General features: G+C 68.5%; 52 protein-coding genes, 1 tRNA gene and 1 pseudogene. 34 read left to right on the top strand and 20 right to left on the bottom strand.

From position 1 onward, the window contains the following. Positions 1 to 115 precede the first annotated feature (115 nt). Positions 116 to 520 carry a peptide-methionine (R)-S-oxide reductase MsrB gene (gene msrB, locus ACPEH0_RS08835; RefSeq protein WP_064001523.1) on the bottom strand — a complete coding sequence of 135 codons (405 nt, stop codon included), beginning with the start codon at positions 518 to 520 and terminating at the stop codon, positions 116 to 118. 87 nt (positions 521 to 607) lie between these two features. On the opposite strand from msrB, the gene ACPEH0_RS08830 reads away from it, so the two are divergent. The 3 genes from ACPEH0_RS08830 to ACPEH0_RS08820 all read left to right on the top strand — a co-directional run bounded on the left by ACPEH0_RS08830 (position 608) and on the right by ACPEH0_RS08820 (position 1856). Beyond that, positions 608 to 868, top strand: coding sequence for a DUF3263 domain-containing protein (locus tag ACPEH0_RS08830; RefSeq protein WP_064001524.1), 261 nt, complete (start codon positions 608 to 610; stop codon positions 866 to 868). 9 nt (positions 869 to 877) lie between these two features. Further along, positions 878 to 1510 carry a LytR C-terminal domain-containing protein gene (locus ACPEH0_RS08825; RefSeq protein WP_217531209.1) on the top strand — a complete coding sequence of 211 codons (633 nt, stop codon included), beginning with the start codon at positions 878 to 880 and terminating at the stop codon, positions 1508 to 1510. 142 nt (positions 1511 to 1652) lie between these two features. Beyond that, complete coding sequence (locus tag ACPEH0_RS08820) at positions 1653 to 1856, top strand: cold-shock protein (RefSeq protein WP_064001526.1); 204 nt, start codon at positions 1653 to 1655, stop codon at positions 1854 to 1856. 10 nt (positions 1857 to 1866) lie between these two features. Here ACPEH0_RS08820 and ACPEH0_RS08815 read toward each other — a convergent pair whose 3' ends face one another. Beyond that, entirely contained in the window at positions 1867 to 2037 is a 171-nt protein-coding gene (locus ACPEH0_RS08815) for a hypothetical protein (protein WP_217531210.1), read from the bottom strand. 224 nt (positions 2038 to 2261) lie between these two features. On the opposite strand from ACPEH0_RS08815, the gene groL reads away from it, so the two are divergent. Continuing rightward, complete coding sequence (groL, locus tag ACPEH0_RS08810; protein ID WP_217531211.1) at positions 2262 to 3881, top strand: chaperonin GroEL; 1620 nt, start codon at positions 2262 to 2264, stop codon at positions 3879 to 3881. A gap of 65 nt (positions 3882 to 3946) precedes the next feature. Here the strand turns inward: groL and ACPEH0_RS08805 are convergent, their stop codons facing one another. The 3 genes from ACPEH0_RS08805 to ACPEH0_RS08795 all read right to left on the bottom strand — a co-directional run bounded on the left by ACPEH0_RS08805 (position 3947) and on the right by ACPEH0_RS08795 (position 6774). After that, positions 3947 to 4234, bottom strand: coding sequence for a WXG100 family type VII secretion target (locus ACPEH0_RS08805; protein WP_064001530.1), 288 nt, complete (start codon positions 4232 to 4234; stop codon positions 3947 to 3949). Between the two features lie 112 nt (positions 4235 to 4346). Continuing rightward, positions 4347 to 5966 (bottom strand): sensor histidine kinase, encoded by a 1620-nt coding sequence (locus ACPEH0_RS08800; RefSeq protein WP_217531212.1) that lies wholly within the window; start codon positions 5964 to 5966, stop codon positions 4347 to 4349. A gap of 115 nt (positions 5967 to 6081) precedes the next feature. Continuing rightward, complete coding sequence (locus ACPEH0_RS08795) at positions 6082 to 6774, bottom strand: response regulator transcription factor (RefSeq protein ID WP_036311868.1); 693 nt, start codon at positions 6772 to 6774, stop codon at positions 6082 to 6084. A 99-nt stretch (positions 6775 to 6873) separates the two neighbouring features. Here ACPEH0_RS08795 and ACPEH0_RS08790 point away from each other — a divergent pair, with 99 nt between their 5' ends. Further along, positions 6874 to 8211 (top strand): type II CAAX prenyl endopeptidase Rce1 family protein, encoded by a 1338-nt coding sequence (locus ACPEH0_RS08790; protein ID WP_366214172.1) that lies wholly within the window; start codon positions 6874 to 6876, stop codon positions 8209 to 8211. A gap of 18 nt (positions 8212 to 8229) precedes the next feature. On the opposite strand, the gene ACPEH0_RS08785 is transcribed toward ACPEH0_RS08790, so the two are convergent. The 3 genes from ACPEH0_RS08785 to ACPEH0_RS08775 all read right to left on the bottom strand — a co-directional run bounded on the left by ACPEH0_RS08785 (position 8230) and on the right by ACPEH0_RS08775 (position 11981). Beyond that, positions 8230 to 9873, bottom strand: a complete 1644-nt coding sequence (locus ACPEH0_RS08785; RefSeq protein WP_217531214.1) for a DNA repair helicase XPB — start codon at positions 9871 to 9873, stop codon at positions 8230 to 8232. A gap of 121 nt (positions 9874 to 9994) precedes the next feature. Then, a complete protein-coding gene (locus tag ACPEH0_RS08780; protein ID WP_217531215.1) occupies positions 9995 to 11701 on the bottom strand; it encodes a helicase-associated domain-containing protein in 1707 nt (568 codons plus the stop codon). A gap of 1 nt (position 11702) precedes the next feature. Beyond that, positions 11703 to 11981 (bottom strand): multidrug ABC transporter ATPase, encoded by a 279-nt coding sequence (locus tag ACPEH0_RS08775; protein ID WP_217531216.1) that lies wholly within the window; start codon positions 11979 to 11981, stop codon positions 11703 to 11705. Between the two features lie 106 nt (positions 11982 to 12087). On the opposite strand from ACPEH0_RS08775, the gene ACPEH0_RS08770 reads away from it, so the two are divergent. Both ACPEH0_RS08770 and ACPEH0_RS08765 read left to right on the top strand, forming a co-directional pair. Then, the gene (locus tag ACPEH0_RS08770) at positions 12088 to 12471 is read left to right on the top strand and encodes a cold-shock protein (protein WP_064001536.1); all 384 of its coding nucleotides are present in this window, start codon (positions 12088 to 12090) and stop codon (positions 12469 to 12471) included. Beyond that, on the top strand, positions 12455 to 13225 hold the full coding sequence (locus ACPEH0_RS08765; RefSeq protein ID WP_254632096.1) for a DUF3027 domain-containing protein: 771 nt from the start codon (positions 12455 to 12457) through the stop codon (positions 13223 to 13225). The genes ACPEH0_RS08770 and ACPEH0_RS08765 overlap by 17 nt, the downstream gene beginning before the upstream one ends. Before the next feature lie 72 nt (positions 13226 to 13297). On the opposite strand, the gene serC is transcribed toward ACPEH0_RS08765, so the two are convergent. Then, positions 13298 to 14416 (bottom strand): phosphoserine transaminase, encoded by a 1119-nt coding sequence (gene serC / locus ACPEH0_RS08760; RefSeq protein ID WP_366214173.1) that lies wholly within the window; start codon positions 14414 to 14416, stop codon positions 13298 to 13300. Positions 14417 to 14524: 108 nt separating this feature from the next. On the opposite strand from serC, the gene ACPEH0_RS08755 reads away from it, so the two are divergent. The 7 genes from ACPEH0_RS08755 (at position 14525) to ACPEH0_RS08725 (ending at position 24379) form a co-directional block, all read left to right on the top strand. Then, positions 14525 to 15229, top strand: a complete 705-nt coding sequence (locus ACPEH0_RS08755) for a metal-dependent transcriptional regulator (protein ID WP_064001538.1) — start codon at positions 14525 to 14527, stop codon at positions 15227 to 15229. 220 nt (positions 15230 to 15449) lie between these two features. Then, positions 15450 to 16322 carry a M23 family metallopeptidase gene (locus ACPEH0_RS08750; protein WP_359917910.1) on the top strand — a complete coding sequence of 291 codons (873 nt, stop codon included), beginning with the start codon at positions 15450 to 15452 and terminating at the stop codon, positions 16320 to 16322. Between the two features lie 305 nt (positions 16323 to 16627). Next, a complete protein-coding gene (locus ACPEH0_RS08745; RefSeq protein WP_359917908.1) occupies positions 16628 to 17125 on the top strand; it encodes an HNH endonuclease in 498 nt (165 codons plus the stop codon). 226 nt (positions 17126 to 17351) lie between these two features. Next, entirely contained in the window at positions 17352 to 18338 is a 987-nt protein-coding gene (locus ACPEH0_RS08740; RefSeq protein ID WP_217532326.1) for a nuclease-related domain-containing protein, read from the top strand. A 172-nt stretch (positions 18339 to 18510) separates the two neighbouring features. After that, positions 18511 to 19197 carry a hypothetical protein gene (locus ACPEH0_RS08735; protein ID WP_359918294.1) on the top strand — a complete coding sequence of 229 codons (687 nt, stop codon included), beginning with the start codon at positions 18511 to 18513 and terminating at the stop codon, positions 19195 to 19197. Then, complete coding sequence (locus tag ACPEH0_RS08730; protein ID WP_366214174.1) at positions 19197 to 20780, top strand: DNA polymerase Y family protein; 1584 nt, start codon at positions 19197 to 19199, stop codon at positions 20778 to 20780. The genes ACPEH0_RS08735 and ACPEH0_RS08730 overlap by 1 nt, the downstream gene beginning before the upstream one ends. Further along, the gene (locus ACPEH0_RS08725) at positions 20780 to 24379 is read left to right on the top strand and encodes an error-prone DNA polymerase (RefSeq protein WP_366214175.1); all 3600 of its coding nucleotides are present in this window, start codon (positions 20780 to 20782) and stop codon (positions 24377 to 24379) included. Before ACPEH0_RS08730 ends, ACPEH0_RS08725 begins: the two co-directional genes overlap by 1 nt. Positions 24380 to 24670: 291 nt before the next feature. Here ACPEH0_RS08725 and ACPEH0_RS08720 read toward each other — a convergent pair whose 3' ends face one another. Both ACPEH0_RS08720 and ACPEH0_RS08715 read right to left on the bottom strand, forming a co-directional pair. Then, on the bottom strand, positions 24671 to 25072 hold the full coding sequence (locus tag ACPEH0_RS08720; RefSeq protein ID WP_217532333.1) for a low molecular weight phosphatase family protein: 402 nt from the start codon (positions 25070 to 25072) through the stop codon (positions 24671 to 24673). Between the two features lie 18 nt (positions 25073 to 25090). Further along, positions 25091 to 25759, bottom strand: coding sequence for a helix-turn-helix domain-containing protein (locus ACPEH0_RS08715; RefSeq protein WP_217532335.1), 669 nt, complete (start codon positions 25757 to 25759; stop codon positions 25091 to 25093). A gap of 48 nt (positions 25760 to 25807) precedes the next feature. On the opposite strand from ACPEH0_RS08715, the gene ACPEH0_RS08710 reads away from it, so the two are divergent. Next, entirely contained in the window at positions 25808 to 26560 is a 753-nt protein-coding gene (locus ACPEH0_RS08710; protein ID WP_366214176.1) for an MIP/aquaporin family protein, read from the top strand. 10 nt (positions 26561 to 26570) lie between these two features. After that, positions 26571 to 27953, top strand: a complete 1383-nt coding sequence (locus ACPEH0_RS08705; protein ID WP_217532337.1) for an FAD-dependent oxidoreductase — start codon at positions 26571 to 26573, stop codon at positions 27951 to 27953. 221 nt (positions 27954 to 28174) lie between these two features. Here the strand turns inward: ACPEH0_RS08705 and ACPEH0_RS08700 are convergent. Both ACPEH0_RS08700 and ACPEH0_RS08695 read right to left on the bottom strand, forming a co-directional pair. Then, a pseudogene (locus ACPEH0_RS08700) lies at positions 28175 to 29462 on the bottom strand (PepSY-associated TM helix domain-containing protein). A 225-nt stretch (positions 29463 to 29687) separates the two neighbouring features. Beyond that, complete coding sequence (locus tag ACPEH0_RS08695; RefSeq protein ID WP_366214177.1) at positions 29688 to 30293, bottom strand: hypothetical protein; 606 nt, start codon at positions 30291 to 30293, stop codon at positions 29688 to 29690. Positions 30294 to 30384: 91 nt separating this feature from the next. On the opposite strand from ACPEH0_RS08695, the gene ACPEH0_RS08690 reads away from it, so the two are divergent. Next, positions 30385 to 30669 carry a hypothetical protein gene (locus tag ACPEH0_RS08690; protein ID WP_366214178.1) on the top strand — a complete coding sequence of 95 codons (285 nt, stop codon included), beginning with the start codon at positions 30385 to 30387 and terminating at the stop codon, positions 30667 to 30669. A gap of 33 nt (positions 30670 to 30702) precedes the next feature. Continuing rightward, positions 30703 to 31062, top strand: a complete 360-nt coding sequence (locus tag ACPEH0_RS08685) for a hypothetical protein (RefSeq protein WP_366214179.1) — start codon at positions 30703 to 30705, stop codon at positions 31060 to 31062. Positions 31063 to 31124: 62 nt separating this feature from the next. Here the strand turns inward: ACPEH0_RS08685 and ACPEH0_RS08680 are convergent, their stop codons facing one another. After that, positions 31125 to 31406 (bottom strand): HesB/IscA family protein, encoded by a 282-nt coding sequence (locus ACPEH0_RS08680; RefSeq protein ID WP_217532342.1) that lies wholly within the window; start codon positions 31404 to 31406, stop codon positions 31125 to 31127. Positions 31407 to 31596: 190 nt separating this feature from the next. On the opposite strand from ACPEH0_RS08680, the gene ACPEH0_RS08675 reads away from it, so the two are divergent. The 3 genes from ACPEH0_RS08675 to ACPEH0_RS08665 are packed head-to-tail and all read left to right on the top strand — an operon-like array spanning position 31597 to position 33569. Continuing rightward, positions 31597 to 32061, top strand: coding sequence for a hypothetical protein (locus ACPEH0_RS08675; RefSeq protein ID WP_366214181.1), 465 nt, complete (start codon positions 31597 to 31599; stop codon positions 32059 to 32061). A 43-nt stretch (positions 32062 to 32104) separates the two neighbouring features. Then, positions 32105 to 32653, top strand: a complete 549-nt coding sequence (locus ACPEH0_RS08670; protein ID WP_366214182.1) for a hypothetical protein — start codon at positions 32105 to 32107, stop codon at positions 32651 to 32653. 19 nt (positions 32654 to 32672) lie between these two features. After that, entirely contained in the window at positions 32673 to 33569 is an 897-nt protein-coding gene (locus ACPEH0_RS08665) for a TolB family protein (RefSeq protein ID WP_366214183.1), read from the top strand. Between the two features lie 7 nt (positions 33570 to 33576). Here the strand turns inward: ACPEH0_RS08665 and ACPEH0_RS08660 are convergent, their stop codons facing one another. The 3 genes from ACPEH0_RS08660 to ACPEH0_RS08650 all read right to left on the bottom strand — a co-directional run bounded on the left by ACPEH0_RS08660 (position 33577) and on the right by ACPEH0_RS08650 (position 35936). Next, positions 33577 to 33948: a hypothetical protein gene (locus ACPEH0_RS08660; RefSeq protein ID WP_366214184.1), complete on the bottom strand. Its 372-nt coding sequence runs from the start codon at positions 33946 to 33948 to the stop codon at positions 33577 to 33579. A 312-nt stretch (positions 33949 to 34260) separates the two neighbouring features. Continuing rightward, complete coding sequence (locus ACPEH0_RS08655; protein ID WP_366214185.1) at positions 34261 to 35382, bottom strand: GDSL-type esterase/lipase family protein; 1122 nt, start codon at positions 35380 to 35382, stop codon at positions 34261 to 34263. Beyond that, positions 35379 to 35936, bottom strand: coding sequence for a TetR/AcrR family transcriptional regulator (locus ACPEH0_RS08650; protein ID WP_366214186.1), 558 nt, complete (start codon positions 35934 to 35936; stop codon positions 35379 to 35381). The genes ACPEH0_RS08655 and ACPEH0_RS08650 overlap by 4 nt, the downstream gene beginning before the upstream one ends. 108 nt (positions 35937 to 36044) lie before the next feature. Between ACPEH0_RS08650 and ACPEH0_RS08645 the strand changes: the two genes are divergently transcribed. The 3 genes from ACPEH0_RS08645 (at position 36045) to ACPEH0_RS08635 (ending at position 38036) form a co-directional block, all read left to right on the top strand. Continuing rightward, entirely contained in the window at positions 36045 to 36752 is a 708-nt protein-coding gene (locus ACPEH0_RS08645) for a hypothetical protein (RefSeq protein ID WP_366214187.1), read from the top strand. Between the two features lie 30 nt (positions 36753 to 36782). Next, positions 36783 to 37748: a hypothetical protein gene (locus ACPEH0_RS08640; RefSeq protein ID WP_366214188.1), complete on the top strand. Its 966-nt coding sequence runs from the start codon at positions 36783 to 36785 to the stop codon at positions 37746 to 37748. A 69-nt stretch (positions 37749 to 37817) separates the two neighbouring features. Next, the gene (locus ACPEH0_RS08635; RefSeq protein WP_366214189.1) at positions 37818 to 38036 is read left to right on the top strand and encodes a hypothetical protein; all 219 of its coding nucleotides are present in this window, start codon (positions 37818 to 37820) and stop codon (positions 38034 to 38036) included. Positions 38037 to 38040: 4 nt separating this feature from the next. On the opposite strand, the gene ACPEH0_RS08630 is transcribed toward ACPEH0_RS08635, so the two are convergent. Beyond that, the gene (locus ACPEH0_RS08630; protein WP_366214190.1) at positions 38041 to 38697 is read right to left on the bottom strand and encodes a hypothetical protein; all 657 of its coding nucleotides are present in this window, start codon (positions 38695 to 38697) and stop codon (positions 38041 to 38043) included. Between the two features lie 176 nt (positions 38698 to 38873). Between ACPEH0_RS08630 and ACPEH0_RS08625 the strand changes: the two genes are divergently transcribed. From ACPEH0_RS08625 to ACPEH0_RS08615, 3 genes are read left to right on the top strand one after another with little or no spacing between them, the layout of a single operon-like run. Continuing rightward, positions 38874 to 39959, top strand: coding sequence for a type I restriction endonuclease (locus ACPEH0_RS08625; RefSeq protein WP_366214191.1), 1086 nt, complete (start codon positions 38874 to 38876; stop codon positions 39957 to 39959). A 32-nt stretch (positions 39960 to 39991) separates the two neighbouring features. Then, complete coding sequence (locus ACPEH0_RS08620) at positions 39992 to 40312, top strand: nucleotide pyrophosphohydrolase (RefSeq protein ID WP_311284163.1); 321 nt, start codon at positions 39992 to 39994, stop codon at positions 40310 to 40312. Then, complete coding sequence (locus ACPEH0_RS08615) at positions 40299 to 42044, top strand: DNA/RNA helicase domain-containing protein (RefSeq protein WP_366214192.1); 1746 nt, start codon at positions 40299 to 40301, stop codon at positions 42042 to 42044. The genes ACPEH0_RS08620 and ACPEH0_RS08615 overlap by 14 nt, the downstream gene beginning before the upstream one ends. Before the next feature lie 12 nt (positions 42045 to 42056). Here ACPEH0_RS08615 and ACPEH0_RS08610 read toward each other — a convergent pair whose 3' ends face one another. Beyond that, positions 42057 to 42866, bottom strand: a complete 810-nt coding sequence (locus ACPEH0_RS08610; RefSeq protein ID WP_359917876.1) for an endo alpha-1,4 polygalactosaminidase — start codon at positions 42864 to 42866, stop codon at positions 42057 to 42059. Between the two features lie 47 nt (positions 42867 to 42913). Between ACPEH0_RS08610 and ACPEH0_RS08605 the strand changes: the two genes are divergently transcribed. The 3 genes from ACPEH0_RS08605 (at position 42914) to ACPEH0_RS08595 (ending at position 45801) form a co-directional block, all read left to right on the top strand. Continuing rightward, positions 42914 to 42985: transfer RNA gene (locus ACPEH0_RS08605), tRNA-Arg, on the top strand. A gap of 582 nt (positions 42986 to 43567) precedes the next feature. After that, positions 43568 to 44839 (top strand): DNA cytosine methyltransferase, encoded by a 1272-nt coding sequence (locus tag ACPEH0_RS08600; protein WP_366214193.1) that lies wholly within the window; start codon positions 43568 to 43570, stop codon positions 44837 to 44839. Positions 44840 to 44841: 2 nt separating this feature from the next. After that, on the top strand, positions 44842 to 45801 hold the full coding sequence (locus ACPEH0_RS08595; RefSeq protein ID WP_366214194.1) for a NaeI family type II restriction endonuclease: 960 nt from the start codon (positions 44842 to 44844) through the stop codon (positions 45799 to 45801). Positions 45802 to 46008: 207 nt separating this feature from the next. Here the strand turns inward: ACPEH0_RS08595 and ACPEH0_RS08590 are convergent, their stop codons facing one another. Then, a complete protein-coding gene (locus ACPEH0_RS08590) occupies positions 46009 to 46170 on the bottom strand; it encodes a hypothetical protein (RefSeq protein WP_359921306.1) in 162 nt (53 codons plus the stop codon). Positions 46171 to 46667: 497 nt separating this feature from the next. Between ACPEH0_RS08590 and ACPEH0_RS08585 the strand changes: the two genes are divergently transcribed. Genes ACPEH0_RS08585 through ACPEH0_RS08570 form a run of 4 tightly spaced genes read left to right on the top strand, consistent with a single transcriptional unit; the run spans position 46668 to position 55455 of the window. After that, positions 46668 to 48641 carry a hypothetical protein gene (locus ACPEH0_RS08585; RefSeq protein ID WP_366214195.1) on the top strand — a complete coding sequence of 658 codons (1974 nt, stop codon included), beginning with the start codon at positions 46668 to 46670 and terminating at the stop codon, positions 48639 to 48641. After that, positions 48634 to 49569 (top strand): hypothetical protein, encoded by a 936-nt coding sequence (locus tag ACPEH0_RS08580; RefSeq protein ID WP_366214196.1) that lies wholly within the window; start codon positions 48634 to 48636, stop codon positions 49567 to 49569. The genes ACPEH0_RS08585 and ACPEH0_RS08580 overlap by 8 nt, the downstream gene beginning before the upstream one ends. 16 nt (positions 49570 to 49585) lie before the next feature. Next, entirely contained in the window at positions 49586 to 55003 is a 5418-nt protein-coding gene (locus tag ACPEH0_RS08575) for a DEAD/DEAH box helicase (protein ID WP_366214197.1), read from the top strand. Further along, on the top strand, positions 55000 to 55455 hold the full coding sequence (locus tag ACPEH0_RS08570; protein WP_366214198.1) for a hypothetical protein: 456 nt from the start codon (positions 55000 to 55002) through the stop codon (positions 55453 to 55455). The genes ACPEH0_RS08575 and ACPEH0_RS08570 overlap by 4 nt, the downstream gene beginning before the upstream one ends. Positions 55456 to 55513 lie beyond the last annotated feature (58 nt).

Here is a 55513-nt window from a genome sequence, read left to right as displayed (position 1 = left end):
CCTCCGACCGCGGCGTCCCTCACCGCGTCCGAAGCCACGCTAAACGCACGACGCCGCGCCGACACCGGGGTTGACGGTGTCGGCGCGGCCTGCAAGCGGGGCGGTGCCCCGGAGGTCAGTCGTTCTTCGGGGTGAACGACAGCGACAGCGAGTTCATGCAGTAACGGTCGCCCGTGGGGGTGCCGAAACCGTCGGGGAACACGTGCCCCAGGTGCGAGCCGCAGTTCGCGCAGCGCACCTCGGTGCGCACCATGCCGTGGCTGCGGTCCTCGATGAGCTCGACGGCCTCCGGGCGGACCGACTCGTAGAAGCTCGGCCAGCCGCAGTGCGAGTCGAACTTGGTGCCGCTCTGGAACAGCTCTGCGCCGCACGCGGCACAGGTGTACAGGCCGGCGCGGTCCTCATCGAGGAGTTCGCCCGTCCACGCGCGCTCCGTCCCGGCCTGCCGCAGGACGGCGTACTGCTCGGGAGTCAGCTCCTCCCGCCACTGCTCGTCGGTCTTCTCCACGCGATAGCTCATGTGTTCTTCCTTCCCTCGACATATTCAACCGGACGAACCGCCCCGATGTTCCGGGGTGACGGAGGATCTCGGTCGTACCGTGGGGGAGTGCCCCTCTCCGATCGCGACCGCGCCGTCCTCGATTTCGAGGCGCGCTGGCACGGGCACTCCGGGGCGAAGGAGGAGGCGCTGCGCGCCGAGCTCTCGCTGACCCCGGCGCGCTACTACCAGCTGCTGGGGCGGATCCTCGAATCAGCGGATGCCGTCGCCTACGATCCGGTCCTCGTGCACCGTCTGCGGCGGCTGCAGACTGCGCAGGAGCGGGAGCGGCGCACCCGCTCCAGGGTGCTCCCGGCATCCGCCCGGTAGCATGCTCGGGTGCCGTCTCCGACCTCCCCGCCCGAGCCAGAGCAGCCCACCGCCGCGGACCCGTCCGAGACCGCGGCGCGCTCCGCAGTGAAGGATCGCTTCGACGACCTCCCGGCCCGTCCGGCTCGCATCGGGGCGCACCGCGCCGAAACCCCGCGGCTGCGCGTCGGCGTCATCGTGCTGTGGTCCGTGGTGGCTACCGTCGCCATCGTCGCGGCGGGGGTGCTCAGCACCCTGTTCGCGACCGGTCGACTGGACTTCAACGCCCGTTCGGCGCCCGGTTCGTCGTCGCAGGTGGTCGCTCCGCAGGTGGACACGTCGTACGAGGTGCTCGTGCTGAACGCGACCCCCGACGCCGCGCTGGGTGACGCCGTCCGCCAGGACGTGATCGCCGCCGGGTGGGCGGAGGCGGACGTCCAGGAGAGCAGCGCCAGCTCCGACGACTTCCCGACCACGACCGTCTATTACGGCACGACCGCCGACGAGGCTGCCGCCCGCGGTCTGGCGGATGCGATCGGCGGCGCCGAGGTCTCCCTCGACGACACGTATCAGGTCGTCGCGCCGCCCGAGACGGCGAGCGCCGGCGGTGATCCGCGATCGCAGCTCGTGGTGATCGTCGGGCTCGATTTCGGCTCGGAGTGACCCGTCCGCGGCGGCTCGGCCGTCGCGTGTTTCGCCGCCGTAAACACTTGGGTTCGGGAGTGTCAACAAAGCCGGGAACCGCCGGATCCGGCAGGGGGCCGTGGCTAGCATTTCGGGTGTCCCACAGCTTCAGGAGATGCGCATGACCCAGGGAACCGTCAAGTGGTTCAACGCCGAGAAGGGCTTCGGCTTCATCACGCTCGGCGACGGACAGGATGTCTTCGTCCACTACTCGAACATCGAGATGTCGGGGTTCCGCGTGCTCGAAGAGGGTCAGGCCGTCGAGTTCACCGTCGGGACCGGGCAGAAGGGCCCGCAGGCCGAATCCGTCCGCGTCGTCGCCTGACGCCGGTCGGTCAGCCCGCGTAGCGGGCGAGGAACGGCCCGCTCAGCTCGGGCGGGTTGAGTTCCGCGGCGGAGTGGTTCTCGATGGACTCGGACGCATCGCCGTCGAGCGTGGCGACGGCGTCATCGAACGCGGCGAGAGTCGCCTCGCGCAACACTGCGCGGATGGCGGGGCGGCTCATCCGGGGACCTCTGCGACCGTGATCATCCATTCCTCCATGCGGTGAGGGGGCCGTCGCCGCGGCGTGTGCCACGGTAGCGCGAGCCGGTGTCGCGCGGCTTGCACTCCCTAGGGCCGAGTGCCAGAATGATTTAGCACTCACTCATCCTGAGTGCCAGAACTATCCCGCTCCCAGTCCCTGGGGGCACGGTACTGAACCTCACGTCCGGGAGGGACGACACACTTATGGCAAAGATCATCGCTTTCGACGAGGAGGCCCGCCGCGGCCTCGAACGCGGCCTCAACACCCTGGCCGACGCCGTCAAGGTGACCCTCGGCCCCCGTGGCCGCAACGTCGTGCTCGAGAAGAAGTGGGGCGCTCCCACGATCACGAACGACGGCGTGTCGATCGCCAAGGAGATCGAGCTCGACGACCCGTACGAGAAGATCGGCGCGGAGCTCGTCAAGGAGGTCGCGAAGAAGACCGACGACGTCGCCGGTGACGGGACGACGACCGCCACGGTCCTCGCTCAGGCGCTCGTGCGCGAGGGTCTGCGCAACGTCGCGGCCGGTGCCGACCCGATCTCTCTCAAGAAGGGCATCGAGAAGGCCGTCAAGGCTCTCTCCGACGAGCTGCTCGCCGGCGCGAAGGAGATCGAGACCAAGGACCAGATCGCGGCGACGGCATCCATCTCGGCTGCCGACCCCGAGATCGGCGCCCTGATCGCCGAGGCCATCGACAAGGTGGGCAAGGAAGGTGTCGTCACCGTCGAGGAGTCCAACACCTTCGGCACCGAGCTCGAGCTCACCGAGGGTATGCGCTTCGACAAGGGCTACATCAACCCCTACTTCGTCACCGACGCCGAGCGTCAGGAAGCGGTCTTCGAGGACCCCTACATCCTGATCGCGAACCAGAAGATCTCGAACATCAAGGACCTTCTGCCCGTCGTCGACAAGGTGATCCAGGACGGCAAGGAGCTCCTGATCATCGCCGAGGACGTCGAGGGTGAGGCTCTCGCGACCCTCGTGCTCAACAAGATCCGCGGCATCTTCAAGTCGGCTGCCGTCAAGGCCCCCGGCTTCGGCGACCGTCGCAAGGCTCAGCTGCAGGACATCGCGATCCTCACGGGTGGCCAGGTCATCACCGAGGAGGTCGGTCTCAAGCTCGAGAACGCCACCCTCGACCTGCTCGGCCGTGCGCGCAAGGTCATCATCACCAAGGACGAGACCACGATCGTCGAGGGTGCCGGTGACGCGTCGCAGATCGAGGGTCGCGTGACCCAGATCCGTCGCGAGATCGAGAACACCGACAGCGACTACGACCGCGAGAAGCTGCAGGAGCGCCTCGCCAAGCTCGCCGGCGGCGTCGCCGTCATCAAGGCGGGTGCGGCCACCGAGGTCGAGCTCAAGGAGCGCAAGCACCGCATCGAGGACGCCGTTCGCAACGCGAAGGCGGCCGTCGAGGAGGGCATCGTCCCCGGTGGTGGCGTCGCGCTGATCCAGGCCGGCGAGAAGGCGTTCGCGAGCCTCGAGCTCGAGGGCGACGAGGCGACCGGCGCGAACATCGTCAAGGTGGCCATCCAGGCTCCCCTGAAGCAGATCGCGCTGAACGCCGGTCTCGAGCCCGGTGTCGTGTCGAACAAGGTCGCCGAACTCCCCGCGGGTCAGGGCCTCAACGCCGCCACGGGCGAGTACGTCGACATGTTCGCCGCGGGAATCATCGACCCGGCCAAGGTCACGCGCTCCGCGCTGCAGAACGCCGCGTCGATCGCAGGTCTGTTCCTGACCACGGAGGTCGTCGTCGCCGACAAGCCCGAGAAGGTCGCGGCGCCGGCAGGCGACCCGACCGGTGGCATGGACTTCTGATCCACCGCTGAACGGCTCACGAAGGGCCCCTCCTCCGGGAGGGGCCCTTCGTCGTCCGCCGACGGTCAGCGGAACATGCCGGCCGCGGCCATCTCGGTCTGCGCGTACTGCTGACCGACCGCGCCGAGCGCCGTGCTGATGTCGGCGAGCGCGGCATCCAGTTCGCGTTGCGCGGCGCGCCAGCGCTCGACGACGGACTGGAAGGCGACCGACGCGCTCCCTGTCCACGACCCCTGCAGCTGGGTCAGGTGCCCGAGCATCGCGGTGGTCTCGGACTGGACACGGTCGCCCGTCGCACGGATCGTGCTGGTGGCGGCGAGGACGGCGTCACTGTCGACGGTGAAGGTGGACATCGCGGTTCCTTTCGATCGGATGCCGCCACGCTAGGAGCCGGGCAGGAGCGATCCGCGAGCAGGCCGCGGCCCTGGGGACGCCGGCGAAGGACGCGTGCCTGGGGAGGAGGCGTCAGACATCCTCTCGCGGGGCGCGCGGCAGCGGCTGGGTCGCGAGATCGAGTGCGGCGCCGGCCGTCGCCCGGTCGACCGCGAGCGGCAGCCACACCGTGAACGTCGCACCGCCGCCGGGGGTGTCGGTCACCTCGATCGTGCCCTGCAGGGTCGCCACGATCGACGCGACGATCGACAGTCCGAGCCCCGACCCGCCGGTCTCGCGGGTGCGCGAGGAGTCCGCGCGCCAGAAGCGCTGGAAGATCTTGGCGCGGATCTGCTCCGGGATGCCCTCACCGTGATCGGCGACCGCGATCCAGCCGCGCGCGGTCTCAAGGTCTGCGCCCACGGAGAGCTCGATCGGCGACCCTTCCGGGGTGTAGCGGCGCGCGTTGCCGAGGAGGTTCGCCACGACCTGCCGGATGCGGTTCTCGTCGCCGAGCACGATCGGCGCCGGGGTGGCGGGGACGACGGGCACGACGATCGGCGACGTCTCCAGTGCGGGGGGCGGGGCATCCGCTCGGCCCCGTCGGCGCAGCAGTCGTCCGGCGCCGGCGATCGGTCCGCCGCGGCGCTTGGGTGATGCCGGGTCGGGCTCGGTGAGCATGGCGAGGGGGATCGCCGAGCTCGGCGCCTGCCCGGTGAAGGTGACTTCGCGATCGGGCGCCGCCGCGCGGGCGTCGAGGGCGGCGTCGCGGGCGATGGGCCGGAGGTCGACCGGGATGACGGCGATGTCGCGCTGCTCGTCGAGACGCGCGAGGGCGAGGAGGTCCTCGACGAGGGCCCCCATCCGGATCGCCTCCTTCTCGATGCGTTCCATGGCCTGCGCCGTCTGCTCCGGGTCCTGGATGGCGCCCATCCGGTAGAGCTCGGCGTATCCGCGGACGGTCACGAGCGGGGTCCGCAGTTCGTGGCTCGCATCGCCGATGAAGCGTCGCATCCGCTCGACCGTGGAGTCCCGCTCGCCGAGGGCCTCATCGATGCGGTCGAGCATGACGTTGATCGCGGTCTTCAGGCGCCCGACCTCGGTGCCCGGAGCGATGTCGCTCATGCGCTGACTGAAGTCGCCCTTCGCGATCGTCATGGCGGTCGATTCGACCTGCCCGAGACCGCGGAAGGCGAGGGTGACGAGACCGCGGGTGAGGACCGCACTGCAGAGGATCGTGAAGAGGGCGAGCGCCGTGTAGATGCCGATGTAGTTGGCGACGGTGCGGTTGACGTCGTTCAGGGGCAGCGCCACCAGCTGCGTGTAGTAGTCCCGGGAGCCGGGGATCGGCAGGGTGTCGACGCTGGCGCGGTAGCGGACGGTGCCGTCGGCCGAGGCGAGGTCGAAGGGCGCCGTCCCGTTGAGGACGGTCTGATCGAGGGAGAACGTCGAGGGGAACTGAGGCGGGGAGAGCGAAGAGTCACCGCCCGCGACGGCGAGGAGCCGCCCGTCGCCCTTGCCGCTGTAGACGGCGACGGAGAAGTCGGTCGGCGCTGCCGCGATCGGGGTGAAGGTCGCCTCGCCGCCGTCGAGGTCGACGTTCATGAGGTTGCTCGCGATGTCGGTCGTGACCGTCTGGGTGAGCGACTGGTCGACCGCGTTCAGCTGCGCGTTGCGCAGGAAGATCATCGTGCCGACGCCGGCGCCGATCATCCCGAAGGCGAGGACGCTGACGGTGACGCCGGTGACCTTCGCGCGCAGACTGAGGCCGCGCCACCACCGGGTGACGCGGTCCTGCTTCTCGGTCGGGCCCAGGGGGCGCCTCCGTTCAGGCGGTGCGGTCGGCCTTCAGCATGTATCCGAAACCGCGCTTGGTCTGGATGAGCGGCTCGGAGGAGTGCGGGTCGATCTTGCGGCGCAGGTAGGAGATGTAGCTCTCGACGATGCCGGCGTCGCCGTTGAAGTCGTACTCCCACACGTGGTCGAGGATCTGCGCCTTGCTCAGCACCCGGTTCGGGTTGAGCATCAGGTAGCGCAGCAGCTTGAACTCGGTGGGGGACAGGTCGATCGAGACGTCGCCGACCTGGACGTCGTGCGTGTCCTGGTCCATCGTGATCTCGCCGGCCTTGATGATCGAGTCCTCGTCGGCCTGCATCGTGCGGCGCAGGATCGCCTGGATGCGGGCGACGATCTCGTCGAGGCTGAAGGGCTTGGTGACGTAGTCGTCGCCGCCGGAGTTGAGGCCCTCGATCTTGTCCTCGGTCGCATCCTTCGCGGTGAGGAAGAGGATGGGGGCGGTGTAGCCCGCGCCGCGGAGGCGCTTGGTGACGCTGAACCCGTTCATGTCGGGCAGCATGACGTCGAGGATGATGAGGTCGGGTTCTTCCTCGAGGACGGCCGAGATGGTCTGGGCGCCGTTCGCGACGGCGCGGACCTGGTATCCGGCGAACCGAAGACTCGTGACCAGCAGGTCCCGGATGTTCGGCTCGTCGTCGACGACGAGGATTCGCGCAGCGGTCATGAGCCCATACTGGCACCGGAATCCATCGGTTTGCTGGACATTCCGGCGTCGGGTCGCCTCAGGGTACGATCCCCGCCCGGCGTGGGACAGGATGGAACGGTGACTGTTCCGCAGCCCCGATCTCCCCAGCCCCTTCCCGCCGACGCGACCGGTTCCGGTCTCGCATTCCACCGGCTCGTCTTCGCGCGCCAGCGCCGCGGCTGGTGGGTGCCGATCGTCACCGGCATCCTCGGTGTCGTCTTCTTCCTCGTCGGCTCGCTCCTGATCGGGCTGGTCTTCGGGATCCTCGTGTTCGCTGCGGACCCCGGCGCCGGTGCCGAGGTGATGCTGCGACGGCTCACCGTCATGGACGTCACCGATCCGGTGGGGCTCGCGGTCATCCTCCTCTCGCTCGCCATCCTCTGGCCGTCGTACCTCTTCGCCTCGTGGATCGTCGCGGGCAAGCGGATCGGCCACATCTCGTCGGTCGCGGGTCGACTGCGGTGGCGATGGATGCTGGTGTGCACCGGTGCCGCCGTCGTGGTCTACATCGTGGTGTCGGCGCTGACCTTCCTGATCCCCGTCGAGGAGGGCTCGAGCGGTGACCTGGTCGCGCCGCAGGACAACCCGTCGTTCGTCGCGTCGCTCCTGGTCGTGCTGCTGTTCGTCCCGTTCCAGGCGACCGCCGAGGAATACGTCTTCCGCGGCTACCTCATGCAGACGGTCGGGCGCTGGCTGCGGCATCCTGCCTGGGCGATCCTCCTGCCCGTGCCGCTGTTCGTCCTCGGACACGTGTACGACGTGCTGGGGCAGACGAGCGTGGCCGCGTTCGCCATCGCGGCGGGCTGGCTGACCTGGCGGACCGGGGGACTCGAGGCGGCCATCGCGCTGCACGTGATCAACAACATCGTCGCGTTCGGGTTCTCGGTCTTCGGCCTCAGCGACGCGAACGCGGCCGACACGACCGTGCTCGGCCTGGTGTCGTCGCTTGTGATGATCGGCATCTACGTCGGGGTCGTGGAGTGGCTGTGGCGCCGCGGCGACGGTCGTCGCACGCTGCGTCTGACACCCGCACCGGAGCCCGTCTACGCTCCGCCGGTCTACGGGCAGCCGATCTACGGACAGCAGCCTGTGTACGGCCAGCCGCCGATGTACGGGCAGCAGCCGGTGTACGGCCAGCCGCCGATGTATGGACAGCCGCCGGTGTACGGGCAGCCTCCCGTGTACGGTCAGCCGCCCCTCGTCCCCGAGCCGCAGCCGACGCCGCCGGCCGAGCCGTACTCCGGGCCGCCGCTCGAGCCGCACCAGGCGCCGCGATGGGGCGAGTATGCGCCGGCACCCGACTCCTCGCCGACCCCGGACCCGACGCCGACCGCCGCGGACGGGGGCCCGTCGTCGGACACCTCCGGACCGTCGGGCGACGGCGGGGCATCCGGATCGTCCTCGTCGTCGGACTGACGCCGACCTCCGCGTCGCTCAGGCGGCGCGGAGGTCGTCGGCGTCGAGGATCGTGTAGCTGTAGCCCTGCTCGGCGAGGAACCGCTGGCGGTTCTGCGCGAAGTCCTGGTCGACGGTGTCGCGGGCGATGAGCGTGTAGAAGCTCGCCTTGTGCCCGTTCGACTTCGGACGCAGGAGGCGCCCGAGGCGCTGCGCCTCCTCCTGACGCGACCCGAACGAACCCGACACCTGGATCGCGACGGAGGCGTCCGGCAGGTCGATCGAGAAGTTCGCGACCTTCGAGACGACGAGCACCGGGATGCGGGCGTGCCGGAACGCGTCGAACAGCTCTTCGCGCTCGTCGACGGGCGTCGAGCCGGTGATCTTGGGTGCGCCGAGTTCCTCGGACAGCACGTCGATCTGGTCGAGGTACTGCCCGATGACGAGGATCTGCTCGCCCTGGTGCTTGGCGACGAGGTCGCGGACGACGTCGATCTTGGCGTGCGCGGTCGCCGCGAGGCGGTACCGCTCGTCGTCGGCGGAGGCCGCGTACTCGAGGCGATCGGATGCCGGCAGGTCGATGCGCACCTCGTAGCAGACCGCGGGCGAGATGAAGCCCTGCGCCTCGATCTCCTTCCACGGGGCGTCGAACCGCTTGGGCCCGATGAGGCTGAATACGTCGCCCTCGCGGCCGTCCTCGCGCACCAGTGTCGCGGTGAGGCCGAGTCGCCGCCGTGCCTGCAGGTCGGCGGTCAGCTTGAACACGGGGGCGGGCAGCAGGTGCACCTCGTCGTACACGATGAGACCCCAGTCGAGCGCGTCGAGGAGCGCGAGGTGGGCGTACTCGCCCTTCCGCTTCGCCGTCAGGATCTGGTACGTCGCGATCGTGACGGGCTTGACCTCCTTGGACTGGCCGGAGTACTCGCCGATCTCCTCGGGGGTGAGCGAGGTGCGCTTGAGCAGCTCGTCGCGCCACTGCCGGGCGCTGACGGTGTTCGTCACGAGGATGAGGGTCGTCGTCTTCGTGTCGGCCATCGCCGCGGCGCCGACGAGCGTCTTGCCCGCGCCGCAGGGGAGTACGACGACACCCGATCCGCCCTCGCTGAAGATGTCGACGGCCTTGCGCTGGTACGGGCGCAGCGTCCAGCCGTCCTCGTGCAGCTCGATCTCGTGCGGGGTGCCGGGGGTGAACCCGGCGTGGTCCTCGGCCGGCCAGCCGATCTTCAGAAGTTCCTGCTTGATCTGGCCGCGCGCCCACGCGTCGATGACATAGGTGTCGGGCGTCGGGTGCGCGATGAGGAGCGGCTGGATGCGGCGGTTCCGCGCGATCTCGGCGAGCACGGCCTTGTCGGTCGAGCGCAGGATGAGGGTGCCCTCGTCGTCGCGCTCGATGACCAGGCGCCCGTAGCGGCCGACCGTCTCGCGGATGTCGATGGAGACCGACGGCGGCACGGGGAACTTCGCCCACCGCTCGAGGGTCGCCAGCATGTCCTCGGCGTCGTGGCCTGCGGCGCGGGCGTTCCACAGGCCCAGCCGCGTCACGCGGTAGGTGTGGATGTGCTCGGGGGCTCGTTCGAGCTCGGCGAAGATCGCGAGTTCGTGCCGCGCGTTCTCCGCGTCGGGATGCGCCACTTCGAGCAGCACGGTGCGGTCGCTCTGGACGATGAGGGGGCCGTCAGCCATAACGGACGATTCTACCGGCCCCGCCGGTCGCCCCGGCCCGACCGGCCACAGTGCGTCGAGGCGTCGCAGATGGTCGCGGCGTCGGAGCCGGAACGACCATGTGCGACGCTTCGGGGACCGGTCAGGCCGGGCGCACGCTCACGATGCTCGACAACGGCAGGGTGCGCTCGACGTCGGCGGCGCGGTCGCGGCCGCGCAGGCGTCCGCCACCGAGTCCCGCCGCCTCGAGCGTCACGTCGCGCGAGGAGCCGTCCGGCATGCGCACCGTGATCTCGATCGTCGCGCGGGTGCGGACGGCCTGGTCGAGCTCGCGTTCGAGCCAGGCGGCATCCGCGTCGTCCGACAGACTCGCCCGGAGCGTCTCGATGAGGGTGCGGTACCGCTCGGATGCCGGGGGTTCGGGTGCGGCGTCCTCGACCGCCTCGTGCCGACCGAGCGCGCGCGGCGCGCCGTCGGCGTCCACGGCGAGCACGGGATAGCGGGCGTCCGCGAGCATCCAGTAGGTCGTCTCGGGGCTCGTGCGTGTGACGAGGTCGTCGCCGTCGAGCACGAGTCCGAGCGGACGCAGCGCCTGGTCGACGTTGATCGCCTCCAGGAGGTCGGGATCGCCCGAGACCCGCGTGTACCCCTGCCAGTCCGGTCCGACGCGCAGCCGGCCGTAACGCGCGGCGGCGCGCTCGATCTCGTAGGCGAGCGGCTGCGGCACGCCCGTGAGCGACAGGTCGGTGAGGAAGGCGGTGAGGGATGCCGCGGTCTCGCCGGCGGCGAAGGCGGCGCCGATCGTCTCGGCCGTGAACCGGTACGTCGCGGCCTGCGCGCGCGATTCGCGCCGCGCCGTCCTCCGCAGGCGCTGGTCGAGTCGGGGCTCGAGCGGACCGGGGGCGATCGCCGTCAGGTCGTTCTGGAGGTAGACCTTGTCGACCTCGTGGGGGAGGAGGGAGCGCAGGGTGCCGGCGTCGGCATCCGCTCCGGCGGCGAGTCCCGCGGCCCAGGTGGGCGGCGTGCCGTCGGGGGCGGTCATGGCCCACTGCGTGAGCATGGCGGCGAGGTGGCTGACGCGATCGGGCCACGCCGGGTCGAACGGATGAGCACCGGGCCACTCGGCGGCGGGACGCCATCCGCCGTCGGCGGTGCGGAGCGCGCGGGGGAGTCGGTCGCGCAGGCGCTGGGCGACGTCGAGCCAGCGCTCGAGGGTGCGCGTGCCGAGCCACCGCGTCCCCGCGTCGGAGACCGTCCAGGTCCGCTCCGAGCCCGACAGCAGTCCCGCGTGCGCCGCGATCGCGACGAGGGTGTCGGCATCCTCCGACGTGTGCGCGGCTCCGATTTCGACGAGGCGGCGGCGGTCGCTGGCGCTGAGCGCCCCCGAACCGATGCGTCCGAGCGGGCTGCGCGAGGCGGCGTGCAGGATGTCGGCGAGCGAGGCGACGGCGTCGAAGGCGCGCTCGGCACTCGCGGCATCCGATTCCGCTCCGCCGTCGAAGACCGTCGGGGCGGTGACGGGGGTCGCCGAGCCGAGCGCCGTCGCGACCGCCTCATAGGGGCGTCCGGCGTCGTCGACGAGGGCGCGGGCCACGAGGCCGTCCCGGACGGCGGGGGAGACGGCCACGCCGTTTCGCACGGCCGCGCGCAGGGCGGCGGCGTCGACGTCGCAGACCTCCGCCAGTGCACGGGTCAGCTGCGCGGGATCGAGCAGGGCGTCAGCGGCGTCGAAGAAGTCGGTCCAGGAGGTGCGGGGGGAGACGTGGCGGGCGTCGAAGAGGGCGGCGAGGGCGTCCGGATCGAGTGTCGCGAGGCGGGTCGCGAGAGCACGAGCGTCGGATGCGGTCACGTCAACGACCCTTGTTGGCCCGTCCCCGTCGCACGAAGGTCATGATCAGCAGGGTCAGCAGCAGCGCGAAGGCGATCGGCGGCGCGATATAGACGATCAGCGTCACGACGGGCCAGAACCCGGTCGCGAAGTCGGCCTGCTCGAGGCCGCCCGGGCCGGAGGCGATGATGATCGAGAAGAAGCAGACGACCGAGAGCACCAGCAGCCCGAGGGACATGAACGCCAGGACGCGGTCGATGCGACGGACGGGAAGATCGCCAGCCGAGGGCGGAGTGCTCATCCGATCAGAGTAGCGGCTCGCCGGGGTGCCGTAGTCTGGTGGTGGGGCTGAGACGGTCCCACTTTTCCATGCCCGCACGCGGGCTCGAGCAGCGAGGTTTCGACACATGCCCACCGGCAAGGTCAGGTTCTACGACGAGGCGAAGGGGTTCGGCTTCATCACCGACGACGACGGTCAGGACGTCTTCCTGCACGCGACGGCGCTCCCCGCCGGGACCACCACGATGAAGCCCGGCACGCGCCTGGAGTTCGGCGTCGCCGACGGCCGCCGCGGCCTGCAGGCGCTCGCCGTCCGTGTGCTCGACGCACCCGTCAGCCTCAGCAAGCGCAACCGTCCGAAGGCCGACGACATGGCCGTGATCGTCGAGGACCTCGTGAAGCTCCTGGACGGCATCGGCGGCGACCTGCGTCATGGCCGCTACCCGAGCACGTCGCACGGCAAGAAGGTCGCGGCGATCCTGCGCAAGGTTGCCGATGACCTCGATGCCTGAGCAGCCCGCCGAGACCGAGCAGCCCGCCGAGGTCGAGCAGGCCGCCGAGGCGGAGCAGCCTGCCGAGGCGGAGCAGCCCGCCGAGGCCGAGCAGCCCGAAGCGGCGGAGCCTGCGGCGGTCGAGGAGCAGGAGTCCGTTCCGGACGAGCCGATCGTCGTCGACGAGCGGCTGTTCCACGCGCACGACCTCGCGCGCGCAGCGCTGCGCGAGGTGACTCCGGAGTCGACGATCGGCGAGGGCGCCGGCTACGTCGTCGAGGACGGCGGGGTCGTCTCGCTGCGGTTCGCCAACCGGATGGACGGCTATCCCGGGTGGTTCTGGACCGTCAGTGTGGCGGTCGTCGAGGGCGCCGAGCCGACAGTGCTCGAGGTCGAGCTGCTCCCCGGCGACGGCGCGCTGCTCGCCCCCGAGTGGCTGCCGTGGGCCGAGCGTCTGGCCGAGTACCAGGCGGCGCAGGCCGCGGCGGGTGAGGACGACGAGTCCGCGGACGACGAGGACGACAACGCCTCCGATGAGGACGAGGACGACGCGGAGGACGCCGACGACCTCGATGCGGCCGACTTCGACAGCGACGGGTCGCCGATCCTGCACGCCGGAGACGTCGACGGCGTCGACATCGACGAGCTCGACGACACCGCCGCCGATGCCGAGCAGACGGCCGACGACGACGATGAGTCGGACGACGACGATGAGTCGGACGACGACGAGGACGACGAGGACGACGAGTCGGGGGAGTCGCTGCGCGAGTACTGACGCGCGGCATCCACTGTCAGACGACGGCGGCCCCGGGGAATCGCTCCTCGGGGCCGCCGTCGTACAGCCGGGTCAGTCGGCGAGGTGCTCGACCGTGTAGTCGATCGCCTGGATGAGCGTCCGCACATCGGACGGCTCGATCGAGACGAAGGTCGCGACGCGCAACTGGTTGCGGCCGAGCTTGCGGTACGGCTCGGTGTCGACGATGCCGTTGGCGCGCAGGCTCTTCGCGATCGCGGCGGCATCCACCGAGTCGTCGAAGTCGATCGTGACGACGACGGGGGAGCGGTCTGCGGGGTTCTGGACGAACGGGGTCGCGACCGAGGCGGCATCCGCCCACTCGTACAGCGCACCCGACGACTCCGCGGTGCGGGCACCCGCCCAGGCGAGCCCGCCGTTGCCGTTGATCCACTGCAGCTGCGTGTCGAGCAGCTGCAGCGTCGCGATGGCGGGGGTGTTGAGGGTCTGCTGCAGACGCGAGTTGTCGAGCGCGTTCTTGAGGCTCAGGAACTCCGGGATGTACCGACCGGATGCCGCGACCCGCTCGATCCGCTCGATGGCGGCCGGCGACACCGCGGCGTACCAGAGGCCGCCGTCGGAGCCGAGGTTCTTCTGCGGCGCGAAGTAGTAGACGTCGGTCTCGGTGACGTCGAAGTCGATGCCGCCGGCGGCGCTCGTCGCGTCGACGACCGTCAGGGCGCCGGCGTCGCCGTGCACGCGGGTGATCGCGGTCGCGACGCCGGTCGACGTCTCGTTGTGCGGCCAGGCGTAGACATCCACGCCTTCGACCGCCTCGGGGGCGACGCTCGTGCCGGGCTCGGCCTTGCGGACGTCGGGCGCCTCGAGCCACGGGGCGGCCGCGGCCGCGGCGAACTTGCCGCCGAACTCGCCGAACACGAGGTTCTGCGCGCGCTTCTCGATGAGGCCGAAGGCGGCGGCATCCCAGAACGCGGTCGAGCCGCCGTTGCCGAGGATGATCTCGTAGCCGTCGGGCAGGCGGAGGAGCTCGGCGAGACCGGAGCGGGTGCGACCGACGAGGTCCTTCACGGGGGCCTGGCGGTGCGACGTCCCGAACAGCGACGCTCCCTGTGTGACGAGCGCCTCGAGCTGCTCGGCTCGGACCTTGGACGGGCCGCAGCCGAAGCGTCCGTCGACGGGCAGGAACTCGGGGGGCAGGGTCACAGTCGCCATGCCGAGAAGTCTAGGGCGAGAGCCCCCGGCGCCCCGGCCGCGTGACGCCCCGTGAGCGGATGCCGGATAGGCTGGGAACGCACTGTCTCCCGCGCGAAAAGGCCACTGATGACCGACCTCATCGACACCACCGAGATGTATCTGCGCACCATCCTCGAACTCGAGGAGGAGGGCATCACGCCGCTCCGCGCACGCATCTCGGAGCGCCTTGGGCACTCGGGTCCGACGGTGTCGCAGACGATCGGGCGCATGGAACGCGACGGTCTCGTCGTCGTGTCGGAGGATCGCAAGCTCGAGCTCACCGACCCGGGGCGTCAGAAGGCCGTCGACGTCATGCGCAAGCACCGCCTCGCCGAGCGGCTGCTCTCGGACGTCATCGGTCTCGACTGGGCCTACGTCCACGAAGAGGCGTGCCGCTGGGAGCACGTCATGAGCGAGCTCGTCGAGCGTCGCCTCATCGAGCTGCTCGATCACCCGACCGAGTCCCCGTACGGCAACCCGATCCCGGGACTCGACCAGCTGGGCGACGTCCCGGCGAACGCATTCGACAGCGGTGTCGTGGGTCTGGTCCGCCGACTGACGGATGCCGGTGGCCCGATCACCGGCAGCGTGCGGCGTTTGGCGGAGCCGATCCAGGTCGATCCCGAACTGCTCGCGCAGCTGCGGGACGCGGGAGTCGTCCCCGGACGCACGGGCGCCTTCCGCTTCAACGAGGGGTACGTCCTCGTCGAGATGGACGGTGTCGACGAGGCCCTCGAGCTGCCCGTCGAGGTCGCCTCCCACATCTTCCTCGTGGACGTCCGCGAGATCTGAGCCGTCGTCACCGGCCCCCGGTTCGGGGGCGGGAGCGTGACATATTCGTTACCTTCGGGTAGCCTCGGAGAGTCCATCGGCGAGAAGCCCGCCACGGACCGCTCCGCGAGTTGCCTCTCTGGCTCGTCATTCGCGAAGTGCCCCGTACATCTGTGCCCGACACTGAGTGCCGACGAGCCAGCATCCTGCCAGCAGGGATGCGGAGGCGCCGGAGGACAGCTTGGCTGAAGAGTTCCACCCGTCGAACGAGATTTCTGAGGCGTCGACGGCCCCCCGCAAAGGTCGTCTGAGCCGCCGCGTCGCCGCGAAAGCGCCCGCGACCCGTTCGACCGCCACCCGCCCGCACCCCGTCCGCAGCTTCGTGACCGTCGCCGCCGTCGCCGGCATGGTCGCCACCGTGGCCATCCCCGCCTTCGCGGCGGCCGACCGCGGTGACGTCGCCGAGGCGCGCACGCTGCAGCAGATCTCCGCCGACGACGCGCAGTCGCTCGTCGTCGCCTCGGAGGGCAGCCCCGAGACGCTCGAGCGCGGCGGCTACTCCGCCACGACGCCCGAGGAGATCGCGGCCGCCAAGGCGAAGAAGGCAGCGGAAGAGGCGGCCAAGGCTGCTCTCGCCGCGCGCCTCGCCGCGGCATCCAGCGCGTCGAGCTCCAGCTCGCGGTCGTCGAGCTTCTCGTCCTCGGTGCCGCTCGTCGCTCCGGGATCGGGCACCGTACGTCGCCCGCTCGCTAACTTCAACAACTTCGGCCGTCCGTACGCCGGTCACAAGGGAACCGACTACATGGTCGGTCGCGGCGAGCCGATCTACTCGGTCGCCGACGGCACCGTGGTCGCCTCGTCCGAGTCCGGACCGGGGTGGGGTGTGTACGTGAAGATCGCCCACAACATCGGCGGCACGAGCGTCACCTCGCTCTACTCGCACATGGACTGGGGCACGCGTCGCGTCTCGGTCGGTGAGAAGGTCTCGGCCGGGCAGCTGATCGGTCAGGTCGGCGACACCGGCCGCGCCAACGGCACCCAAGTGCACCTCGAGATCCGCGTGAACGGCGGATACACGAACGCCGAGTCCTGGCTGCAGGCCAACGCGGGCTGACGACACACGGCATCCGTTCGTCTGCTGTTCGCCCTCGGGTATCCCTGGGTGTATTACCCTGACCCCGACGCTCGTTCGAGCCGAGGGGAGCCGCATGGACATCCAACCCCGCATTCGCAACCGGAATGCGCTAGGTCGGCATGTGCTGCGGCATCGTGTGCACGATTGCCACGACGTCGGTCGTGCGATGAAGGCGCTGTCATCATGACAGCGCCTTTTTTCGTGCCCGCACCCCTCTCGACCCGTGCCGCGTCGACACAACGGAAGGCCGCTGAAGCCGTCACGGCAGTTCGAGAGGACACCCCATGCGCACCCTGGTGCTGAACGCAGGTTACGAACCCCTGGCCGTCGTCTCCTTCAAACGAGCGCTCGTGCTCGTCATGACGGAGAAGGCCACCATCATCGAGCGCGTCGAGGAGGATCCCGTCTGGGGGACCCGCGACGTGTACGACCGCCCCGCCGTCATCGTGCTGACCCGCTACGTGCGGATCCCCGCCGGGCGTCGCGTGCCCGTCACGCGCCGCGGGGTGCTGCGGCGCGACGGCAACCGGTGCGCCTACTGCGGCAGGAGTGCGACGACGATCGACCACGTGCTGCCGCGGTCGCGCGGGGGAGCGGACTCGTGGGAGAACCTCGTCGCCGCGTGCCTGCGGTGCAACAACGTGAAGGGCGACCGGACTCCCCAGGAGATGCACTGGGAGCTGCGCTGGACCCCGTCCGCGCCGCGCGGCGCCGGCTGGCGCGTGCGCGGCACGGAGCGCACCGACCCCGCGTGGGAGCCGTACCTGGCGCTCGCCGCGTAACGCGGGGGCCGGCGCGCGCGGTGCGCGTGGTGGGCGTGCCGTGGTGCGGCATCCGTCGAGACTGCATGACGCGCCCGAAACGGGAGCGTGTTTCGCGCGCGTCATGCCGTCTCGATGCGGGGGGGGGCGTTCCGCGGTGACGAGCGGGGGTGTGGGGAGTGGGCTCGCGTGTCGGAGCGCTCGCGTAGCGTGAGGTTCGACCGACACCACGGCCCGCGGGAGCATCATGGACACGACGACGGTAGTGCTGCCTGTGGTTCTGGGAGCTCTCGTCGTGGGTTTGGTCGGCTGGGTAGTGGTCTCGCATCGGCGGCACACGCGTCGGCTGACTGCTCTCGCGGATGCTGCCGCACGCGAGCGCCAGCAGTGGGAGATGCACCTGCAACATGTCGTACATGAGGCCACATCGGCCCATCTCGCCGAGGTCGCGGTGGAGCGACGGGAGAGGGAGGAAGTCGAGGCTCTCGTCGCTCGCTATCACCAGGCGTACACGGCATCCCTCAAGTGGGAGGTGGGGAGTCGGGCGACGCTCCTGGGGTTGCTGTCGCAGCACGGCCTGGACGGCGTGTTGTTCTCAGGGGTCGTCTTCACGACAGGCGGGCGTGGCCAGCAGAGATACGTGACACAGCTCGATCACGTGCTGCTCCTGGATGATCGCGTGATGGTGATCGAGGCGAAGAACTGGAAGGGCGTCGTGTTCGACGGGGTGGCTCCATCGTCCGTGCACGCGGCGTTCGGCGCGCTCATCGACGCCGGTTCGGACGGGGAGTTCGCCATCCACGTGCGGCGTCCGGAACAGGGAACAGGGCTCTTGATCACGCGGCATCCGGACCCGAGCGGTAGCTCGGAGAAGCACACCGTGGCTCCGCGCGCGCAGGTCCGAAGACAGGCCTTCGCTCTGCGCCGGCTCATCGAAGCCAGGACCGGTGAGGACCTCAGCATCGACGCGTGCGTGTTCTACTCCCACAAGAGCGTCCGACTCTTCACGCCGATGAAGGGGGCTCCGTCACGGACGCCGTACACCCCGGTCTTCGACACTGCGGGTATGGGGGCCCACCTCAGCGCGCTCGGCCCCGGTCGCGTGGGACCGGGCCTCATCGGGCGGCTCGCCCCGGGCCTGGGTTCGATGGCGACGGATGCGACGGGCGTTGGTGCGCACGCCGAGGCATGGCAGAGCGTTCTCGACGCCGGTCGGGGTGAGGCCGTGGGCTGAACCGCGTCATCCGTCGAGACTGCATGACGCGCTCGAAACGGGAGCGTGTTTCGCGCGCGTCATGCCGTCTCGATGCGGGGGTAGGAGCGATGTCCGTGGCCGTGCGTATCTTCGAACTCGACCGCTTGAGTCACTCGAACAAAGCTTCTACCATGTCGAGGTGAGATCCATCGTGCGAAACACCGCCACTGCCCAAGAGGTGCAGCGGCTGCGTGCGCAGATGGCCGCGATCCAGGGGCGCAAGCTCGATGCACCGCCCCTTCCCACCCATCCTGCCCTGGCCGAGCTGCTGCCGGGCGGGGGACTGCGCCCCGGTTCGTCGTATGCGATCGGCGGATCGATGTCGCTGCTGTTCGGTCTGCTGGCGCAGCCGTCGCAGACCGGCAGCTGGTGCGGAGTCGTCGGGATGCCGGGGTTCGGCGCCGAGGCCGCGGAGAAAGCGGGGGTCGACCTCTCGCACCTCGTGCTGATCCCCGAGCCGGGGCCGCGCTGGCTCGCGGTGACGGCGACGATCGCGGACGTGCTGCCGGTCGTCGCAGTGCGGCCGCCGAGCAGAGCGAAGGATGCCGAGATCTCACGTCTCGCGGCCCGCATGCGCGAGCGGGGGGTCGTGCTGCTCGTGCAGGGGCCGTGGCCGCAGACCGAGGCGATGATCGACGTGACGGATGCCCGGTGGTCGGGGCTCGGCGACGGGTACGGCGTGCTGTCGGATCGGGAGCTGACCGTCACGGTGACGAGCCGGCGCTTTCCGGTGCCGCGGTCGTCGCGGATGCTGCTGCCCGCCCCCGACGGCGCGATCGCGGTGCGCGCGCAGCCCGTCGCCCCCGTGGTCGACCTGCCGATGCGGGCGGTGAGCTGATGGATCCCGCGCTCGTCGACACCGGCACCGAGCCGGTCCGCAGCCTCGTCGTGTGGGTGCCGGACTGGCCGGTCGTCGCGCTCGCCCGCGAGGGCCTCGCCGACGCCGCGCAGCCGATCGCCGTCTTCGCCAAAGGCACGGTCGCGGCGACGTCGCCCGCTGCTCGCGGCGACGGGGTGCGGCGGGGGATGCGGCGCCGCGACGCGCAGGCGCGGTGCCCGCAGCTGCAGGTCGTCGACGCCGACGAGGCGCGCGACCATCGCACGTTCGCCCCGCTCATCGCGCGGCTCGAGGAGATCGCCCCGGGTGTGCAGTTGCGCGAGCCGGGGCTGTGCGCGCTGCGGGTGAAGGGTCCGGCCCGCTTCTACGGCGGCGAGGCGGGCGCGGCGACGGCCCTCACCGGCGCACTCGCCGAGCTCGGCGTGCTCGACGTGCGGGCGGGGGTGGGCGACGGTCCGTTCACGGCGGAGCAGGCGGCGCGGGCGACCGGCGCCGACGCGCCGCTGCGGATCGTGCCGCCGGGGGCGGCGGCCGCGTTCCTCTCGCCGCTGCCGGTGTCGGCGCTCGAGGACGAGGGCATCGCGAGCCTGTTCGCGCGTCTCGGCATCCACACCCTCGGTCAACTCGCCGCGCTGCCGCCGCAACGGCTCGTCGAACGGCTCGGTCCCCGTGGGGCGCGGCTGCACGCGCTCGCGTCGGGGCTCGACTCGCAGCCCGTGCAACCGCGCACGCCGCCGCCCGAGCTCGAGCGCGAGGTGAGCTTCGAGCCGCCGCTCGAGATCGCCGACCAGGTCGCGTTCGGCATCCGGCTCGCCGCGGAACAGTTCATCTCGGGACTCGGCGCCGTCGACCTCGTCTGCACCGAGCTGAGGGTCGCGCTGACGGGCGACCGCGGCGATCACAGCGAGCGGGTGTGGCTGCATCCGGGGGCGTTCGATGCGGCGGCCGTCGTCGACCGGGTGCGCTGGCAGCTCGCCGAGCGCGGTCTCAAGAGCGCCGTCGCGAAGGTGCGGATCGCGCCCGAGAAGGTGGACGCGGCATCCCATCATGTGAAGGGGCTGTTCGGCTCGGGGCCGGAGGAGCGCGTGCACTCGGCGCTCTCGCGCGTGCAGGCGATGCTCGGGCACACCGGGGTGGTCACCCCGCAGGTCGGCGGTGGGCGCTGGCTCGCCGAGCGGCAGGTGCTCGTGCCGTGGGGCGACCGCGCCGTCATCGCCGAGCGGGCGCGGCCGTGGCCGGGCAGCCTGCCCGATCCGCTGCCGGCGACCGTGTTCCTCGAGCCGGTGCCGGTCGCCGTCATCGACCGCGACGACGACATGGTCGCCGTCGACGGCCGCGGCGAGCTGACGGCCGAACCGGTCGCACTGATCCTCCCGGGAGCGCCGGACGCGTCGGGGGCGCGCAGGCCCCGGCATCCGCGTCGCATCTCGTCGTGGGCGGGACCGTGGCCCGTCATGGAGCGGGGGTGGGATGCCGCACGCGCCCGTCGCGCGCATCGGTTCCAGGTCGTCGACGAGGCGCAGACGGCCTGGCTGCTCGTGTGCGAAGAGGGTGTCTGGCACGCCGAGGGCAGGTACGACTGATGGGCTGGGGCAACAACCCGTCGGTCTCGTGGTCGGAGATGGAGCGGATCCTCAGCGACCGGCGCCGGCCCGAGGGCGCGCCGGCGGGCACCGACGGCGGCGACAGTCCGGCGTGGTCGCACAAGCGCGGCAAGTACCGTGCGCCCGAGATCGAGCGCCCGCGCAATGCCGTGCCGTACGCCGAGTTGCACGCGCATTCGTCGTTCTCGTTCCTCGACGGGGCGTCCTCACCCGAGGACCTCGTCGAGGAGGCGGAACGGCTCGGCCTGCACGCCCTCGCGATCACCGACCACGACGGGTTCTACGGCATCGTCCGGTTCGCTGAAGCGGCCGAGCACCTGCAGCTGCAGACCGTGTTCGGTGCCGAGCTGTCGCTGGGGCTGCCCGGTCCGCAGAACGGCGAGCCCGATCCGCACGGCACGCACCTGCTGGTGCTCGCTCGGGGCGAGGAGGGCTACCACCGGCTCGCCGCCGCCATCACGCACGCGCAGCTGTCGGGAGGTGAGAAGGGGCGTCCGGTGTACGACCTGCACGACCTCGCCGACCGGGCCGGCGGGCACTGGCAGGTGTTGACCGGATGCCGCAAGGGCGCCGTCCGGCAGGCGCTCGCCGCCGACGGCCCGGCCGCCGCGGCGTACGAGCTCGACCGACTCGTCGACCTGTTCGGGCCCGAGCGGGTCGATGTCGAGCTCATCGACCAGGGCGCGCCGACGGACTCGCGCGACAACGACGTGCTCGCCGCCCTCGCCGCCGAGCGCGGGCTGCCCGTCGTCGCGACGAACAACGTGCACTACGCCGTGCCCGAGAAAGTGCACCTGGCGGCGGCGGTCGCGGCGGTGCGGGCGAACCGCGGGCTCGACGAGCTCGACGGGTGGCTGCCCTCGCATGCAAGTGCCCACCTGCGGTCGGGGGCCGAGATGGCGCGGCGGTTCCGGCGGTATCCGGGGGCGGTCGAGCGCACCGTCGTGCTCGCCGACGAGCTCGCGTTCCCGCTGCGCCGCGCGAAGCCGGCGCTGCCGAAGATGCAGGTCCCCGAGGGGCACACGCCGATGACGTGGCTGCGGCACCTCGTGTGGGAGGCGGTTCCCCGCAAGTACCCGGATGCCACCGATGCGAACCGCGCGCGCATCGAGAAGGAACTCGGCGTCATCGAGCAGAAGGACTTCCCGGGGTACTTCCTCATCGTGCACGGCATTGTGCAGGAGGCGCGGCGTCGCGGCATCCTGTGTCAAGGACGGGGGTCCGCCGCGAACAGTGCCGTCTGCTACCTGCTCGACATCACGGCGATCGACTCGATCTTCTACGATCTGCCGTTCGAACGGTTCCTGTCGGCGCTGCGCGACGAGGAGCCCGACATCGACGTCGACTTCGACTCGGATCGGCGCGAGGAGATCATCCAGTGGGTCTACGAGACCTACGGACGCGAGCGGGCGGCGCAGGTCGCGAACGTCATCCAGTACCGGCCGAAGAACGCGGTCCGCGACATGGCGAAGGCGCTGGGGCATTCGCCGGGGCAGCAGGATGCCTGGTCGAAGCAGGTCGAGCGCTGGGGGGCGGTGCTCGACACCCCGCCCGATCACGACATCCCGGAGCGGGTGGTCGCCTACGCGGGGGAACTGTTGAAGGCGCCGCGGCATCTCGGCATCCACTCCGGCGGCATGGTCCTGACGGACCGTCCGGTCGGTGAGGTCGTGCCGATCGAGCACGCGCGCATGGAGAACCGCACCGTCATCCAGTGGGACAAGGACGACGCGGCGTGGATGGGGCTCGTGAAGTTCGACCTGCTGGGGCTCGGGATGCTCGCCGCCCTGCAGTACTGCTTCGACATGATCCAGGCGGCGACGGGGGAGACCTGGTCGCTCGACACGATGCCCAAGGAGGAGGCCGCGGTCTACGACATGCTGTGCCGCGCCGACTCGATCGGCGTGTTCCAGGTCGAGTCCCGCGCGCAGATGGGGCTGTTGCCCCGCCTGCAGCCGCGGAAGTTCTACGACCTCGTGGTCGAGATCGCGCTCATCCGTCCGGGACCGATCCAGGGCGGCGCGGTGCACCCGTTCGTGCGGCGCAAGCTCGGCGACGAGAAGATCACCTACGCGCACCCGAAGCTGAAGCCGGTGCTCGAGCGAACGCTCGGCATCCCGGTGTTCCAGGAGCAGCTCATGCAGATCGGCATGGCCGTGGGGGATCTGTCGGGGGAGGATGCCGACCTGCTGCGCCGGGCGATGGGGTCGAAGCGCGGGATCGAGCGGATCGACTCGCTGAAGAAGAAGCTGTACGAGGGGATGGCGCGCAACGGCCTGACCGGCAAGGCCGCCGACGACATCTACGTGAAGATCCAGGCGTTCGCGAACTTCGGGTTCGCCGAGAGCCACTCGCTGTCGTTCGGGCTGCTCGTGTACGCGTCGTCGTGGCTGAAGCTGCACTATCCGGCGGCGTTCCTCGCCGCACTCCTGCGCGCGCAGCCGATGGGTTTCTACTCGCCCGCGACCCTCACCGCCGACGCCCGCCGGCACGGGGTGGAGGTGCGCCGCCCGGACCTGCACGCGTCGGGAGTGGACGCGGGGCTCGAGCCGGTGGACGGGGGCGGGGCTGGAACGGAGGTCGGCCGTCGCGCGGGGATCGGCCTTGCCACGGAGATCGGCCGTGCCGCGGAGGTCGGCCGTGCCGCGGAGGTCGGCCGTCACGAGGACGTTTCGAGCGGGATTCCTCCTCGGGAGCGCAGATCTCCGCTCGAAGGCCGGGATTTCAAGGGCAGGGATTCCGAAGGGCGGGATGCCGAGCACCGCCGCCCGCCGACGGGCCGGGACTCGTGCACCGACCGCATCCAGCCGCCGGTGCCGGAGTTCGACCGGTCGCTGCCGGACGAATCGGCGGCGCATCGGCGGGACGGCAACTTCGCGGTGCGGCTGGGGCTCGCCTCGATCACGGGCATCGGCGTGCCGTTGGCGACGAAGATCGTCGCGGAGCGCGAGGCATCCGGTCCGTACCGGGACCTGCGCGACCTTGTGCGTCGCACCGGCGCGACGGCGGCGCAGCTCGAGGCGCTCGCGACGGCGGGCGCGTTCGAAAGCCTCGGGATCACGCGGCGCGAGGGCATCTGGTTGGCGGGGGATGCCGCGCAGGACCGACAGGAGTTCCTCGAGGGGTCACTCGTGTCGGTGCAGCCGCCGCTGTTCCCCGACCAGTCGAGCTACGACGTGCTCGCCGCGGACCTCTGGGCGACGGGGGTGTCGGCCGATGACCACCCGCTCACGCACTACCGGTCGCAACTCGACGCGCGCGGGGTGATCACCTCACGCGGCATGCGCGAGCACGAGGTCGGGCGGCGCATCGAGGTCGCGGGTCTGGTGACGCACCGGCAGCGGCCGGCGACGGCATCCGGCATCACCTTCCTGAACCTCGAGGACGAGCACGGCGTCATGAACGTGATCTGCTCGGTCGGGGTGTGGAACAGGTACCGCCGCATCCTGCGCGACAGTCCCGCCCTCATCGCGCGCGGCATGCTCGAGCGTTCACCCGAGGGCGTGACGAACCTCGTGGCCGACGCGTTCGAGGATCTGCGGGTCGGGGTGCAGCACCGGTCGCGGGACTTCCGGTGACCGGCGCCGCACCCCGCGCCTCACGCGGCGGCCGCCCAACACGCGCGTCGCGCGCATCGCCCGCCCAACGCGCGCGTCGCGCGCATCGCCCGCCCAACACGCGCGTCGCGCGCATCGCCCGCCCAACGCGCGCGTCGCGCGCATCGCCCGCCCAACGCGCGCGTCGCGCGCATCGCCCGCCCAACGCGCGCGTCGCGCATCCGCCGAATCACCATCCGCGTGCCGAGACACCACCCGAAGGCGCGGATTCGGGGGGTGATTCGGCGCGCGAGTGGTGACTCGGCGAGGGGGCTAGCGGGACAGCAGCTCGGCCCGGATTCGCTCCGCCACCGCCTCGCGGAGCGGGCGGACCGCGTCGACGTCCCACGACTCGGGATTCGGGAAGGACCACTCCAGGACTTCTCCCCGCGGATCGGCCGGCAGCGTCAGGCCGGGCTTCATGAGGACGACGACGTCGGCCTCGTCGAGGTCGGTGGGTGTGACCGACCGCGGCACGCGCGCCGAGATGTCGACGCCGATTTCGGCGAGCGAGGCGGCGACGGCGTCGTTCACTTCGTCGGCGGGGGAGAGTCCCGCCGAGGTCGCAGCGAACCTGTCGTCGGCGAGTGTCTCGAGGAGGGCGGCGCCGAGCTGGGATCGTCCGGCGTTGTGCTGGCAGATGAACAGGACGGTGGGGATGCGGGTGTCGCTCATGGTGTCTTTCGGGTCGGGTCAGCTCGCGGCGAGCCGGGGGGCGAGTTCGGCGATGCGCCGCTCGAGTTCGTCGTAGGCGTGGTCGAAGGCGTCGTCCGTCCCGATGCGCACGGGGTCGGGGATGGACCAGTGGAGGTCGCCCGGGACCTGGAGCTCTTCGTGCGCGTTGTCGCACACGGTGATGACGAAGTCCGAGTCCCCGAGGACGGCGTCGAGGGCCTGCGGGGGAGCGTCTCCCAGCGGGAGGTCGTGCCGCTCGGCGGCCGACACCGCCCCGGGAGCGATGTGCTCGGCAGGATGCGTGCCGCCGGACGCCGCCGGGATGCTGCTGCGCGCCGTCCAGATGGCCGCGGCGAGCTGCGAGCGGGCCGAGTTCGCGGTGCACACGAACACGACTCTGCGCGCGCGAGCGGTGCGTCCGGGCGTCAGGTCGGCAAGTGCCGTCTCGGTCAGCCGGACGTAATTGCGGCGGCGGTCGCCCTCCGAGCGTGAGCGCGTCACCATCCCGACCGACTCGAGCGTGCGCAGGTGGTGCGCCACGAGGTTGGACGGCATCCCTAGCGCGACGGCGATCTCGGTCGGCGACAGATCGCTCAGCGTCAGCAGATCGACGATGCGCAGGCGCGACGGGTCTCCCAGCGCGGCGTGGCGAGCCGCCCGGTGCACCAAATCTTGCTCAGCGTTCATTGACTCAATATTGACTGAATCATCCATCTCGGTCAAGATGAGGACGTCATGGAAGCCCCCTCATCGCTCCACCGCCGTCCCGCTCTGCCGCGACGACTCCTCGCGGAGTTCCTCGGCACCGCTCTGCTCGTCGCCGTCGTCGTCGGGTCGGGTGTCGCGGCGCAGCGTCTCTCGCCCGACGACGTCGGCCTGCAGCTGCTCGAGAACAGCCTCACGACCGCTCTGGCTCTCGCTGTCCTGATCCTCATGCTCGGTCCGGTGTCGGGTGCGCATTTCAACCCGGTCGTCAGCCTCGCCGACTGGTTCGTCGGGCGTCGCTCGCGCACCGGGCTTCCCTTCCGTGAGGCCGGGCCTTACGTGGCGGCGCAGATCACCGGTGGCGTCGGCGGCACGCTCCTCGCGAGCGTCATGTTCGATGCCGCTCCCGCCTTCTCGGGCAACGAGCGGGCCACGGGTGGGCATCTCGTGGCGGAGGTGGTCGCCACGGCCGGACTCGTGCTGCTCATCTTCGCGCTCGCGCGGACGTCGACCCCTGCGGTGATGGCGGCGGCCGTCGGCGCCTACATCGGCGCCGCCTACTGGTTCACGAGCTCCACCTCGTTCGCCAACCCCGCCGTGACCGTGGCGCGTATGTTCACCGACACGTTCGCCGGGATCGCCCCGGCATCCGTCGCTCCGTTCGTGCTCGCGCAGGTGGTCGGCGCCGCCGTCGGTGTCGGCCTGCTGCTCGCGCTCTACCTGTCCGCCCGTGACGCCGCGGGCGACGTCGTCGTCCCCACCCGACCCGAGACCACCCCCTGAGAGGCATCCCATGCACCTTGTCGCCATCGGAGGAAGCGACGCCGGTATCTCCACCGCGCTGCGCGCCCGCGAACTCGACCCCTCCGTCGAGGTGACCGTCGTCGTCGCCGACGCCTACCCGAACTTCTCGATCTGCGGCATCCCATACTACTTCTCGAGGGAGGTGCAGCCGTGGCAGTCCCTCGCGCACCGCACCCACGCCGACCTCGAGGCCACGGGCATGAACCTGCGGCTCGACACTCTCGCCACCGCGATCGACGTCGACGGGCGCCGGCTCACGGTGCGCGATGCCGACGGCACCGAGTCCGCGATCCCGTACGACGCCCTCATGGTGGGGACGGGGGCCTCGCCGTCGACGGCAGGTATCGCCGGGCTCGAGGAGCTCGGGCCGGAGGACGGGGTGCACCTGCTCCACTCCATGGGCGACACGTTCGCTCTCGAGCGCTACCTCGACGAGCACGAGCCCGAGTCGGCGATGATCGTCGGCGCGGGCTACGTCGGGCTCGAGATGGCCGAGGCGTTGACCGCCCGAGGGCTGAGGGTCACCCAGCTGCAGCGCGGGCCCGAGGTGCTCTCGACGCTCGACCCTGAACTCGGTGCCCTCGTGCGCGACGAGCTGACGCGCCACGGCGTCGACGTGCACACCGACACGCGCATCGAGGCCGTGCACCGGGACGGGACGCGCCTCTCGGTGACCGGCTCGCGGCACGGCGCGCCGGTGAGCCACGCCGCCGACCTCGTGCTCGTGGTCGTGGGGGTCCGGCCGAACACCGACCTGCTGACGAATGCGGGTGCGACGACCGGTGCGGGCGGCGCGGTCGTCGTCGACGAGCGGATGCGGACCGGCCTGCCGCACGTCTGGGCGGCCGGCGACGGGGTCGTGACGCACCACCGGCTGCTCGGCGTGACCTACCTTCCGCTCGGAACCACCTCGCACAAACAGGGGCGCGTCGCGGGCGAGAACGCGATCGGCGGTGACGCGAGGTTCGCGGGCAGCCTCGGCACCCAGGTCGTGAAGGTGTTCGACCTCGTCGCGGCACGGACGGGACTGCGGGATGCCGAGGCGTCCGTCGCAGGGTATCGGCCGCTCAGCCACACCGCCGTCGCGGACGATCACAAGCGGTACTACCCCGGCGCCACGCCCATCAGCATGCGGATCACCGGCGACGAGCGCGACGGTCGCCTGCTCGGTGCGCAGCTGGTCGGGACGCGCGGAGCCGAGATCTCCAAGCGCGTCGACACGTACGCGACCGCGCTGCATCACGGGATGAGCGTCGCGGCGATGAGCGAGCTCGACCTGTCCTACACGCCGCCGCTCGGGTCGCCGTGGGACGCCGTGCAGATGGCCACCCAGGCCTGGGAGGCCCGGGCGCGCGCCGCGCTCGCCGTCTGACCCGGCCGCGAGGCGCGCGTGCGCGCGAGGGCCCCGGCGGTCCGGGCTTCCGCCGCCGAATCACCACCCGCGTGCCGAATCACCACACGATGGCGCACAGTCGAGTGGTGATTCGGCAGCGGGGTGGTGACTCGGCGACGAGGAGGGCAGCGCGGTGCGCTTCGGCGAGGAGGAGGGCAGCCCGGTGCGCTTCGGCGAGGGGGAGGGCAACCCGGCGCAGCTCAGCGAGTCGCCGCGCGCCGCCGCTGCGCCGCGTCGACCGCGACGTCGATCACGACGAAGGCTGCGAGCGTCCAGCCGACGAGGGGCAGCGCGAGGCCGAGGAGCACCCCACCGACGACGACGGCGGTGACACCCCACCAGGGGGCACCGTCGAGCACACCGCGGCGGGGCGGCATCCCGACCCGCGCGGTCTTGATCGGGCGGCGCTTCACCCACATGACGTAGCCGAGCGCGACCATGCCGGCGATGCCGACGGCCAGCAGCAGCATGACGATCTGGTTGGCGAGGCCGAACATCGTGCCCATGTGAATCGACACACCCCATGAGGCGAGCTTGGCCGGCAGGGAGAAGTCGGCGAAGTCGACCCGGTCGACCGGCTGCAGCGTCACCGTCGATCGCGATGGCGTCGAGGTGCCCGGGGAAGCCGCGGTCGATCTCCTGCACCTTCCACGCTTGATCGGGCGCGGTCGGCGGCGTGATCTGCACGAGTCCGGTGTCGATGTTGACGCGCTGCGCCGCCGCGAGCACGTCGTCGAAGGTCCGCGGGTCGACGGAGAGAGCAGCGGATGCCGCGCCGTGCCCGGCGTGCTCGTCTCCCGCGCCGGAGGCTCCGCCGAGACTCGTCGAGACCGCGGGGGTGCCCCAGTCGAGTGCGGCGCGCACGTCGGTGACGTTCTGCCCGCCATAGGTCGACCAGGTGATGCCCGTCGCCGACAGGAACACGGCGCCGAGCGCGACCCAGATCCCGACCGACGTGTGCCAGCTGAACACGCGGCGGTACCCGGTGAGCTTGCGCGAGGGGCGCACGAAGTCCTTCTTCGTCCGCGCGGTCCGGATGCGGATCACCCACAGGATCCCCCCGGCCACGACGACGATGCCGAGCCACGATGCGGCGAGCTCGCTGTAGAGGCGCCCGGGTTCGCCGAGTCCGAGGTTGCGGTGGAATGTGCTGATCGCGGTGCGCAGCGGCAGCGATCCGCTCGTGCCGTAGACGGTCTCGTCACCGCGGATCTCGCCGGTACCGGGATCGATGAACACGGCGCGGGACTCGCTTGCGCCGAGACCGTCCTGCGCGAACATCACGCGGGTCGTGTCGCCCGGCTCGGGAGCGGGGCGGACGGCCGACAACGTCGCAGCGTCGCCCACGTGCGCCTCGGCGATATCGACCTGCTCGCCGAGGGTCAGCTGCGTGTCGGTTGCCGGCGCGTGCAGCTGACGCGCGTAGACGGCCTGCTCGATCGTGGGGGCGATCGCGTAGAGCGCGCCGCTGAGCGCGGCGACGAGGATGAACGGTCCGACGAGGATGCCGGCGTAGAAGTGCAGGCGCACGAGCAGTGCACCGAACCAGCCGGGACGTCGCGCGGGTCGAGGGGGAGAGGGGGGAGGAGTGGGCAGGGTGGCAGTCATGATCGCTTTCGAGAAGAAGAGGGATGCCGAGGCGGCGGGGAGCGCGCCGGCGGACGGCGCGCCGCGCCGCGGCATCCCTCATCGAGAGCGGGACGGCGGCGCGTGTCAGATCGTGAGCGCGCGCGGCGGTCCGCGACCGGCGGCGACCCGGAGGGTGACCGAGCGCAGCGCCGGCACGACGGCGGGTGCTGCAGCGAGCGCGGGCCGGTCGCTCGCGTCGAGAACGAGGACGGCGGCGAGGATGCGGCGCCGCGCCCAGCGGGCGAGGTCAACCGCGACGGCGAGCAGGCGCCGGGCCGCGCGCTCGCCGCGGTGCAGCACCGCTTCGGTTAGCAGCGCGGCGACGCCGTGCATGGCCCACATGAGCGGGTCGGCGTGCATCGCCGCGGGGGCCGCGGCATCCGTCATCACGGGCAGGTGATGCGCGTGCGCCGCGCCCGACGGGGTGACGGCGCCGACGACGAAGAGCGTGTGGAAGAGCAGCTGACTCGCGGACACGGCGACGGCGAGCCGGACGAGCGACAGGTGGCGTCCCGCGAGGGCGGTGCAGACGGCGACCGAGAGCACGAGCGGCACCGCGACACCGAGCCAACCCGGCATCGCGCCGCCGGTGGCGACGTGCGAGAGCAGTGCGGCCCACGTGGCGAGGGATGCCGCGACTCCGCCGCGAGCGACGCGGGAGAGACGGGAGGGGGCGCACGCGTCCACCATCTCAGGAGTGTTCCTGCCGAGATTGCAACCCCTGGGATCGCCTCGACCCGCGCCCGTACCGTGAGGGGACGATCGAGGGTCGGAGGCCACCATGTCGAACCAGGCACAACGGAACGCAGCGATGCAGCGGAAGCAGATGGGCTCGGGCGCGTTCATCGCGATCTTCATCAGCCTCGTGTTCCTCGTCGTCGCGGCGGGCTTCGCGATCCTCGGGGTGCTGTTCATCACCAACCCGATGCCCGTGATCGTGCTGGGTGTCCTGATGCTGATCGGAGCCGTCGTGCTCCTCGCGACGAGCGGCGCCTGCATCGTTGCGAGTGTGCAGGCGATCGCCCGCCCGGCGAAGGTGAAGGCGCGCGTCGACCGCATGGCGTGACGAGCTGACGCCGATCGGTGCGAGGATCGGCGGATGCTGGCTGACGTGCTCGAGTTCCTCGGCGAGGCGGTCGTGGGAGCGCGCGAGGCTCTCCGGGGACCGCGCTTCATCCACGGTCGCTTCCGGTTGATCGACGGCGCGGCGGACGGGATGGCGCGCGGCGAGGAGATCTCGGCGGAAGCGATCGTCGATCACCGCACCATCACGCTCGGCGAGCTCGAGCTGACGGGCGTCGCGGTCTCATCGCAGGCGCTCCGGATCTCGTATCTCGACGACATCGAACAGCGCGCGCAGGTGGTGCGCGTCGAGTTCGACGGCGGCGCGGGGGAATGGACGATCCCGGCATCCGTGGATCTGCGGAGACTCCGCAAGCGCATCGGCGCCTCGTTCTGACCCCGGCCCTGACGCGCGAGAGCCCCGAACCGATCGGTCCGGGGCTCTCGGGAAGTTCTGGCTCAGACGGCCTGCGCGAGGGCGAAGCCGACGGCGCCGTCCTCTTGCACGCGGGCGTCGAGGATGCGGTCGTCGAGCGCGACCGCGGCGGCCGGGTCGACGAACACGCGGGCGCCGTCGCTCTCGACGACGGTGTCGCCCTCGGCGGGAGCCGGGGCGAGGGAGAGGGCGTACCCGTTCTGCGGGTCGGCGGCCTCGGCGATACGGAGTCCACCGGTCTCGGTGGGGATCTGCGAGGCGAGGTTCTTGACGGCGCTGCTGGCGTTCTCGGTGAGAGTGAGCATGATGCTCCCTTCCGTGGATTGCGGGCGTGAGTCGGCCACGATTCCGAGAATCGGCTCGTCCTGCAACCGTTGACACACCTTGCCCCAGCACTCACACGGTTTACGGAGGTTCGCGGGATCATCCGCCCGGCGTACACGGATCATCACGCGGGCCGATTCCGCGCGGCGGGGCAGCGGCTTGGCTGGAGTCATGTCCCACCTCACTGCATCCCCGTCGTCCCGTCGTCTTCGTCTCGCCGCCGCTGCTGGCCTCGTCGCACCGCTCCTCGCCCTGACTCTCGCCGCCTGCAACCCGATGGACGTGCTCGAGAAGGTGCACTCCGAGGAGTTCGACGACCGCGCGGCCGCTGAGAAGGGCTGGGTCGGGGTCGCCATGCCGGAGTGGATCCCGGCGGATGCCACGAAGATCAAGAACACCGCCACGAACAACGAGACCAACTCCGTCATCGCCGTCGAGGGCGGCAACGCTCCGGAGGGCTGCGAGAAGAAGGAGCGTCTGGCGCTGCCGTTCGACGACCGCTACGGCGAGCTCGGCGAGCCGCTGCCGACCGAGGTGTTCGCATGCGAGCCGTACGAGGTCGTCCAGACCGAGACGGGGTGGCTCGGCTGGTTCAACGCGCGCGAGGAGATTCAGACCCCCGACGACCTCCGGTGAGACACTGGAGCCTCGATCTCTCGGGGAGGCAACGATGGCGCGGATGAGGATGCCGGTGGCCGGCGCGTGTTCCGGTGCGCTCGCCGCCGTCGCGGTGCTGCTGCTCGCGGGGTGCGCCCCCGAGCCCGTGCCGACACCCACGGCATCCGTGTCGTCTCCGGCGCCGACCGCGTCGGCGCCGTCGCCGTCGGTAACGCCCTCCGCGTCGCCGTCGCCGAGCGCGACCCCGACGCCGAACGGTCCGCCGGCGACGCGTCCCGTCGAGCCGCCGAACGGCACCGACCCGGATGCCGCCGGCATGAGCGCCGCGCAGGCGGGAGAGCTGTGCGCCGCCGAGCAGCGGAACGGGTTGGGCGCCGGCGACACGCAGGTCGGGGATCCGACCGCGTACGAGCGGACGATCGACCCGCAGTGGTACGTGACGATCCTCGCCGAGAACGAGTTCGGGCAGTACTACCAGGAGTGCGTCCTCGGGGGCTCGGCCGACGACCCGGAGTGGTCGGTCGTGCAGCAGACGCCGAAGGATCAGCTCACGAAAGCGCATATAAAGCAGATGCGCACCGAGAACGAGGGGTTCGACGAGGACCGCTGACAGCCGGATACGGTGAGGCATGGCCATCACCGTTTTTCCGCCGCGCGACTTCGCCCTCGACGGGCAGCGCTGCCGCGTGCACGTGTACGACGTCGTCACGGGCACAGATCGCATCGTGTTCGAGACCGACGAGATCCTGCTCGAGGCGCCGAACTGGGCGCCGGAGGGTCTGCTGCTGAACGGCGCGGGAAAGCTGTGGTCGCTCGAAGCGGATGCCGACGCGGGCGACCTCAGCGAGGTGCCGCTCACCGGCATCCCACCGATCAACAACGATCACGTGCTGGTGCCGGGGACGGCCGACATCCTGCTGTCGGCGAATGACGGCCAGATCTACCGTGCGCCGCGCGCCGGGGGAGAGGGTGTGCGGATCACGGATCCGGACGATCCGTTCATGCACTTCCTGCACGGGGTGAGCCCGGATGCCGCGTGGATCGCGTACACGGCGCTGTCGATCGACGACGGGCGGGTGCTGTCGGCTGACCTGCGGACGGCCCGGATCGACGGGTCGGATGATGAGGCGCTCACGACGGGCGAGGTCGCCGACGGCAGCGAGTGGGCGCCCGACGGATCGTGGATCTACCTGAACACCGAACAGTTCTCCGAGACGCCCGGGCACGCCCAGATCGCGCGGATGCACCGCGACCGGTCGCAGCTCGAGCAGCTGACGTTCGACGACCGCGTGAACTGGTTTCCGCACCCGTCGCCGACGGGCCGGGATGCGGTCTACATCAGCTTCCCGCCGGGGACGCAGGGGCACCCGGCCGACCTCGAGGTCGAGCTGCGCCTCGTGCGGAACGGTCACTGGCGGCATCCCGAGACCGTCGCGACGGTCTTCGGCGGGCAGGGGACGATCAACGTGAACAGCTGGACCCCGGACGGATCGCGGTTCGCGTACGTCGACTATCCGGTGGGGTGAGGCGGCGTCAGCAGTCGACCTCGGGGACGGGTTGATCGTCGAAGGTGACCACCGAGCGACCGTCGAGCGGTCCGTCGAGTTGCGCGACCAGAGTCGCCGGCGAGGCGTCCGCCGGGTACGAGCCCGAGCCCGTGAGATAGACCGAGAGGAAGACCTGCCCCAGGGTTCCGGCCTGGCGCGCCTCGGCGGACTCGACTCCGCGCCCGGACTCGTAGGTGATGGTGATCAGCTCGGGGTCGTCGGAGCACATCGCGTAGCCGATGGCCGGAACCGCCTGCTCCCAGGTGGGTGCGCATGCCGAGAGCAGCAAGGTCGTGGTCGCGATGAGGATCGCGAGAGCTCGACGAAACGACGCGTGGGGTCGTGCGGCAGGACTCACACGCGCACGCTATCGGCCGGTGCGACTGCATTGCTAGGACGAGGTCCACGTCGCGGCCGAGTACGACCGGCTGCAGGGGCTGGGTGTCGAGTTCACGCAGGCGCCGATCGATCACGGGCCGGTCGTGACCGCGGTGTTCAGCGACACCGTCGGCAACCTGCTGCAGCTCGCCGCCTACAAGGCCTGACGGTCACGGGCGCGCGGCTGCCGGCATTCCCGCCGAATCACCATCCGGCTCCCGAGTCACCAGCGAGATGTGCGCATTCGGGTGGTGATTCGGCGCGCGAGCGGTGATTCGGCAGCGGCTGACGCTCAGAACGCGATCGCCGCGAAGCGCTCGCCGATGAGGCGGTGCGCCTCTGGGCTGGGGTGGAGTCGGTCGGGGAGCGGGTGGGTGGCGGCATCCGTTTCGCCGTAGAGGGCGAGGCCGTCGACGAGGTGCAGGTTCAGGTCGTCGCGGTGGGCGTCTATGTCGGCGAGGGCGTCGCGGATGACGCGGAGTGTGAGGCGTCCGCCCGCGGTGTCGCCGGGGGTGCCGGCCGCGCCGAAGAGCAGCGTGCCGGTGGCGAAGGACTCGGGCTCGATGATGCCGGGGCCGGGGGTGTCTTCGTGGATGCCGCACCAGATCGGCGTGATGAGGTGCAGGGGCGTGTCGGGGTGGCCGTCGCGGATGGTGTCGAGGAAGCCGTGCACCGCCGGGACGAACGCGCGCAGCCGCATGGCGTCGGCGTTCACGACGTTGATGCCGAGCGCGACGCTGATGACGTCGGCGGGGGTGTCGCGGATGACGCGGGCCATGAACGGGTCGACCTGCGCGCTGCCGCCGACGCCGAGGTTGCGGAGGTCGAGTCCGGCGCGGCGGGCGGCGAGCGAGACCCACGTGGAGCTCGGCTGCGTCGCGTTGGAGCCCTGACTGATCGAGCTGCCGTGGTGCACCCAGCGCGGGCGCTCGGTCGTATCGGGGGAGGCTGGTGCGTCAGCGCGCAGCGCGAGGAGCTCGATCGTCTCGTTGTGCGGCAGCCAGAGCTCGACGAGCTTCTCGCGCGGGTCGAGTCCGTCGACGGTGATGCGCTGCGCGGGTCCGTCGACGAGCTGACGGATGCCGGTGGCCGGATCGGTGTCGAGGGTGTCGCCGCCGTCGAGCTCGACGCTGTCGTGCAGGGCGCCGCCGATGCGGACGTCGACGCGTCCGCGCGGGCGGGAGAGCCCGCGCAGGGTGGCGCGCGTCGAGTGCAGATCGAGCTCGAGGCGGGATGCCGCGGTCCGCACTGCGATGCGGGCGCCGGCGGGCTGCGCCTCAACGCCGAGCAGCTGCGGCTCGGGGTACTGGGCGCGGACCCAGGCGGGCAGGCGGTGCAGGCGCAGGCCGCGGCCGGTGGGTTCGAGTTCGGCGAGTCCGCGGACGGTGGTGGTGTCGAGGGCGATGTCGATCATGAGGGGTCCTTCGGAGTCCAGGTGCGGAGGGCGCGGTCGAGGGCGTCGAGGGCGCGGTTCCAGGAGGTGTCGGTGGTCTCGTCGCGGTGGGCGAATGACGAGGCGGATTCGAGGGCGAGGTAGCCCGCGATGGTGGCGCTCGCGAAGCGGACCGCGTGGACGGTCTCGCCCTCGGGTAGGGCGTAGTCGCCGAGCGAGCCGACGACGAGCGCCGAGATGCGGGATGCCGCCGGCTCGGTGATCTCGTCGCGCTCGACCGGCTGCGAGATCATCGCCCAGCGCGCCGGGTGCGCGAAGGCGTAGGCGCGCTGCGCGTGCGCCAGGTCGCGGAGGGTGGGGGCGTCGCCGATGGTGTCGGCGAGCTCGGTGAAGACGGCGGCCTGGACGGCGCTGCGGAGCGCGGCAAGGTCGCGGACGTGGGCGTACAGGCTGGCGGTCTGCACGCCGACGCGGCGGGCGAGCGCCGACATCGAGAGCGCGCCCGGTCCGTCGGCGTCGATGAGGTCGACCGCCGCTCTGGTGAGGGCATCGGGGGAGAGGTTCGCGCGGGGCACGAGGAGTTAACCTACACCCTTTAGGTTTGAAGTGTCGATCGCGTCCGGATCGTGATCCTTCGCGCGGCGCGCTCGCGGTACGTTCAGCGCGAGGGAAGGGGTGCGTGCATGGTCGGCAGCGGGAAGCGATGGCGAGCCGTCCTGGGTGTGATCGCGACACTGAGCGTGCTCGGGTTCGGGGGAGCCGCGGCATCCGCTGATGAGGACGACACCCCCGCCGACGTGATCGCCGCGTTCTCGGTGGAAGAGGCGGTCGCGCTCGGGTCAGACGAGGCGAGCGGTCTCGGACGTCTCGCGGATGCGGCTTCCTTCGGCACCGTGCATCGCGTGCACGCGTGGAGTGCGTCGCTGATCGCGGGCGAGGCGGGCGACCCGGTGTCGGCGATGAACGAGTGGGTGGCGCCGATCGTGTCCGCGTCGGGCGAGGCTGTCGGCGTCTACCGGGTATGGCGTGAGACGCCGGACTCGGACGGGAGGTTCGCCGGGATCGACGGGGATGCCGCGACCGCGGCGGCGCTCGTCGATGTCGCGGCGGGCGTGACGATCATCGAGGATCCGACGATCGCCGCCTGGTACACGCTCGACGCGGGTGTGGTGACGCCCGTCGGCTCGGCGCGGTTCGATGACATCCGCGTGGCGACGCCCATCGACCGGGTGGCGGAGATTGTGTCGGCGCGGTTCGCGCAGAACGTGCGGGATGCCGCGCCTCCGGTGGGTCTCTCGTCCGAGAGCTGGATTTGGGCCGGTGTCGCGCTGCTGGTGATGGCGGCGATCGGAGTCGGTCTCGTGATGCTGCGGCGGCGCCTACCGGCGTGAGGGATGGGTCGCGCGTGCGACCATGACGGCATGACTCGTGACGATGATTTGCCGCGCCTGCACAATCATGCTGTCGACCCTGCCGCGCTCGATGGCGACGGGGAGCCGTTCCTCGATCTCGTGCGGCGGCTCGGCGCGGAGCCGATTCGGGTTCCCGTGGCGCAGGGGTGGCGGATCCTCCGGCAACATGAGGCGAGCGCGATCATCGGTGCGCCGGCGGATGCTGACCGTCTGACGTGGTGGGTGGGGTCCGTCCGCGAGGGCGAGAGCGTCTGGCCCGAGGAGGGACCCGCGCGGCTGCGCGCAAGCTACGCCGAGCGGCGGCGCGGGTTGGCTCTGCGATGGCCGACGGGTCAGCGGACGGATGCCGGGCCCGACGGAGTCGCGATCGACATCGTCAATGAGGGCGAGCAGCGGTGGGAGCCCGACGGCGACAGGTTCCACGTCGTGGGCGCCGTGACGGGACCGGCTGAGTCGCGCGTCATGATGCACTGGATGGCGTCCGATGGGGTGCCGGCGGTGGCGCTCGATCCCGGTGAGTACGCGCGCGTCCCGGTCGTGATCGATCGGGAGCAGTGGGCGCGGCTGGAGCCGGGAGACGCGACCCTGCACGCGTGGCTGGTGCCGCTGCAGGTGAAGGCTCCGCCGCTGCCGATCATCGCCACCCCCGCATCCATCGACGCGCTCCGTCCGAGCGGGAGGTGGGACGATTCGGGCTGGTCGCTGCGGGAGATGACGCAGGAACTGAACCAGCAACGGGCGGTGTCGGATGCGGCATCCCGCCTGCCGGACATCGTCTCCGCGCTCGAGGGGACGACGACCGACGACGAGGCTGTCGCCGCGATCGCGGCGCGCCTGACGGTCGACGAGTCAGCCGCGGGGGCTATCTTCCACGCGTTCCTGCGGGATCTGCACCCGGCGTCCGCGGACGACCGACGCGAGCGGATCGCCGAGCTCGAGCAGGTGATCGAACAGGAGCGCAACGCCGCCGACTGATTTCCGTCGCGAGAGGGAGGTCCGCCGGGTGCGGCCCGGCCTAGCCTCGAACCGCGGAGGGAGTGATCCATGACGGAAGAACAGTCCGAGGCGCCGGTCGCGGTCTGGTACTTCATCGGGGCGACGTTCGCCGGGGTGGCGCCGCTGCTGTTCTTCACCGGCGCGGAGTGGTGGGTGAAGCTGCTGTTCATCCCCGTGGCGTTTGCCTTGATCGTGGCCGGGTTCGCGCAGTTGCGGCGCGAGGCCGGGTCGGGCAAGAACGAGGGCGAGCCGCCGCCGACGGAGTGACGCGTCAGGACTGTCCGGGCTCCCAGGGGAACGGGTTGAAGATGAAGTTCTCCTGCAGGGTGAAGTCGCCCTCGCGCATACCGCTGTAGACGCCGTCGTACCAGTCCTGCGGCGACGTGCCCTCGTAGTTGTTGGGGAACGCGTCCGACAGGTACGCGTCGCGGATGACGTCGAGGTATCCGAGCGCAGCATCCTCGTCACCGCGGTCGAACGCAGCCCGGGCGGCGTCGACGTTGGCGTATTCGAAGTAGCTCCAGATGCGGTTGGCAGTGACGACCTCGGCCCAGTTCGGTCCGTCCTGGGGGCGGTCGTAGTAGCCGGGGTCGACGGGGAAGGAGTAGCCGGCCGGGAGCGGGAAGGGGAACGCCGTCGCCGCGTCGCGGTAGTACTCGAGGATGCCGTCGAGGTTGCGATGCAGCATGTGGTGCGGGTTGGCCTGCATGTAGGTGTCGGCGTACTCCGCAGGGGAGACCGGGGTGGAAGGGAGGCCCTCCCAGTCGGGGGCGTTGGGGCCGGGGGCTCCGGCTGACTCGGGCGCTTCTGGGGTCGCGGCCGGCTTCTCGCTCGTCGCGACAATCTCCATTGCCGAGCACGCCGTGAGCGATCCGGTCGCCACGAGTGCGGTGGTCGCGAGGGTGAGGAAGGTCGAGGCGCGGCGCATGGGGGCAGTCTGTCAGACGGGGTGGTGGGGTGCATCGCCCGATGAGGTGAAGCCGTGCTGACCGCCGTTATGTTCTGGTGCGCTCTCGCGGGCGTTCGGGTGTGCTCGGGGCGTGGCGCTTTCCCGATCCGGCGCTGGTCGATAGCCTCGACTAACTCGAACCAATGGGGGAAACAATGGAGTTTCAAGACCGCCTGAGTGCACTCGCCGCCAAGGTAGAAAACCAGGCGTCAGCAATTGGCACAGAAGAAGCGACGAAGAATGCGTTTGTGATGCCGTTCATCTCAACCATCCTCGGGTACGACGTCTTCGACCCTCTCGAGGTCGTGCCCGAGTTCACCGCTGACGTCGGTATCAAGAAGGGCGAGAAGATCGACTACGCCATCATGCGAGACGGCGAAGTCCAGATCCTGATCGAGTGCAAGGCGTCGACGGGGGCGCCGAAGATCGAGCACGCATCGCAGCTCTTCCGCTACTTCGCCACAACGAATGCGCGTATCGCTGCGCTGACGAACGGCGTGATCTGGCAGTTCTTCACAGACCTGGACGCACCGAACCGGATGGACGCAAAGCCCTTCCTTGTGCTCGACCTGCTCGACATCGACGAGACCCTGATCCCTGAAGTTCAGAAGCTGAGCAAAGACAACTTCGACCTCGAGTCCATCATCAATGCCGCGGAAGAGCTTAAGTATGTGGGGGCCCTCAAGCGTGAGATCGCCGCGCAGTTCCGCGAGCCCAGTGACGACTGGATCAAATACTTCGCTCAAAAGGTCTACGAGGGTTCGTATACCCAGCGTGTCCGTGAGCAGTTCACGAGCCTTGTGACCAAGGCCGCGCGTCAGTTCCTCAACGAAAGCGTCAACGACCGCTTGAAGACCGCCCTCGGCGCGGGGGTGGGTGTTCGTGTTCCGACCGAACCGCCCGCAGTGACGAGCGAACCGGTCGTGCAGGACGACCTCGATCGCGACACCGAGATCGAGACGACTCTTGAGGAACTCGAGGGATACCAGATCGTCAAGGCGATCGCGTGTGGTGAGACGAAGCCGCAGCGGGTCACCCACCGTGACGCCAAGAGCTACTTCGCGGTCCTCCTCGACGACAACAACCGCAAGCCGCTCGCTCGCCTGCACTTCAACGGAAAGCAGAAGTACCTCGGGCTTCTCGATGAGGCGAAGGTCGAGACCCGGCATCCGATCGAGACGCTCGACGAGATCTACGAGTACGCGGACGCCATTCGCGAAGCGGTGATCCGGTATCGCTGAGCTCCGTTCGAGGCGCTGATAGCGTCGGTCCTGTGACGAGTGAGCAGGTCAGGCGTGCGCTGCGCGACTTTGTCGAGGAGCGCGATTGGGCTCAGTTCCACTCACCGGCGAACCTCGCCAAGAGCGTCTCGATCGAGGCCGCCGAACTCCTCGAATGCTTTCAGTGGAGTGACGACGCGGATGCCGCGCGCGTTCGAGAAGAACTTGCCGATGTGGTGACGTACTGCACCCTCCTTGCCGAGAAGCTTGGTCTCGATCTCGACGAGATCGTGCTCGAGAAGCTCCGAACAACGGCGCAGAAGTATCCCGTCGACCGCGCGAAGGGGACCAGCGCCAAATATGACGCCCTTTGAGATCGAGCGCTTTCCGTTCGCGAAGGACGCTGCGGATGCCTGGGCCCGAGCCGACGATCGTCGGCGCAATTGGCCGGTGGTCTATGTACTTGATGGTGCAGGCAAAGCCGGTACATCGTCGGTGTACGTGGGTGAGACCGTCAATGCGGGTTCCCGGATGCGGCAGCACCTCGCCAGTGCGTCGAAAGCGAATTTCCGCCACGTACGTGTGGTCTTCGACGAGACGTTCAACAAGTCCGCGTGTCTCGACCTAGAGTCCCACCTGATCAGATGGCTAGCCGGCGACGGGCAGTTCGAGGTGGTCAACGGCAACGAGGGGATCGTTGACGCTCGTTACTACGAGCGCGAGATCTATCGCGAGAGCTTCGCCGACATCTTCGATCAGCTTCGCTCCGAAGGATTGTTCCGACAGACCATCCCCGAGATCGAGAACAGCGATCTCTTCAAGCTGTCGCCGTTCAAGGTGCTCACTGCCGAGCAGGCTGGCGCGGTGGAGAACATCCTGGATGGACTTTTCGAGGATCTCGCCGTCGGAGGCACGTCGACGAGCGTCATCGAGGGGCACCCCGGCACGGGCAAGACGATCGTCGCGATCTATCTCATGAAGCTGCTCGCCGACATCCGTGACTACGACTCAGCGGTCGATTTCGAACCCGATTCGGTGTTCGCCGAGCACTTCGTCCCCGAGAACAGGGAGCTCCTTCGCGACCTTCGTATCGGCATCGTGGTGCCGCAGCAGTCGCTTCGGGAGTCGATCAAGCGGGTCTTTCGGAAGACCCCGAAGCTGAGTCAGGCTCAGGTCCTCACGCCGTTCGATGTCGGTGCGTCTCCCGAAGAATGGGACATTCTCCTCGTCGATGAAACGCACCGGCTGAACCAGCGGGCGAACCAGTCGTCCGGGGTCAACAACAAGCGGTTCTCGAGTATCAATGCGGACCTGTTCGGTGCGGATGATCTGTCCAAGACTCAGTTGGATTGGATCCGCGCAAAGAGCAAGCACCAGATCTTCCTCCTCGATGCGGAGCAGACGGTTCGACCGGCTGATTTGCCACTGGCAACCCTCCGCGGCATTCTCGAGCAGGCGAAGGCCGAGAACCGTGCCTTCCATTTGATGACCCAAATGCGCGTCGCCGCGGGATCGGACTACGTGGCGGGCATTCGCGGCCTTCTCCGTGGCGAGCCGTCGCCGGGCGCGCTCCGCGGTCTGGGGGACTACGACTTGCGCTTCTTCGATGACCTCGGCGAGATGCGTCGTCAGGTTCTCGAGCGCGAGAGGGAACACGGGCTTGCCCGACTCCTCGCCGGTTACGCGTGGAAGTGGCGAAGCCGCAAGGACCCGTCAGCCTTCGACATCGAGATCGGTGATGTTCGGCTGAGGTGGAACAGCACCGACAAGGACTGGATCAACCAGGCAAACTCGGTGAACGAGGTCGGATCCATTCACACCGTGCAGGGCTACGACCTGAACTACGCGGGCGTGATCGTCGGACCGGACCTGCGATTCGATGAGGCGAGCGGCCGGCTGTTCGTCGATCGTGCGACGTATCACGATGCGAAGGGCAAGGAGAACAACAAGCAACTCGGCGTCGTCTACTCCGACGACGATCTGCTGACGTTCATCCGCAACATCTACGGGGTCCTGCTCACGCGCGGGATCCGCGGGACATACATCTACGTCTGCGATCCTGCGCTTCGCGAATACCTCAGGACGCACGTGCCCGTGAGCGAGTAACCGAGTCGGTTCCTACTCGCACGTCTCATATACATACGTCGGGTCATCCGGCGTGACGAGGCCCCGGTCCCGCACAACGACGGATGCCGGTGTCTCCGGGTCGCCGCAGATCTCGTCCCACGGGCGGGGGAGATTGTCGGTGTACTCGATGGCGAGGACGCGATCGCCGTAGACCTCGTTGTAGGCGGAGCACTCCGCATTAGCCGCGCACTCCTCGACGACGGCGAAGTCGAAGCCGGCGCGCGAGTGTAGGAGGGAGGCATCCTCGGCGGCATTCTTCTGTCCGGCCGCCAGTCCAACGTCATGCGCGGTGTCGACGAGCAGGGTCGCGAGGTCGAGCGCGTCGTCGCGGGTGAGGGCGCCGTCGGTGCGGGTGTAGGTGTCGAGGTTGTCGAACTCGACGGCGTCGAACCCGTCGGACGCGCAGTCGCGGATCCACGGCCCGACGATCTTCGCGATCTCGTCCGCCTTGCGGGTATCGAGGATGACCTCGTCCGGCCAGTCCGGATCAATGACCGGCTCGCGGTCGTCGTCGCGGAGCAAGAGGTCGTCGGGCCAGGCGTCGAGTTCGCTCGGCTGCGTCTGGAACCCGTTGACGTAACAGACGGAGTAGAGGTCGTCGACGGATGCCGCGGCCCGGTCGCGGACCACGATCTCGACGCCGTCGGGTGGGTTGTAGGCGCCGCCGAGCTGGTAGTCGAGTTGTGCTCCGACGGGCGGCAGCTGAGGCCCTGCGGGCGGGTCGTGTGGCGGCTGGCCGGCGCATCCCGCGAGCAGCAATGCGGTCGCGGCGAGCAGGGGGAGTGCGCGCCGGACGGTCATGTCGCGAACCTACCGGTCACCGGGAGATCGGTAGACTCGACGGGCCAGCCTCTGTAGCTCAATGGAAGAGCAGTTCCGTCCTAAGGAAACGGTTGGGGGTTCGAGTCCCTCCAGGGGCACAGTCTCTTTTTGCCTCTGGCCAGGGTTTTCTTCTGAGTTCAGACCACACAAATGGCCTTTTCCCCGCTTTTTGCTGCATTCTGAGAATTAGGTTAGCCAAGAATAGGCGTCGGCAACGGCCTCCGCGCGACGTGCGAGAGAGCCAAAGTCGAGCGTTTCGGGCGAAATTTGCCTCGTCGGAAAACTGAGCAATCTGCTCTCTTGGGTCACTAGCGTCCCGCGCGCGAGCGGGTGCGCGTGTTCTACCGCCCGCCGCTTCGATGCCGGCGCTTCCCAACGGTGACCTTGCAGAGTTAGTCCGTCGCATCGAGCGCGAGCGTGCCGTCGCCAAGGCGACTCTCCAGGCATCCTCCGCGGGCGACGTGAAAGCGATGGCCAAGCTTGCTGCTCGTGAGCTGGCGGACCGCGCCGATACTCACCCGACCGAATGAGTCCGATGGACACACGTGCGAAACTGACGATCCCCGCATTTCAGTGAGAGTCCAAAGAACCGTAAGGGTCGCCCGGCCCGAAAGAGACCGTCGACACGGCTCGCGCAACAGAATGCGGCGGCTGTCGGTGGCGCCTCGTACTATCGAGACGTGAGTGACACGAACGCGTCTGAGTTCACCGTAGTCGAGGTCTGCGCCGGCGCCGGAGGCCAATCGCTGGGGCTTCACAAGGCCGGGTTCAAACACTCTCTCGCGGTCGAGATCGACCCGACCGCAGCATCCACGCTCGCAGCCAATCTCGGCGCGTCCGTCGCGGTCGGAGACGTGGCAAATCCCGAAGTATGGGATCCGCGGGATCACGTCGGAGTGACGCTTTTTGCGGGCGGCGTGCCTTGCCCTCCGTTCTCCATCGCAGGCAGGCAATTGGGCTCGTCGGACGAGCGAGATCTCTTCGCATGGGCTATCGAGCAGGTGGGTATCATCCAGCCACGCGCTGTGATGCTCGAGAACGTGCGGGGTCTCTCTTCCCCTCGCTTCGCTGCTTACCGCCAGCATGTGATCGATCGGCTCGACAACTTCGGATATATCGGGGAGTGGAAGCTACTGCATGCCTCCGACTTCGGCGTGCCGCAGCTTCGCCCGCGTTTCGTGCTCGTGGCGATGCGTCCTGAGGACCACGCCTACTTCCGTTTCCCCGAGCGGAGCGAGAATGGTCACACCACTGTTGGGAACGCGCTCCGCGATCTGATGGCGGCTCGTGGATGGGAAGGCGCGGATGAGTGGAGTGCTCTAGCAAACGACGTGGGTCCGACCCTTGTCGGTGGAAGCAAGAAGCACGGGGGCGCGGATCTCGGCCCGACCCGAGCCAAACAAGGCTGGGCGAAGTTGCACGTTGATGGGCGAGGGATAGCTGATGCCGCTCCGGACGCCGACGCACCCTCGCCTACCGAGTGGCACCCAAGGCTAACTATCGAGATGGCTGCTCGTGTACAAGGGTGGAAACCTGAGGACGGCTGGATCTTCAGCGGCCGAAAGACCTCGCAGTACCGTCAGATCGGGAACGCCTTCCCGCCGCCTGTCGCCGAGGCAGTTGGCGCGCGAATCATCGCCGCCCTAAGTCACGAGGGCACGCCCCGACAGGATCTCGCGCAGTCGATCGATTTGCACGATCCTGTTTACCGTGCGCTGGCCAATGCGTCAGATGCGCTTTCTCTGGCGGATCTCGTACGTGCGCACAACGAAGGGAGCGTGGCCTCCGTCGAGCGAAAGATCACCGCGTTGTCGCACGACTTCGATTTGGAGGTGCTTACGGATTCGTCAGGTGTGACGCGTTACCGCTTGGGCACGTTCAAAGGATTCACCGGCCAGCAGGACCACCTGCGTCATAACTTCGTGGCGCAGCATCGCAACCGCGTCAGCTGACATTGCCAGACCAGCTTGTAGGCGAGTGGTCATTCGACCCAGTCGAGCACGAAACAGACCTCGCGCTCGTCGACGTCTTCCGCGCCTTCGAGCGCGCGGATCCCGACGGAACCCGCACCGCCCGCATGATGCGCCGAACACTCGACCAGCTTTACGACGGACAGAGGACTGGGAGGTACTCGTGGGCGCAGCTGCACAAAACCGAGCGAACCCATTTCGGCACCCTGTTTGAGATCAACCTCCGGCGCGAGTTCGATGATGTGATCGACGAAGGCGTCAATCTTGACTACCGGATTCGTCAGCACGACGTCGACTGCAAGTTCTCGCAGCGGATGGGGGGCTGGATGATCCCGCCGGAGGCTATGGGCCATCTGCTGTTCCTGGGCTACGTCAACGACGCAGCCAGCGAGTTCGCGGTTGGTGTCGTCCGGGCGTCCAAGGATCACTTGCGCCCAGGCGCCAACCGAGACGCCAAGGTCGGTCTGAATGCAGCCGGACGCGACGCCGTCAGGTGGCTGCACCGACCTGGGGCGCTGCCGCCGAATGTGCTTCTTCAGGCTAACCCCGTCGATGTCGCTGCGATTTTCGCGCCCGGGCTATCCGGGCAGGCGCGCGTGAATGAGCTCTTCCGCCGGATCGTTCGCCGACGCATTGGGCGCAACGCGGTCGCCACGGTCGCTCAGCAGGACGACTTTATGAAGCGAGTGCGTGAGAACGGAGGTGCGCGCAGCATCCTCCGTCCCGAGGGATACGTGATCCTGGGAGGTGACTATGCGCTGCATCGCAAGGTTGCGACGCAGCTTGGCGTGCCCGTGCCGGAGCCGGGAGAAGTGGTCAGTCTCCGCGTTACCGCTGCCAGCGAGGATGACGTAAACACCTTTGAGGTCGACGGCGCGATCTGGCGGGCCGCGGACGATCGCGAGACGGTTAGCGGCCCGGCGCCTCGGATCCCTCACAGATAGTTTGTTGTACCGCGGCCGCCACCTTCTTGAACGCATCGCTCGGATCTTCGTGCTCCCACACTCGGACCACTGACCATCCCGCTTCCTCGAGTACTCGCTGATTTCGGATGTCACGCTCGCGGTTGCGGGCAAGCTTTGGGCCCCAATAGTCGACGTTCGTTCTGGGGTCTGCACCGTGCGCGGGGCATGAGTGCCAGAAACACCCATCTACGAAGACAGCGACGTGGCGCTTGGTGAAACGATGTCGGGCCTGACCGCTTCGGTTCCGAACACCAGGCGAAGGTCACATCTATAGCGGTACCCCGCAGCGTGAAGACGTGACCGCAACGCGACTTCAGGCTTGCTATCGCGTCGGCGGTTCGCCTGCATACTCTTACGCCGTGAGGGCGCTGCATCGTCAGGTCCCACGGCCGGGGCCTACCTTCGCTTACGCGTGTACTGCAACGGCGATGACGACATTGTCTCTTGCTCGACGCAGAGATCGCCCACGACGACGACGAGTGTTGCGTGTAGGCGCTCGGCAGTCCCTCGCGACCGTAATGATTCGCGGGGGCGCCGGACCTTCGACTTCCCGGGAGATGCCACTCCCGCTGCGATGGACGTTGCGCGCGTGCTGGTTGCGGCGGCCAAGAGGTGGCGATCAAGGGAGAGCATGCTCGAACGTGAATGTCGAGCACTTCGGCTCAGACTGATGACCGTCGAGGCTGAGCATTCCCGCGCAGACGCCCGCCCTATTCTCAGTGTCGTTCCGGGTCGATAAGGTGTGGGTCGGGGGGTAGGCGATGGCATCGGTCCATGAAGGACGTTATGCGCGGTGGCAGGCGGCGCTCTCGGATAGATTTCTCCCTGAACACAATGGGCCAGTTGTGCTCTTCGTCGACGACGACGAGCTGGCCCGCCTTCTCGCCGACGTGGCTGACCCCGCTGGTGACCTGGCTGAGGCAATCCGCAGCGTTAAATCGACAAATCCGGGCACCAACTACTTCGCGAAGGTGTCCACGGCGTGTCGGCTATGGAAGCTTGGAGACCAGGCGCAGCCGCCTCCAGTTCTTCCTGTTCTCGCAATCAGCGTGCTCGCAGCTACTCGTATGCACTCCGACGGGCACGTGCTCTCGACCAACTACTATCTGCGGCTGGCGGAGGCGTTGGTTCCCGGGGGCACGCCGACCCAGCTCGGTGAGCTCCGCAACGACTTGTCGGCTCAATCGTTTATCGACGTTGTGTACATGTGGAGCGCACTTCACGACTGGATTGTCGCGCAGAACGGTCGCGTCGGAGTGTCTACGATTCGAACCGACGAACAACGCCTCACCCGCATTGGGTACCCGTTGTCCCAGGCGCTACTCAAACGCCGTGATCGCGCAGAACTAACTCGGTTCTTCCGCGCGATGAGGATGAAGACGTCCGGCGTGCCTAATGAAGACGCAATCTTGCGTGGCCTCGATGTGTGGACGACAGCGGGTCGCAACCAGCTCTCGGATACCTTCATGGATGCTCTGCGTAGTGACGAAATGCGCCCGCTTCTCGGCTCGCTCGTCCGTGCCTTCGCCGAGGCGTGGGATGGTCTCGTCATCACGTCAGACGGCCGACGCCGCCTCGCCATCAAGCTGGGGCTCGACCCGGAGCAGATGACCGCGCGATGGCTCTTCCCGCTTCAAGACGGTGCAGGTGAGAGTGTCAAGCTGAGCGGTCCGTCCGGAACCGACCAGACCGTGATTCTGTCGCACAGGCCGCCGTCCAGGTACTACGCCTCTGACGGCGCGCCACCGGTCACCCCCGAGCTGGTCCTACAGGGCTTCCGATTGCGAGGCGAAGCGTTCACGGCGGAGTTCCCCAGGTCGCCGGTCCTCATCTTCGTAAGCGACCCGCAAACCGGAGCATGGTCAACATCGGCAGGCATCACACCCTTCGAACCTCACCTGATCGCGGCAGTGTCGTCCGAGTCAGCATCTGTGGAGCGGCTTATTCAGCGCGCAGCCGCGCCCGGCTGGGTGGTACGCAACCAGGGCCGCAATGCGATCCTCCCTGGGTTCAAGTTGTTCGTGGACGTCCGCTTCACCGACCCGCACCTTCTCGCGGGAGCGCTACGCGACGACCCATTGCTTCGCTCGCACGGAGTGGCGCCCGCTCTGACGCCGCGAGCTCGCTTCGTTCGCGGCCTTCCACTCTCGCGAGAGCTTGTGCAGAACACCTACATGGTCGGTGGCGAACCCGACCTCCTGCTGCCGACAGCAGAAGAGCCCCGCATCGTCCTGCTCTCTCTGAATGGGATCGAAGAGGTCGTCACCGCAAGCGGCTTCCCTTTCGAAGTGCGTCGCTTCCCGCAGCCTGAAGGCGTGGTCGAGGTCGTCGCCGACGGTCAATCACTCTCGTTCACGCTGCTCAGTGAGTCCCCGGTCGCCGGGGCTCCTGTTGGCGCGTATTCGTTCGGATGGTCGCGCGAAAGCACCCTTGAGGCCGCGACGTCCGAGACGCAGATTGTTGGAGCGGTTGTGACCACCTCCCCTTCTTGCGGCGCACACCTTGTCCGGAGAGGTCGTGAGACCTGGGTTCTTCACGATGGCGGCGTCACAAAGCGGTGTTCTGAGCCGGGCCCTCCCAGCTTCTTGAACGGAACGGGTTTCGACTACATCCCCACTCATTTCGAGGTGACCGTCAACGACTCGGCAAGGTGGGTCGCTCAGCGCACGGGTGGAAAATGGCTTCTCACCGAGCTCCGGCCCAACGGGAGCCGCGAGGTCAGCGCTGATTTCGACGTTCTTCGGACGTGGGCGAGCACGGCGGACGGAGCGAACGGTCCGGCGTTCTGGGAACTTCAGATCGGACTGATCGATGGATGAGTCCATTGGCGACATCCTGCTCCGCTGGATGAGCGAGGTGGGATCTGGGACCATCGTGAATCTGCGTGCTCGCATCGAATGGATGTGTAGGACGGTGAACCTTGACCTACCCGCCCACGCGAGTGGGCGCTGGTTGAAAGACATGTCCTCTCTCGGGCACTGCGAGCTGGATTGGGACGCTGGTCGTTGGGCGATTGCACCCGCAGCAGTCGTTGCCCTTCCCGGCGGCGATGGGCTCGCCGTCCTCGCAGGCAGGCGGAGACTCCGAGCCGTTCGCGCTCTCAGTGATGCAGAGATATGGATCGAGGAAGCGCGTCGCGAGAGCGGCTCGGACGAGGTTCCCGCGCCGAAAACCTTGTATGCGCCCTTCTCAGCTGCACAGGAGCTCATCGACGTCGCTCACGTTGCCGAGGCAACGAACGCAGGCCTAAGCTGCGACAGAATCGCACGCAGTCTTGTCCCGACCAAACCCGTCCTGCCGACCGGGCCACCGGCCTATGGCTCCGCACTCGAGAAGCTTGGGGCGCTCTTCCCGCGCGAATGGCAGGTTGTCAGGCCGACCCAGTTGGAGCCTCCGCCGGGCCTCTACCGGGAGAAGGTCAATGGCAGGTGGCGTCATCTGACACGTCGGGACGACGAGTGGTTCACCTGCGATCTGTCTGCCGGAGTGTTCGCCGAACTCGTCCGGCGAAACGAGTCAGCCATCCGGTGGCGTCCTGAGCCAGGCCGGCAGGTCGCAGATACTGGAACCGTCTTCGTGGACTGGGGCGCGCCACTTCCAGCGCTCCATAGTCGCGCCCTGGCGCTTTGCACTGGTTTTCCGCCTCGGTTCGGCGCCGTCGCCGCCACTGCGATTTTCGACAACGTGCCTCGTACGGTCGCCGCACGAGTCTGCACTTCGCTGGGCCAGACCCTGGCCGTTGAGTGAGAGGGACCAGACCCTGATGAACACGCCCGTCGAGCGTCACCTTGATGCAGTACAGACATTCGAGCACCTCCGGGATGCCTACTTCAAGTATTACGACACGCCGTTCGGGCTCGCTGACTCCGTTCTGCAGGCCGAGCGCAGGACCCTCTTGAATCGCGACGGGGGAGTATTTCGCGAACCGTTGCTCGAGCTCCGTCCCGAGTACGAAGACACTGGTCGTTCGCTGGCAGAGTCCGTAGACACAGTCGGCGCCGCGCCCGAACTTGCAGAGTTTGCATCGCTCGGACTGATGAAAGACGTGCGCGCCCTCTATCGCCACCAGGAAGACGCGCTGCGAGCTGGCATCAGCGATGGACGTCACATGGTCATCACCGCCGGTACAGGGTCCGGCAAGACCGAGTCATTCATGCTTCCGCTCCTGTCCTCCCTACTCCAAGAATCAAGGGGATGGACGGGTTCCTCCTCTCGCGGTCCTGACTGGTGGAGTGCAGACAAAGGTGCCTATGTGCCCCAGCGTCAGCAAGACACAGGACGGGCCGCAGTTCGCGCGATAGTCCTCTATCCGATGAATGCTCTTGTCGACGACCAACTCATTCGCCTCCGCCGGGCTCTCGATAGTGACGACGTGCGCGCCTGGCTCGACAAGCACCGGAACGGCCACCGGTTCTATTTCGGTCGCTACACAGGCACGACGCCGGTCACAGGTGCGCGGGAGAACTACTTTGCGGTGCGCGACCTGAGGAACTACCTGCAAGCCACTGCCGCCCGCGGCAAGCGAGCACGAGAGCTTGCCGCCGAAAGTGGTGACGACGACCTTCAGTTCTTCGTGCCTCGGCTCGACGGCGCGGAGATGCGATCGCGCTGGGACATGGCGGACGCCCCGCCCGACATCCTCATCACCAACTACTCGATGCTCAACGTCATGTTGCTGCGCGACCGCGATAGTCACTTCTTCGAATCCACGCGGGATTGGCTGAAGAACCCGGCGAATCGCTTCACGCTCGTTGTTGACGAGCTGCACACGTACCGCGGAACGGCGGGTAGCGAAGTTGCCTACCTCTTGCGACACCTAAAGAGGCGTCTCGGGCTCAATGAGCGTCCCGAGCAGCTGCGGGTACTGGCGGCCTCCGCGTCGCTCGACCCGCACCGCGACAGCACGTACCTGCACGAGTTCTTCGACGTCCTACCGAACTCGTTTGACTTCGTTGAGGGCTCAAACAAGGCGCCCTCGGGTGTTGAACCGGCTTCCAGCCCAGACCCGGACGTTGTGGCGCGTCTCGCCCCCAGCGATGCAGCCGCCGCAGCACGGGCCAACGGACTCGTGGACTCGCTCCGAAGCGCGCTCTTCGCGGATGGAAGCTCCGCTAAAACCCTGGACGCCGTCGCGCGAGCCGTCTTCCCCGAGTCAGCGCCTCTCGTGGCGCGGGCGGCGGTCACCAAGGTTCTCGAGGGCCTTGCGGCTACTCCTGTCGATGGTGACCCAAAACTTCGTGCACACTTGTTCTTCCGAAACGTTCCTGGCATGTGGGCATGCTCGGATCCCAAGTGCTCAGCCGTCGTTAGCCCGCACGAAGGCCGCACGATTGGCAAACTGCTCGCCGAGCCAGCAACCCGTTGCGAATGTGGAGCACGAGTGCTCGAGCTCCTGTATTGCCAGAACTGCGGTGACGTTTTCCTCGGCGGGTTCGCGCCGGAGCGAGAGCCGCAGAGCGCACGCGTCCACACGACACTCCTAGCGGATGTGCCCGAGCTCGCGAAGCTGCCGGACCAGGTCAGCCTCCAGCGAACCGCTGACAACTACGTTGTCTACTGGCCAAATGCCGCGGCCGCACTCACGAACCTCGACAGCACGGAGTGGACGCGAGATGGCCAAGTTGTCACCTACTCGTTCCGACCGAGCCGACTGAACACGATCTCGGGGGAACTTCTCAACACAGCAGAGGGTCATACCGGCTGGAGCTTCCATGCTCGCGTTGCGCTTGACAGGACTGGCGAACCCAAGCGCGACCTGTCGACCGTGAGTCCCTTTCCCACCCAGTGCCCGTCGTGCGGCGACGACTGGGAAATCAAGTACGGGCCCAGCGGGGCATTGAAGGCAACGGACCCGCTCACGCAACGGTCGCCCGTGCGCGCGATGCGCACCGGTTTCGAGAAGATCAACCAGGTGCTGACGACCGAGCTGGCTAACGACCTCTGCGAACGAGAACGAAAGGTCATCGTTTTCACCGATAGCCGCCAAGACGCGGCGAAGCTCTCTGCTGGTCTGGGACTACGTCACTACCAGGACTTGCTTCGGCAGCTTCTCTACGTTCAGCTCACAAGCGTTGGCGACCCGGCCGCTGACGTCGCGTTGGCTCAGGCGCATCACGCAGGCAGCAAGACCCCCGAGTCGTGGGCAGCTATCGGACGTCTGTCTGCGCGAGATGGTCATTCGTGGGCGGCGCTTCGCGAAATCTGGGATGGCAACCCGCTTGTCGATAAGTCCTCTGAGCCTGCTCTAGTGGCAGAGCTGTCCAAGAGCGTCACCCTCAGCGAGCTGTCATCGCGGGTTGCCGCCGATCTGCTCGCGCTTGGCATGAGCCCGGGGGGGCCTCACGCCAGCCTGACCAACAGGAACGGTGTCAATTGGTCGTCGCTTTATAACTGGCAGGTGACGCCGCCCGCGCCCCGTGCTGGCCTCACGGAAGGTGAGCGCTCGTTCATTGAAGAAATCGGCGCATCACTCCAGAGCGAGATCCTGGAGGGCCTATATGCCGGCGGCGGTCGTGACTTCGAAACGACAGGGCTGGGATGGTTGGCGTTGGCCGATGACGTGGCCCCCGCGGACTCCTCTGATGCCGCGATTGCGAACGCTCGCGCCGCGCTGCGCATCCTTGCGGACCAACGTCGCTTCCTGAGGATTCGGTCGGTGCGAACGGACGCGCCGCCTCGTCTCCGCAACTTCTTCAAGAAGGTCGCCGATGAAACCCAGGATGATCCCGAGGCCCTGCGTCAGCTCGCTCTCGATCGCGCGGGAAGCGCGATACGTGAATACCTCATTGACCCCTCGAAGGTTTCCATTCGGCTCAGCGAAGGCCGAGCATGGACCTGTGACCGGTGTCGGAGGCAGCACCTCACCCGAGGGAACGGCTACTGCACCAAGTGTGCCCGCCGGCTTCCGGCTGAGCCCGCCGCGGTCGTCAATGAGGACGATTACTACGCGTGGAAGGCGAAGAGCGAGGACGGAAGATTCCGGTTAAACACCGCCGAGCTCACCGGTCAGACTGACCGGATCGACGCGCAGAGCCGTCAAGCGAGGTTCCAGGGTGTGTTCCTGGAGGGGGACGAGAACGCCAAGACGGATGCTGTCGACCTCTTGTCAGTAACGACGACCATGGAGGCGGGAGTGGATATCGGTTCGCTCTCAGCCGTCGTGCTCGGCAACATGCCGCCCACACGATTCAACTATCAGCAGAGGGTGGGGCGAGCAGGCCGTCGTGGAGCGCCCGTAGCCATTGCCCTCACCATTTGTCGAGGCCGTAGCCACGACGAGTATTACTTCGAGCGTCCAGACCGAATAACAAATGAGCCGACCCCACCCCCGTATCTGACCTTGAACCGGCCAGAGCTCTTCGACCGCTCGCTGCGGAGCGAAGTTCTACGCGTGGCGTCCCTTGAGTACCTCTCGTCGGACGATGGAGACGAGCTCACCGCGAATGTGCACGGAGCTTTTGGACTCGCCGCCGACTGGGCGGGCACTATCCGGCCCCGTCTCGAGAAGTGGATGGCTTCTAACCGAGGTACCGTAGCTTCGATCGCCGCGTCCCTAGCCTCGAGTACGGCATTCGCCGGTGACCCGTTGGAACGCGCTGACGCAGTCCTCGGCTCGCTCCTTGAGAGCATCGATGATGCGGTCTCCTCCGGCGGTCACGACCACCTGAGCCAGCTCCTCGCGGGTGCGGGGCTCCTGCCCATGTTTGGTTTCCCGTCGTCGGTTCGTTATCTCCACCTCGAACGCCCGAGGGACTCCTACCCGTGGCCGCCGAATGGTGTTATCGACCGAGACCTCAGCATGGCCGTTAGCCAGTTCGCCCCCATGAGTGAAGTCGTACGCGACGGTAAGGTCTATCCCGTTGTCGGTATCTCGGCCTTTCACCCCGTGAAAGGCAAGGCACCGCAACCCGTTCCCGACGCCCTCGGAAACCATGCCGACCTCTCCATTTGTCGAACCTGTTCTTACCTTGGCGATGCGGCTGTCGGCGGCGCCGACACCTGCCCGCGTTGCGGTGCCGGGCCGTCATACTTCACAGCAGTGCCATTGCGTGAGCCGCTCGGCTTTCGGAGCGGGTTGCCCACCGACTTCGATGGGAACTTCTCATGGTCGCCGCGCGCGATGGCGGCACGAGCGATGGCTGACCCAGCGGAGCTCACCGAGTCGATAACAGATCACGCTCAAGTGCTCTCGGGACCGGCCTCGCGATACGTCATCAACGACAATGGAGGGCGTCTGTTCCCCCTCAGAGAGACCGCGACCGGCGGACCGAACTGGGGCGGATACATCTCGGTTCAGGCAATCGATCAGGGCCTCGTGCCCGAGTCGTTCGCGACGGGAGAGCCGTTCGAGGTCGCCCTCGGGTCTGTGCAGCACACAGACTTCCTATTCATGGGCGCCACGTCCCCCACCGACGTTGACAAGGGTGTGCGGCTCAACCTCGTCTCTGGAATCACGCAGCCCAGCGGCGCCCTTGATGTGACGGAGGGTCGCCGGGCAGGGTGGTACTCGCTGGCCTTCTTGCTGCGAACGGTCGCTGCCACACGACTCGATATCCTTCCGCTGGAACTCCAGGCGGGCATTTACTCAGGAGTAGCGGGCGACTCGCAGCCGGCCGTTCAGGCGTTCCTCGCAGACACGCTGGAGAACGGGGCAGGATTCAGCACGCATCTCGGCTCGGCGGCGTTCTTGTCCGAGTTCATGGGCGCAGTCGAGGACTATCTCACCGAACTCGAGAAGCCAGGCCACAGCGATGCCTGCAACTCGTCCTGCTATCGCTGCCTGCGCGACTACGGGAACATGGCGTACCACGCTCTTCTGGATTGGCGGCTCGCGCGCGACCTCTTCAAACTCCTGAGAGGTGAAGGGCTCCGAATCACCGATTCAGATGAATCGCGGGCTATCGCCACATGGGCGGAGGCATACAACGCAACCCCGCTGGACATTCCTGGAGTCGCGGCAGCCCAGCGCAACGACCAGTACGGTTCGTACACAGTCGTCCTGCGCCACCCATTCGAAGGCTCAGACTCCTTCGTCATGTCCGACCGGCTGGCCGAAGCCCTCGCTCACATTGAGGGTGGCGACAGCTCAGACGGAGTGGTGTTCGTCGATTGGTTCACACTCGACCGAGACCCCCGCCGTGTGCTGACTCTCATCAAGGATGCTGCCAGCAGCTCGTCATGAACTCCGGGCTGCGCTGGGTCTCCGCAACCGCCGTGGGGCGCTTGCTGAGATGCCCGGTATCCGTGACCCCGCGCGCGAGACCGGACATTCCGGCAGCACACGCACCCGACAATGCTGGATCACTCGCGCACCTCGCGCTCGGAGTATGGCTCGAGTCGGGCGGTTGGAATGACGAGGATCCGGGTGCTGCGCTCCAAGCGGCATGGGATGCGGAAGCCGAACGCTGGGGCATTCACTGGCGTCGGCTTCGCGAAGGCGTGGTCGTCCGCGCCCGGCTTCGCTCGCGGGGCGCAGAGCTCGCACATCTTGTCACGAGCGCAGGTCGCCGCGCGCAGTCCGAGGTCTTTCTCACCGACGACACGACAGGCATCTACGGTGCTCTCGATGTCATTGTCGATGACGGCGATGGTGGCGGTGAGCCGCCCCCTTCATTCGGTCCGGACGTTCTGTGAGTCGTCGGTTTCCATTTGATGGGTGCACTGTCGAGCGTACTCGGCTGGGGGTAGGTAG

It is taken from the genome of Microbacterium sp. NPDC079356, assembly GCF_049545465.1.
Lineage (GTDB): Bacteria > Actinomycetota > Actinomycetes > Actinomycetales > Microbacteriaceae > Microbacterium > Microbacterium gawkjiense.
Note: the sequence above shows the minus strand (reverse complement) of the source record. Positions and strands in the feature narration are given on the sequence as shown.

Excerpts from the sequence above, each read along its gene's own strand:
- ACPEH0_RS08575 (WP_366214197.1), top strand. The coding sequence starts at position 49,586 with ATGAACACGCCCGTCGAGCGTCACCTTGATGCAGTACAGACATTCGAG.
- serC (WP_366214173.1), bottom strand. The coding sequence starts at position 14,416 with ATGGCGACTGTGACCCTGCCCCCCGAGTTCCTGCCCGTCGACGGACGC.
- ACPEH0_RS08785 (WP_217531214.1), bottom strand. The coding sequence starts at position 9,873 with ATGGCTGACGGCCCCCTCATCGTCCAGAGCGACCGCACCGTGCTGCTC.
- ACPEH0_RS08655 (WP_366214185.1), bottom strand. The coding sequence starts at position 35,382 with ATGATCGACATCGCCCTCGACACCACCACCGTCCGCGGACTCGCCGAA.
- msrB (WP_064001523.1), bottom strand. The coding sequence starts at position 520 with ATGAGCTATCGCGTGGAGAAGACCGACGAGCAGTGGCGGGAGGAGCTG.
- ACPEH0_RS08710 (WP_366214176.1), top strand. The coding sequence starts at position 25,808 with ATGGAAGCCCCCTCATCGCTCCACCGCCGTCCCGCTCTGCCGCGACGA.
- ACPEH0_RS08765 (WP_254632096.1), top strand. The coding sequence starts at position 12,455 with ATGACCTCGATGCCTGAGCAGCCCGCCGAGACCGAGCAGCCCGCCGAG.
- ACPEH0_RS08625 (WP_366214191.1), top strand. The coding sequence starts at position 38,874 with ATGGAGTTTCAAGACCGCCTGAGTGCACTCGCCGCCAAGGTAGAAAAC.
- ACPEH0_RS08715 (WP_217532335.1), bottom strand. The coding sequence starts at position 25,759 with ATGAACGCTGAGCAAGATTTGGTGCACCGGGCGGCTCGCCACGCCGCG.
- ACPEH0_RS08640 (WP_366214188.1), top strand. The coding sequence starts at position 36,783 with ATGACTCGTGACGATGATTTGCCGCGCCTGCACAATCATGCTGTCGAC.
- ACPEH0_RS08645 (WP_366214187.1), top strand. The coding sequence starts at position 36,045 with ATGGTCGGCAGCGGGAAGCGATGGCGAGCCGTCCTGGGTGTGATCGCG.
- ACPEH0_RS08775 (WP_217531216.1), bottom strand. The coding sequence starts at position 11,981 with ATGAGCACTCCGCCCTCGGCTGGCGATCTTCCCGTCCGTCGCATCGAC.
- ACPEH0_RS08800 (WP_217531212.1), bottom strand. The coding sequence starts at position 5,966 with ATGATCGGCGCCGGCGTCGGCACGATGATCTTCCTGCGCAACGCGCAG.
- ACPEH0_RS08745 (WP_359917908.1), top strand. The coding sequence starts at position 16,628 with ATGCGCACCCTGGTGCTGAACGCAGGTTACGAACCCCTGGCCGTCGTC.
- ACPEH0_RS08670 (WP_366214182.1), top strand. The coding sequence starts at position 32,105 with ATGAGGATGCCGGTGGCCGGCGCGTGTTCCGGTGCGCTCGCCGCCGTC.
- ACPEH0_RS08635 (WP_366214189.1), top strand. The coding sequence starts at position 37,818 with ATGACGGAAGAACAGTCCGAGGCGCCGGTCGCGGTCTGGTACTTCATC.
- ACPEH0_RS08680 (WP_217532342.1), bottom strand. The coding sequence starts at position 31,406 with ATGCTCACTCTCACCGAGAACGCCAGCAGCGCCGTCAAGAACCTCGCC.
- ACPEH0_RS08740 (WP_217532326.1), top strand. The coding sequence starts at position 17,352 with ATGGACACGACGACGGTAGTGCTGCCTGTGGTTCTGGGAGCTCTCGTC.
- ACPEH0_RS08805 (WP_064001530.1), bottom strand. The coding sequence starts at position 4,234 with ATGTCCACCTTCACCGTCGACAGTGACGCCGTCCTCGCCGCCACCAGC.
- ACPEH0_RS08815 (WP_217531210.1), bottom strand. The coding sequence starts at position 2,037 with ATGAGCCGCCCCGCCATCCGCGCAGTGTTGCGCGAGGCGACTCTCGCC.
- ACPEH0_RS08730 (WP_366214174.1), top strand. The coding sequence starts at position 19,197 with ATGGATCCCGCGCTCGTCGACACCGGCACCGAGCCGGTCCGCAGCCTC.
- ACPEH0_RS08695 (WP_366214177.1), bottom strand. The coding sequence starts at position 30,293 with ATGGTGGACGCGTGCGCCCCCTCCCGTCTCTCCCGCGTCGCTCGCGGC.
- ACPEH0_RS08795 (WP_036311868.1), bottom strand. The coding sequence starts at position 6,774 with ATGACCGCTGCGCGAATCCTCGTCGTCGACGACGAGCCGAACATCCGG.
- ACPEH0_RS08720 (WP_217532333.1), bottom strand. The coding sequence starts at position 25,072 with ATGAGCGACACCCGCATCCCCACCGTCCTGTTCATCTGCCAGCACAAC.
- ACPEH0_RS08590 (WP_359921306.1), bottom strand. The coding sequence starts at position 46,170 with ATGCAGGCGAACCGCCGACGCGATAGCAAGCCTGAAGTCGCGTTGCGG.
- ACPEH0_RS08570 (WP_366214198.1), top strand. The coding sequence starts at position 55,000 with ATGAACTCCGGGCTGCGCTGGGTCTCCGCAACCGCCGTGGGGCGCTTG.
- ACPEH0_RS08675 (WP_366214181.1), top strand. The coding sequence starts at position 31,597 with ATGTCCCACCTCACTGCATCCCCGTCGTCCCGTCGTCTTCGTCTCGCC.
- ACPEH0_RS08820 (WP_064001526.1), top strand. The coding sequence starts at position 1,653 with ATGACCCAGGGAACCGTCAAGTGGTTCAACGCCGAGAAGGGCTTCGGC.
- ACPEH0_RS08665 (WP_366214183.1), top strand. The coding sequence starts at position 32,673 with ATGGCCATCACCGTTTTTCCGCCGCGCGACTTCGCCCTCGACGGGCAG.
- ACPEH0_RS08610 (WP_359917876.1), bottom strand. The coding sequence starts at position 42,866 with ATGACCGTCCGGCGCGCACTCCCCCTGCTCGCCGCGACCGCATTGCTG.
- ACPEH0_RS08725 (WP_366214175.1), top strand. The coding sequence starts at position 20,780 with ATGGGCTGGGGCAACAACCCGTCGGTCTCGTGGTCGGAGATGGAGCGG.
- ACPEH0_RS08770 (WP_064001536.1), top strand. The coding sequence starts at position 12,088 with ATGCCCACCGGCAAGGTCAGGTTCTACGACGAGGCGAAGGGGTTCGGC.
- ACPEH0_RS08690 (WP_366214178.1), top strand. The coding sequence starts at position 30,385 with ATGTCGAACCAGGCACAACGGAACGCAGCGATGCAGCGGAAGCAGATG.
- ACPEH0_RS08580 (WP_366214196.1), top strand. The coding sequence starts at position 48,634 with ATGGATGAGTCCATTGGCGACATCCTGCTCCGCTGGATGAGCGAGGTG.
- ACPEH0_RS08615 (WP_366214192.1), top strand. The coding sequence starts at position 40,299 with ATGACGCCCTTTGAGATCGAGCGCTTTCCGTTCGCGAAGGACGCTGCG.
- groL (WP_217531211.1), top strand. The coding sequence starts at position 2,262 with ATGGCAAAGATCATCGCTTTCGACGAGGAGGCCCGCCGCGGCCTCGAA.
- ACPEH0_RS08755 (WP_064001538.1), top strand. The coding sequence starts at position 14,525 with ATGACCGACCTCATCGACACCACCGAGATGTATCTGCGCACCATCCTC.
- ACPEH0_RS08705 (WP_217532337.1), top strand. The coding sequence starts at position 26,571 with ATGCACCTTGTCGCCATCGGAGGAAGCGACGCCGGTATCTCCACCGCG.
- ACPEH0_RS08630 (WP_366214190.1), bottom strand. The coding sequence starts at position 38,697 with ATGCGCCGCGCCTCGACCTTCCTCACCCTCGCGACCACCGCACTCGTG.
- ACPEH0_RS08685 (WP_366214179.1), top strand. The coding sequence starts at position 30,703 with ATGCTGGCTGACGTGCTCGAGTTCCTCGGCGAGGCGGTCGTGGGAGCG.